This window comes from Geminocystis sp. NIES-3708 (assembly GCF_001548095.1).
GTDB lineage: Bacteria > Cyanobacteriota > Cyanobacteriia > Cyanobacteriales > Cyanobacteriaceae > Geminocystis.
In genome coordinates this window covers 346029-403699 of record NZ_AP014815.1, presented here as the reverse complement: position 1 = coordinate 403699, position 57671 = coordinate 346029, and the positions used below count along the sequence as shown (strand labels likewise).

The window sequence follows — 57671 nt, the reverse complement described above, 5'->3', positions numbered from 1 at the left end:
AGAATTTTTTCCGCTTCTCCACGAAATAACGCAAGAATATTATGGGGTGCTATTTTAGTAAGTTTACTCTGAAAATTCCGATACATTTCAAACTTGGTGCTGCCTTCAGGATAGTCATTTTTGATGTGAGAAATAAATGATCCATTTTCTGCGATAAAATCTCGTAGATATGCTCTCAATTCAGCTTTTTCAGCTATTTCTTCCGCTAGAATATCCCCAGCACCATTTAAGGCATTTTCAATACTATTTACCTCTTCTGATAAATATTTTTCGGCTTCCTTCTCCATCAATAAAGGTTTTGCTTGAGGATGATTGAGACTTTTAATAAATTCAGCAAGGGGGGTTAAGCCTTTTTCCTTCGCCATAGTCGCCCTTGTGCGCCTTTTTGGCTTATATGGTAAATAAAGATCTTCAAGCTCATTTTTTTGTAAACAAGCAAGAATTTGAGCTTTTAAAGTATCATTGAGAAGATTTTGAGAGGCTATACCATCTAAGATAACTTGTTTTCGAGCTTCTAATTCTTGTAAGTAGATAAAACGATCATTAATATCTCTTAATTCAATTTCATTTAATGAGCCTGTTTTTTCCTTCCGATAACGAGCAATAAAAGGAATTGTAGCACCTTCGACTAATAAATCTAAAGCACCGTTAACATTGTGAATATTGAGAGATAATTCATTAGCGATAACTTGAGGAATATTGAGCATTTTTTAAAATTAATTAATAATATGACTACTCTACCGTTTTGTCTTTTACATTTTTGACAATGCGAGATAACTCTGTTTTCTCATCAATACTAATACGAGTGGGAGAACCGCTAATAATACGTTCGTAGTTACGGAAGGAATCTTTAATATCAGGACCGTCTTTACTGATAGTATATTCTCGAATACCTTTATCATGCCATGATCCCCGCATTTTAAAGACATTAATTGCTCGAGACATTTCGCCTCTAATCTCTACATATTGTAACATTAAAATTGTGTCAGTAATAGTAGAAATATGGGATTCTGTAATAGAATGTCCTCCCATAAACTGATCTGTTGTATTAGTGAAAAAACCAGTAATTTCCTGTTGTTTTGCGTATCCTGTCACACCAATCACAAATTGACGAAAAGCGTTATTAGTAACCCCTCTAGCTAAAGCTGATAAAGAATCAATAGCGATACGACTGGGCTTAAATTCAGCAATTTCAGATTTAATCATTTGTAAATGATCTTCTAAACCAGCAGATTCAGGATAAGAACATAATAACTTTAATAATCCCTTGTCTTCCATTTGTTCAAAATCGATGCCCCAAGAAGAAGCATTACGGGATAGTTGAGCTCGTGATTCTTCATAGGCGAATAAAATTGCCCTTTCTCCTTGTCGGCAACCTTCTTCTAAAAATTTACTGACTAACAAGGTTTTACCCGTACCAGTTGCTCCTGTAGCTAGGATAATCGAATCTTTAAAGAATCCCCCTCCGCACATTTGATCAAGGGTTTTGATGCCTGATGAACTACGAGTGTTAGACGAGCGTTGAGTAAGTTGCATCGCACCAAGGGGAAAAATATTAACGCCATCAGTAGTAATGGTAAAAGGATATTCCCCTTTCATGTGGGTTGTGCCTCTTAACTTTAGGATTTCAATTGTCCTTCTTCTTCTTTCTCCTTCTAACACATTACGCACAATCACGACATTATCTGAGACAAATTCTTCTACTCCAAATCTAGCTACAGGACCGTATTCTTCTAGTCTTTCGGTAGTCATAATAGAAGTTACATTTAGTAGTTTTAATCGAGCTACAAGGCGGAATATTTCTCTTCTTACCACTGGTGCAGCGTCATACTGTTGAAAAACGGCAGTAACAGAATCGATAGATACTAATTTTGCCTGATATTTCTTAACGGCATATTGGATTCTTTCAATTAAAGCGGATAGATCAAAATTACCAACCACTTCCTGTCCTTCAGGATCTGGTGATGCGTCTAAGATAAACAGTTTACCTTCATCAATTAAACTTTGTAAATCCCACCCAAAACTATAGGCATTTTGGATAATGTCATAGGGTGATTCTTCAAAGGTAATCAGTAATCCAGGATAATCAAAATATTTGATGCCATGATATAAAAATTGGATTGCAAAAAGGGTTTTTCCTGTACCTGAAGTACCACTAACTAAAGTTGTTCTACCAATAGGAATACCACCATGACTGATTTCATCAAATCCTTCGATCATGGTACGAATTTTTTTGACTCCTTTTGCTCTTAATTGTTCTTTTTCTATATTATTCATTATTAAAATTAAGTCTAAATTAAATTTTTTAAAAAGTAGTTTTATATGACAAAATAATGTTCCAATTAAATTATTCTCGATCTCTTATTTCTTCATAGAGTAAATCTAAACCGATCAAAACTTTTTCTCGATCAGAAAGATCACCGATAATTTTCCGTACAGGAGGAGGTAAAACTTTAGAAAGAGTTGGAGTTGCTAAAATTTTATCTTCTTCTGCTAATTGAGGATTTTTTAAAACATCAATAACTTTGAGGGCATAAACTCCTTTAAATTCTTCTTCAAGAATATTTTTTAAGGTTTTTAAAGCCCTAACAGAATTAGGTGTATTTCCTGCTACGTATAGCTTAAGGACATAGGTTTTTTTTAAAGGACTCATAAAGTTTTGACAATAATTAGTTATCGAATATGTTGTTTATTTTATTATTATGTTTAATTTAAAATTAATCTACTGGAAATAAAATTTCAAAAGGCAAATCTTCTTTCGGAATAGAGCGACGATACATTTCACAAAGATGGGCAATAAGATCAATTAAAGCTAAACGATAGTCAATCAATATATCTTCATTTCTGCCCTCTAATTTTAGTTGCTGAGCAAATTCATCCATTAATTCCATATGAATTTCTAGGATTTGAGATACAGATAAATCAGCAAAAAAACATTGATTTACGAATTGATCAATAGCTTGATTTACCTCACTTTCTACACTAAAATATTCTAAAATAATGTCTCTATACTCTACTTTTAATTGTTTAATTAATTCATCTTTTTCTGTCTTAGAAAGATAACGATAAAAATAGTTAGGATTTCTGTTATAATAAACCCCTAAATATCCTAATCTTTCCTTTAGTTTTTCCGCTAATCTTTTTTGTTGTAATAATAAAAAATTTTGTTTTTCTTCTATCGGTTTTGATGTTTGATGACTCTGGGAATTTTCAATAATTGAACAACTCGGTGCAAGGTGTAAAAATTGAGCAATAGCTTTATCAATATATTTTGTAATATTGCCTAACTGTCTTAATCTTATTCTCACTTCGGCGGTATGATAAAGATGATTAAGAGAATCAAATTCTTTAGGATTATCTTGATCTATTTTATTTTCTGACTCTGCCACTAGACATTCTCTGGATAGATCAAGATCGTCAGGTTCAAGAATAATAACAGGTAGAATCAAGCCTTGTTCGTAGAATTCGTTAATTATTGGTTCTATGCCTATCTTATTATTAAGAATAATTAAACAATCTAATTTTTCTTTATTATCTATGACGAATTCTTTTAACTCTATCACAGAATTAAGTATATGTAAATGATAACGATCACACACAGATAATTCACCATTACCACTTAATAACTGGGTTAAAGAATGAACTATTTGTGCTACGGGAACAAAAATACAAATGGATAATCGAGAAGACAAGAGATTTTATTAATTAATTGTGCTAAATTATTGACTCAGGTATATGTTAGCTTGAGGAGGAATCAATTAGCAATTATAAACAATTAGGAATTAAAAATTAAGGATTAAGAATTAATATTTAATCAATTTACTTTAGTAGTCGATTATATCGGATGGTAGTTTTAAAATCTTGTAAATACTGACACATCAATATTTTTGAGGAACAAAAAACTGCTCATTGATAGGGGAACGCACATAGTTTAAAGGAGCACTCTTACGAGGGGGCAATTCCAAAGGCTCTGGTGTCATATCTACATAGGGAATTTTACTAAGAAAATGATGAATACAATTAAGCCTAGCTCGTTTTTTATCATCAGCTTCCACTGTGAACCAAGGTGCTTCAGGAATATTTGTATGAGCAAACATAGTGTCTTTGGCTTGAGAATATTCCGCCCAGCGATCACGAGATTCTAAATCCATCGGGCTCAGTTTCCAACGCCTTGCTGGATCTTTAGTGCGAGATTGAAAACGTCGCTCTTGTTCCTCATCGCTAACAGAAAACCAATATTTAAGCAAAATAATACCTGATCTTACTAACATTTGCTCAAATTGTGGACAGGTTTTCATAAACTCTTGATATTGTTCATCAGTACAAAATCCCATGACATGCTCTACACCAGCACGATTGTACCAACTGCGATCAAAACAAACAATTTCACCAGCACCCGGAAGATGAGCGACATAGCGTTGAAAATACCATTGAGTCTTTTCGTGATCGCTCGGTGTTCCTAAAGCTACCACCCGACATCCTCGTGGATTAAGAGGTTCGGTAATGCGTTTAATAGTACCGCCTTTCCCCGCAGCATCACGACCTTCAAATAAAATTACAATTCGGGTATTAGTATGCTTAACCCAATATTGCATTTTCACCAGTTCTATTTGTAGACGAGCCAACTCTTTTTCATAAAAACTTTTAGACAGTTTCGAGCTACCCTCGCCCTCGGAGATATAGTGAAATACTTTTGACTCTGACTTTTGAGACTTCGCTAGTTTCACTTTTTCGCTTTGCTTTTGTGTCTCAATCTTCTTTTTATCTTTCTTTTTCATCCGTTTCTTGGAGATATTTAGTTCTGGGAAAAGATTTTCTGCAATTTTAGATGTGGAGTTATTTTTACTCATAGCATTATTTTTGTAAATATTGAGTACTAAGTATTATTTGTATTTGTGCCTAATCATACAAGTAAAAAATTAATTTTAATGTATTAAATCTAACTAACTAAAGACTCCATAGCAAATTAGCAACTAATAATTAACAAATAAGAATGAAGAAATTTGTTAACTGACTTATTAAGCGGCGGTGGGAAATTTAGGAATAGAGGCAATTAATTTTCGAGTATATTCCCTTTGAGGATTATCGATAATTTGTGTAGCTGTTGACATTTCCTCGATTTCTCCTTTATTCATTACCATTATACGATCACTCATAAATTTGACAACACTTAAATCATGGGAAATAAAAATATAAGTTAAACCAAATTCTGCCTGTAATTCCTTGAGTAAGTTTAATACTTGTGCTTGAATAGAAACATCTAACGCCGATACCGACTCATCACAGATGATTAATTGAGGGTTTAAAGCCAATGCCCTAGCAATACAGACTCTTTGACGTTGCCCTCCAGATAATTCATGGGGATAACGATTAAACCAATTAGGATTTAAGCCGACTCTATCGAGTAAATATCTAACTCTTTCTTGACGTTTTTCCTTGTTACCACCCATACCGTGAATTATCATTGGTTCAATTATTGTATTGCCAATACTGATACGAGGATTAAGAGAATTATAGGGATTCTGAAAGACAATTTGCATTTCTCGCCGTAATTGCCTTAAATGTTTGCTTCTAGGAGATAATTTAGTTAAATCTTGACCTAAAAATTCAATTTTTCCTTCATCGGTGGGAATTAACCGCAAAATAGTACGTGCTAAAGTCGATTTGCCACAGCCTGATTCACCAACTAAGCCTAAAGTTTCCCCCGAAAATACTTGAAAACTAACTTCATTCACTGCCCAAAAATACTCTTTTTGCCAAGGTAATGATCCTTTTTTCGGAAAACCTACCTTCAATTTTTCTACTGTCAAAAGCGGATGATTGAGCTTTATTTCCCTAGGATTTACCGTAAATGAAGGGGGAGTAGTTACTGAATTATCAGCCATAAAATCGGCGACAGTCGGTAAATAAGAGCGGGTTTCATCTAAACGAGGGCGACAAGCTAGTAAACCTTTAGTATAGGCTTGGGTGGGATTAAAGAGAATTTCTCTGGTTTTGCCATATTCAACTATTTTTCCTTGATACATTACCGCTAAACTATCGGCGATATTGGCAACTACTGCTAAGTCATGAGTGATAAAAATTAAAGACATTTGACGACTACGACATAATTCTTTTAATAATTCTAAAATAGTAGCTTGTACTGTTACATCTAATGCGGTAGTAGGTTCGTCAGCAATTAAAATACTTGGTTGACAAGAAATAGCGATCGCAATCATGACTCTTTGTAATTGTCCACCACTCATTTCATGGGGAAAACGTTTTAAAATAGATTGTTTCCGTTGCTTAAGATAGAATTGAATGTCTTTGTCAGAAGGATTTTTGATGGTATTTTGTTGTAAAAATTCGGCGATTAACTCTTCATCGTTAGGTAATAATTTTACTTCTTGCAATAAATTAATTGCTTTTCCTTTAGCTTCTAATTCAGATATGTTTTGATGTAAACGAATAGCTTCAGTAATCTGAAAACCAATATTATAAACAGGATTTAGTGAGCTCATGGGCTCTTGAAATATCATAGCTATCTTACCACCACGATAGTGTCTTTTCGCCTCCTTTGCTAGAGAAACTATATCTATAGGTAAATTATTGGCATTATCTTGAAAATAAATTTTACCATCACTAATTTTCCCTGAAGACGGTAATAAACCCATAATACCAAGAGATGTAACCGATTTTCCTGAACCAGATTCTCCTACAATACCTAAAATTTCACCTTTTTCTAGGGATACATTTATTTTATCAACAGCGATGGTAGCTTGACCTTCATCATTGGTGAAAATTATTTGTAAGTCTTGAATATCAAGAATAGCCATATTGATAAGTAATAAATAATATTTGATAAATAACAATTAAGAAAATAACTATTATAAAGGATTCAATTAAATCTAAATTTGATCAAGTTGACACGAAATTAGATGAAGTCAAAAATAAATTAAACGATATGAGAGTGGATATAGCAACTCTTAAAGAAAAGCTAAATTAAATAAATAAAAGATTAAATGGTACCGAGGGAAATTTTAATAAAAGATTAGTATAGTATTGAAGCAAGGTTAAACATTTTTATCTATGTAATGTTTACAGGTTTATCAGGGATTATCCCTAAACTGGTTTTCATCAAATAATTGAACTTGAAACTGAAGTCAAATAAGAGCCATAACTTGTTTTCAATAATTGTTAATCAATAGAGTTTCTCAAACCACAAGCCCCTGCATAGGCAATGGCGATCGCATCTACGCTATCATTAATAGGCAAATCAGGTAAATCAAAAACCTGTTGCAACATTTGTGCCACTTCATCTTTAGTCGCTCTACCACTACCTAAATGAGCCTTCCAACTAGCTTGATGTAAAAAAATAGGGATTATTTGAGCTTCACGATAACATACTAAATTAACCACTCCTAAAGCCTGTAAAACTTTTCCTGCCGACTTTATTTGACGACTGAAAAAAGGCATTTCTATGGCGACATGATCAGGTTGGAATTCCTGCATTATACTCATAAAATCTTGTTCTAGCTCCACTAATCGTTCTCCCGTGGACATACTTTTATGAGTTTCAATAATACCATAATCAATAATTTCGGGAGTTTTTGTTTCATCCCCTTCTAAAATAGCCCAACCGATGATCGCCAATCCAGGATCAATTCCTAACCATATCATAAAATAATTTTAAAATATTTACTTACTAAACTAAGACGGATTTAAGTTGCATATATTTTGGTTATTAATAAATAAATCAATACTTCCCTTCTCTATTTTCTTTGTTTCATTTACAATCTAAAAACGTTTGGACTTATCAAGGCATCCATTCAAAACCAACACTAACTTGAGAATCTTTTTGCTTAATAGAATTTTGCCAGCCGATTTCTGTGGATAAACGTAAATTTTTAGTTATGGCATAGCCAACATTGATTTGGGTAATACCTACCTCATCATTACTAGAGGGAGAAACAAAACTTTGTGTAAAAAAAATATCCGCTGCACCTTGAGGAGAAAGAGCAAAAGCCATCTTGAAACCTAAATTTACACCCCCAGTATTATAACCATTGGTTTCCATATATTTATATCCAATCATTGGGGCAAAATTAACATAATTTCCCAAAGGGAAAACATAATATTGCACATTTCCTCCTACGGACAATCTTTCATTTTTAGGATTAGAACTATTACTCAAATCACTGTTATAGTTAGCACTAAAAGTTAAAGGAGTATTACCAATAAAAACATCTTCAACCCCTATAAAAAAACCTCCAGAATTATTATTAGAAGGAAATTGACTATAACCAAAACGGTATCTTGTGCGAAAACTAGGCTCATGAACAATTTTGTCGGCAACATCGGGTATTTCTTTGATCCATTGTTGAATAACAGGGCTATTCTCGATAATAGAAGGATCTAAATCAAATTCTTGGCTTTTTTCAGTTATATTAATACTTTCAGCAGTAACTGAAGTTATCACCCAAGGATTAAAGACAGAGAATATAGTAAATAAAAATAGAGGAATTAAATTCACGAATTTGATTTTCAAACAAAATTAGAACATAGATTGTAACTCGTTAAACACATGACCAAACTTTTGAGTTGATTGCTCTAAGGCTTGTAAATTATTGCGAAGATGATTTAATTGTTCCTGAATAGGATGTAATGCTTGTTCTAAAAGATTAATTTCTGCTTGAGTTTTAGTGACATCTTGATAAGATTGTAACCAATATTCTTGTTCTTGATTAAGTTGATTTTGCTGTTGTTCATATTCTTGTTTTTGATTATTGATAGCGTGTTCAACTTGTGCATTACTATGACGTAAAGCATTAATTTCACTATTAATTTTATCTCGTTGTTGTTGTATTAAGTTTTTTTGAGTTTCAATTTCATCTAACACAGGACGAACATTTATTGTATTGGCAAAATCAAGATCAATTATCCCTTTACGACGACTAAAAATCTTTAGATGATCGTTGAGCATTTTTTGTTGTCTTTTTAGGGTTCTTCTTTGACCTACTAATGTCTCATTAAGTAGTTTCATCGCTTCTTGAGCGTCTGCTAATTCTGTTTCTAAATTAAATTTATCGACTTCATTGGCTTGAATAAGTTTTACTTGAATAATTTTTACTTCATCACTTTGTAAAGTTAATTCTTCTTCTTGCAAATTCACAAAATTAACCAATTTAGCGGTTTCTTGCTTAAGATTGTTAACTGTTTCTTCTAAATCTCCTAAAGGCATTGTTTCTAAAGCATTGAAATCGATTTCTATATCGTCATTATCGTCTCCCAAAAAAGAAATTTCTTGATCTAGACGATTAAATCCTTCCAAATAGATATTAAGTTGTTTAAGAGAATCTTCTTTCTGCTGTAATAATATTTGATCGGAGTGTAATCCTGCGATCGCTTTTTGTAAGTTATTTTCTAAAGATTGTAAATTTTGACGGCATTGTTCAATATAGTGTTTTTTACTATCTAATTCTTGTTGTTTTTGCTGTAAAACGACTTTTTGAGACTCTAATTGTTGCCAGTAATTATTCAATAAATCCTGCTGAGTATTAACGCCAGAAAAAGCCTGATGTAAATTTTCAGGATTAAAACTATCACTTCCAATATCCGTCAGTAAATTTTCTAACTTACCTTTAATTTCTCCTTGATTTGCTTGATTTTCATTAAGTCTTTGCTGTTCTAATCTTAATTGTTCCCATGCACCATTGAGCTTGTTTTTCTCTTCTTCTAGGTGAGCTAATTCTTGTTGTTGTTGTTGTAATATTTGTTGTTGCTGATCTAGTTCTGCCTGGCGACGACTAATTTCTTGACCTTGTATCTTCAAAGAAGTTTTCCACTCTTCTATTTCCTCTTCCTGAGATTTAGATTTTTCTAGAGTGCGAGAAAAATGACGTAAATAATTAACAACACGAGGTCCTGCCAATTCTGGATTACCTTGAAGTTGCTTATTATTGTCTAAGTTAACAATGTAAAGAGTGCCTTTTCCTGTTTGATCAACGATGGCATCTGTCGCAATGACTTCTTCTCCAGCTACAGTGTTCCAAGTTTGATCAACTCCTTGAGAAGCTAACAGTTTTAATTCTGTTTTGTAGCCGCCGACAAACCCTCTATTCTGAATTTTTACTTCTGCCAGATATAACACAAATCTTGATCCCTTTATGGTTAATCTTAAAATACTACTTACTCTAATGATAAATGATAATAGTTAAAGATATTATCCTGCCACTAAAATAACCTGAATTCAAGATAAATTTGTTGGCACAGATGAGACTAGGGAACTAGGATACTAGGAGAGAATTGATTTTTGCATTTTCTAGTAATTTCTGTGAGAGAATAAAAAACCATAAAAAAATAAATTAAGATCTTTTCATACAAACTTGAGTAGAAAAAATGGAGCAAAACAATCAATTTCAAACCCCTGATTCTATTCTCACTGCTGTTAATTTATCGAAAAGTTTTGGTGGCTTAAAAGCTGTGAATAACGCCAGTATAGATGTAAAAAAGAACAGTATTACTGGTTTAATTGGTCCTAATGGTGCGGGAAAAAGTACATTATTTAATCTGTTGTCCAATTTTTTAAAAGCTGATACTGGGGAGATTTTATTTGAAGGTCAAGCAATTCAAAATCAACCACCTCATGAAATTGCTAGAAAAGGTTTTATTCGTACTTTTCAGGTAGCTAGAGTTTTATCTCGTTTAACGGTACTAGAGAATATGTTATTAGGTACTCAAAATCAAACGGGGGAATCATTATTTTCAGTATTATTGAGTTCGAATAAAATTCGCCGAGAAGAAAAAGAAAATAAGGAAAGAGCGATGACTATTTTAGAATCCGTAGGATTAGCACAGAAAGCCTATGACTATGCTGGTGCTTTATCTGGTGGGCAACGAAAACTTTTGGAAATGGCAAGAACTTTAATGACTAATCCTAAGTTGATTTTATTAGATGAACCAGCCGCAGGGGTTAATCCGACTCTCATTAATCAAATTTGTGAACATATTGTTAACTGGAATAAACAGGGTATTTCTTTTTTAATTATTGAACATAACATGGATGTGATTATGTCTTTGTGCAATCATGTTTGGGTATTAGCAGAAGGGTCAAACCTAGCTTATGGCACTCCTGAGGAAATACAAAATAATGACAAAGTTTTAGACGCATATCTCGGCGGATAAGCAGATAAAAATTTATTAAACTCCTTCAATAATTCACCTCAGTTCGATTTAAAAACAGGTGATGACTGACTCTTTTTGATGGGTAGATTCTTCTTTTTGTGAATGAATAAAAATCTCTCGAAAATGTATAAATATTCAGAGTTTTCCCCTAGCTAGTTATTCTCACGTTTTGTCTTCATCTTTTTTTATCTCAAACTGACCTAAGAAGTCCGAAGTCATTAAAATTGATAATTTCTTGCCTCAAATTTACTTTAGATTAGTTTTTGGAAGATGTCTAATGATTAGAAACTTTTTCTTGACTCCATGAATGATTAACAGATTGTTGGATGAGAATACGATAACGATAAAAATTTAGGGCTTCAAATAAAAATCCGGCGATCGCACAAGTAGCGGCAATGGTTAAAATTCCAATACTACCCGAACCTTCTCCAAATACAGCTAAGAAATTCCACATTTGTTCATAAAGGTTTTCCCCCCATTGGTTCATCATTGGCAAATAGGAGATGATAGCAACACAACCTAAAATTAACGTGCAGAAGACCACTGGGGTAGCAAAACTAACTAAAGTCGTTAATGATAAAGAGAAAAATAGAGATAACCAGATATTCATTATTTTTACTCCTAAACAGGAGTTTTGAGAGGAAAATTAAAAAACTTTAATACTCATTCAGATTTTGTTTTTTTTAACTATCTTTAGGGTAAAACTAAATTTCAGATTTGTCATCATTTTGTCAAGAATCTTAAAAAAACATTAAAAAACTTGTCAATTTTCTTCTTATAGTGTATGTAAAAATTTATTTTCCTTCACAAAAGATTATAATTGTCAGATAATTTGAACAAATATAAAGATTAATGACTATAACGTTATGGATTGTTAGACATGGAAATAGGTTTGATTTTGTCTATCCACAATGGTTTGAAACAGCTTTGAGGCGTTATGATCCTCCTTTATCTTTTGATGGTAAAATTCAAGTTCAGGAATTAGCTCTGAAATTATACAATGAGCCAATTAATCATATTATCGCTTCACCTTTTTTACGAACAATTCAAACTGCTGATATTTTGGGGGAAAAACTTGATTTAAATATCAAACTAGAAGCAGGTTTAGGAGAATGGCATAATCGTGATTGGATGACAGAAATACCTGTTATTCATCCCCGTGAAGAATTAGAAAATATTTATCCTCGTATTGATTGGAATTATCGATCACAAATTATCCCCAAATATCCTGAAACTGAACTAATGGCTTTAATAAGAATGAAACAAATTACTCAATTACTAACTAAGAAATTTGAAGGAAATTTATTATTAATCGGTCATAGTATTTCCGTAAAAGGTATCTGCAAATATTTATTAGGTGATGATATAGAAATTAAAACCTCATTATGTTCAGTTACTAAAATAGTTAATGATGGTAATAATTGGCGATTAGAATTACTTTAGCTAGACTTAAATCTGATCTTTTGTCATTGCTTTTGAACTATAAGCTCAATCTAATGTTAACAATTTTATCAAAATAGTTGTTTAGTACGAGTGTTCTAAGTTAAATTAGTAGTTATGAACATTGATTCTTTATTTCTTAAATTAATGACAAGACTATGGAAAATTTAACTCCCGCTCAAAAACAGTTATATGATTGGTTAATTCAATATATTAGTACCAATAAGCATTCTCCTTCTATTCGGGAAATGATGAAAGCTATGAATTTACGATCGCCAGCACCAATTCAAAGCCGTTTGGAAAAAATGCGAACAAAAGGTTATATTGATTGGTCAGAAGGACAAGCACGTACTTTAAAGATTTTAAAAAATTATGATCAAGGTTTATCTTTATTAGGAAAGATTACCCAAGGAAGATTAATCGAACCTTTTAATGATAAGCAAGAAAAAATTGATTTCAACTCTTTATTCAATCAATCTAACTGTTATGCTTTACAAGTTGTAGGAGATAGTATGAGTGAAGATAAAATTAGTGAAGGTGATTATGTCATTATGCGATCAGTTTCTGATATTGAAGAAGTTAAAGAGGGGGAAATTGTAGCGGCAAAAGTGGAAGGGAAAGGCGTAACCTTAAAAAGAATATCCATGACTCCTGATAAAGTTATCCTCAAAGCCTCAAATCCTAATTATGAATCAATTTCTGTTCTTCGAGATCAAGTAGAAATTCAAGGAGTTTTACAAGGAGTATTTCGTTTGTTTAATTCATAATTTTGATTAATTTTTTGGGCGGATGGCATTCGCCCTTAAGATTGACTATTATTAATTATTAATTTTCTTAAGTGTTTGAGGAGTAAAAAATGAAAGTTTGGTTAGTCAGTTTTATCTTACTATTTTTATTAGCTCAGTTTATTCTTTGGATTAAAAATTTTTTTACCCCTCTTCCCCTCTATATTTTTGGTGGAGCTTTTTTAGCGATTGCCTCTAATTATGATCAGAAAATCAATGAATTTATCACTCAACAAACTAATAATATTTTGTCTTCATCAGGAAAAAAATTAAATGAATAACGATTTACCACAAGTACAAATTTATACTGATGGCTCATGTCTCAATAATCCAGGTCCTGGAGGTTATGGAGTTGTTATTTTAGATAATCAGAATCATCGTCAAGAACTATCTGGAGGATTTAGGAAAACTACCAATAATCGCATGGAAATACTAGCTGTTATTATGGGATTAAAAGCCTTAACAAAACCCCATCAAGTAACTATATATACTGACTCTCAGTATGTTGTTAATGCCATGATGAAAGGCTGGGCTAAAAAATGGCAAATTAATAATTGGAAACGTAATCCTAGAGAAAAAGCCAAAAATCCCGATCTTTGGCAGGAATTGTTACGACTATCTAATCAACATCAAGTTAATTTTACTTGGGTGAGAGGACATTCTGGTAATAAAGAGAATGAACGTTGCGATCGCCTTGCTTTTAGTGCCGCTCAAAATGATAGCTTACAAGAAGATGTTAACTATGAATACTAAAAAGTTTTTCTGAATTTACATAAAATTTATGAGGATGATGGATTAAAGCCATCAAGACATCATATTGTGATTACGATTATTCATAGCTTCTTGCAAAATTTTACAAGCATGATCAGTACAACAACCACAATGTTTAGAAACAGAGGTTACTTCCGATAGCTTTTCTAGGGAAGAAATGCCTTGTTCTACTGCTTTATGAATATCTTTTTCAGTTATAGCATTACAAATACAAACGTACATTCTAAAACTATTTTAATTTATTGAACTTTACATCATATTAACATTATTGCAAAAAGTTGTCATTATTCTACTTTTTTTTAAAATTTTTATGTTCGCTTTTGCTAGATAATAAATGATTGCAGTTATTTCTCTTAAGATGTGAGTACAAATAGTAAAACGAAAAAATCTTTAGCTGGTATTGCAGGAATTGTCGCCGTAGCAACTCTGATTAGTAAAATCTTTGGCTTAGTGCGTGAACAAATTGTTGCCGCCGCCTTTGGTGTTGGGGCTGTAGTTAACGCTTATGCTTATGCTTACGTGATTCCGGGATTTTTATTAATTTTGTTAGGTGGTATTAATGGACCTTTTCATAGTTCATTAGTTAGTGTTTTAGCCAAAAGAGATCGAGAAGATGCTGCACCATTAATTGAAACCATTACAACTTTAGTTAGTACAATATTATTGGTTACTACAGTAATTTTAGTTATTTATGCTGATAAATTCATTGATTTATTAGCCCCCGGATTAACTCCTAATGTCAGAGATATGGCAATTCTACAACTGCAAATTATGGCACCTTTAGCGGTTTTTGCTGGATTAATCGGTATTGGTTTTGGTAGTTTAAATGCTTCAGATCAATATTGGCTACCAAGTATTAGTCCATTATTTTCTAGCTTAACTATTGTCATCGGTGTTGGAGGTTTATTTTTGTTTTTAGGCGATCGCATTAATGCCCCTGAATATATTCAATTCGGTAGTCTTATGTTAGCAGGTACAACTCTTGCAGGTGGGCTTTGGCAGTGGTTAGCACAACAAGTTACACAAATAAAATTAGGCATTAGTACTTTAAAATTACGTTTCGATTGGGGTAGAGAAGGAGTCAACGATGTCATGAAAGTAATGGCACCAGCAACCCTTTCTTCGGGAATGCTACACATTAATGTTTATACAGACTTATACTTTGCTTCTTATCTTGAAAATGCGGCGGCGGCGATGCGTTACGCAAATTTCATTGTTTTAACTCCTTTAGGCATTATTTCTAATATGATTTTAGTGCCATTTTTACCCGTTTTCTCTCGTTTAGCTGCCCCAGACAATTGGGATGAATTGAAACTTAGAATTAGACAAGGATTAGTTTTAACGGCTTTAACGATGTTTCCTCTGACAGCAATTTTTATGGCATTATCTAATCCTATTGTGAAAATTATTTATGAAAGAGGAGTTTTTAAATCAGCAGATTCCGCCATCGTTGCACCAGTTTTATTAGCTTATGGTGTGGGAATGTTTTTCTATTTAGGTAGAGACGTTATCGTAAGAGTTTTTTATGCTTTAGGTGATGGACAAACACCATTTAAAGTTAGTATAATTAATATTTTTATTAACGTTATTTTAGATTATTTATTAGTTAAAAAATTTGAAACTCAAGGGTTAGTTTTTGCAACTATTGGAGTTAATATTTTTTCGATGATTGCACTCATTTGGATCTTACATAAACGTTTAAATGGTTTACCTTTAAAAGAATGGTTATTCATCTTCAGTGGGTTAATCATTGCCACAATTTCTTCTGGTTTTGGTTGTTATTGGATTAATAATTATCTTACTTCTTTATGGGGTGAAGAAGGATTATTTTTACAAGGAATAAATTTACTTATTTCTAGTTTAATTTCATTGATAATTTTTCTATTAATTATTATGCAGTTAAAACTTCCTGAATTACAAATACTATTTACAAAAATAAATACTAAATTTAACCGTAAATAATATTAAACTCAGGGTTTCTCAGTTTACAATAATAGACAATTTATTAGTCTAATTCCCCTTCCATTACCATCGCTGTTACTTGACGAGTGGTGGCTTGAAATTCTTGGACATTAACTTTATTTAAAAGTATAATCGCACCAATAATAAACAATGCTTCCACAAAAAAGACAAAACTATAAGCTAACCAAGTATTACTAAATATTAATCTTCCTATATCAAGAATCCATCCCCCAATGGCAATAGCAATACCTCTAGCCATAGCTTGAGCTAATCCCCACGCTCCTACAAATGTACCAGCCGTTTCTGCAAGAGTTAAATCTAACATTAAGCTAATTGAGCCGATAGTTGTAATTCCTGCGGCAATGCCGAACAACACCATGGCAATTTTAAGCATCATAGACATTGCGGTTAAACCAGACAGGATAATTAAGCTAAAAGATAACGCCACTAAAATACAGCCGATTTTGGTGGTTTTCGTTTTCCCTAAGCGAGGAATAACTAAAAATCCAGTTGTACCGTAACCGATTAAAATACCAATACCCCAAAAAGAGTTCAACATAGTCGTTTCACCGATAGACATATTAAAAACTTCGCCACCATAAGGCTCTAAAATTGCCTCCTGCATGAATAAACTCATGGTAATTATCACCAAAAAGGAAAAGAAAATTCCAGTTTGACGGGATGAAGTCAGGATTTTTAAAGCACGTTTTAAGCTGATGCCGTCTTCCCTATCCACAAAAGATGAACGTAAACGATAACGAGAGTATTTCTTTTCTACTCCCCAAGTGGCAATTAAGGTTAAAATGACGACTATAAGAGGTACAACTATAAATATATAATTAATGGGGGGTTTAAGCACGTCTAAAGAAATAACATTATCTTCTCCCACAGCTAAATTTTTGAGTAAAATGTTTCCTGTGATACCACCAATAACGATACCGACCATTAACATTGACCAAATTACACCCACGATTTTTGAGCGATTATCTTCATCGGAAATATCTACTAATAAAGCTGTAAAAGGAGTTGAACTTGCTCCCATAGCAACACCTTGTATCATGAAAATTACACCTAAACCGATGCTAAAAATAAGAGTTTGAGGATTCCATTGCCAACCATTATTATTGACAATATCCCCTCCTAATAACCAGACTAATTGCACCGCAAAAAAGATAAAAATTCCAACCATAACTACCCCAAGACGGACATAACCAGTACGATGTAAACCAAATAATTTTTTACTATCAGATAATTGCCCTAACCATACCCTTGTAGGTGCTACTAATTGAGATAATGCTAAAGTACCAGCCGCAATAGTTGCTGGAATACCTAACTCAGAAATCATGACTCGATTTAATACTGCTAAAGTTAAGACAGAAATTAAACCGATGCCAAGGTTAAATAATCCTAAGCGTAGCATGGTAAAAATATTTACTTTGGGAATTGATTCACTTATTTTCTTAGAAGGAATAGAATCATAATTGTTATTGATAGTCATACGATTTATAGTATTACATATTTAGGACAAAAAACAGGTTTTTAATATCTGGGTGAAGACAAAATTAAGAGAGACTGAGAGACTAGGAGACTAAGAAAATGTTAATTTTAGTACAAAGACTAAATACAGGAATATTTTATTTAGGTTATGGTGAATAAATTTTTTGTTTTTTATCATCAAGGGTTTAAATTTATTAGATTAACAAAAAAGGACATCAAAAATCGATTTTTTTATTTCCTCAAAACCATTGTCTATGCACGACTGCTTATTACCTATTAAAATAAAGAAGGATTAATCAGAAAAATAATTCCGTATAATAAAATGCAAATTAAAGTCATGAAACCGACTAGATGATCAAATTCTTCCCAAATACGAGGTATTTTTATTACTAATTTTTTAAAAATAAAGGCATAGCATAAACAACCAATACTGAAAGTTATTAAGGCTTTAAGAATATTAATTAAACTATAGGCAGAATAATAGATGATATTGGCTGTAATAATTCCTATAATTAAGATAGTTACAGCTAATTGTAAATAAGAATTAGTATTTTGTTCTTTTTTGGTTTCATGAGGTAATAAAATTAATTGAATGAAATAAATTGCCGTGCCTACAGCAATAATATTCATGGGAATCACTTGCCAAGGTAAAAGATTTTCTAAGGTTAATGCTTTTGCTTCAAAACTGGAGAAAAAAGGAAATCCTATTGCTGATAAAGAGGCTAAAGATAAAGGAATCCAAAGATTAGTATTTATAGGTTGATTTTTTAAAGTCGATAAATTTCGAGTGGGTAAATTACCAGCACACAAAAATAAAGTACATTTTGATAATCCATGAGTTAAAGCATAAAATCCTCCAACAGAAGGAGAAGCTAAAATAAAACCCATTTGAGAAATGCTTGAAAATGCTAACATTCGCTTAATGTCTTTTTCAAACAAAGCATAAAAAACTCCTAAGATGGCTGTGGCTACCGCAAAAACCCTAACGATAAAATCCATATCTTCACTAATTGCCGCACATCTAATTAAAGGTAAAATACTAGCTTTAACGACAATGCCTGAGAGTAATGCTGATACTGGAGTTTCTGCTTCTGAGTGAGTGAGAGGAAGCCATAATCCCGATAGAAAAATTCCTCCTTTGACAAATAAGCCTAAAAAAATTAAGACGAGTGCTTCGGGTGGAGAGTTTTTTAAACCTTCAAAACTAAAAGAATGATTAGCTTTATAAACTAAAATTGTGCCGACTAAATAAAATAATAAAACAACACTACTAACAAATAAATAACGAAATGCTACCCAAATAGATTTATCTGTACGAGGATAAGCAATTAAAATAAAAGCTACCATGCCGATAACTTCTAAGGCAACATATAAACTAATAAAATCTGTGGTAATAAAAGCAGAATTAAGACTACCATGTAACAAAATAAGTTGTGCATAGAAAAAGGCTATTTTCTGTCTTTGCCAACAATAAATTATTACGGCTATTGTGACAATGGCATTGGTTAAAATAAAATAACCATTTAAAGTATCAACCCTAAAAGTTACCCCAAAATTATCTAATAATTGAAATTGGAAAGATTCTTTATTTAAAAGTATTTTTAAACTGTAAATAACAGAAATTAATGTTCCTAATAATGTCAAATATTTATCTAACTTAGGTATTAGATAAATAGTAAAACCTAATAATAAAGGTAAAGTAATCCAAACTATGGTCAAATTAATCATTAACTATTATTTTTTTCGATTTCTTTCGTTTCTAAAGTTGGATTATTTTTAGCTAATTTCATCACTGCGACTAACATTAAGGCTTGAGTGGAAAAACCAATCACAATAGCGGTCAAAATTACTGCTTGTGGTACAGGATCGGCATAACTAACTTGTTCTTCCGTCAGAATAGGGGTAAATAATCCTTCTCTTGATGCTATTAGAACATAATAAGCAATAACTCCAGTACTCATAATATCCATAGATATGGTTTTCATCATCAAATTTTCTTTAAAGATGATGCCAAAAAATCCTAAGAGAATAGTCACTAAAACAAATGCTTCTAACACCATTATTTTTAATAATTTTAAAATAGATTTTATACTATGACATATGTAAAAAACATAGGTAATAGTCTATATAAATATCATAGGATAAGGATCGCAATATAATAATTCAGTTAAATTAAAAATATTTAATACTAATAATAAGTTAAGCTAATTATTTTTTATTGTCAATTATCTCCTCAGAATTAGAAATAAATCTATCTGACAAAGAAGGTACAGGATCGTAACCACCGACATTGAAAGGATGACAGCGACAAATTCTTTTTATTGCTAAATAACTCCCTTTGATTGTACCATAATGCTCAATCGCTGTTAGAGCATATTGTGAACAAGTAGGTTGAAATCGACAACTGGGAAGGAATAAAGGAGAAATCAAAACACGATAAAGAGTAATGAGAAATAGAAGTAACTTTTTAATCATTCATTAATAAGTGATAATATTCAACATTTATAAATTTTCTCTATAATCTCTCATTCTATTTTCATTATCTTAACAGTTTTATTTATTATTCTAAAGAAGAAAATCAACGGTCATCTAACCTTTTATCAAACTAACGTCAAAAGTTGTCATTACAATGAAGAAAAACAAATTTTGGTTAACTATCATAGGAGTAGTATTAGTGATAATAATGATTGATAAACTAGGATTATTTCAGTATTTCAACCAAGGATGGGATAACGTTAATGATTGGATTGCTAGTTTTGGGGCTTGGAGTGCCATTGCTTTTATAATTATTTATATTTTTGCTACTATATTTTTAATACCGGGCTCAGCATTAACCCTAGGGGGAGGATTAATTTTTGGAGTCGTGCAAGGCTCAATTCTCGTATCAATAGCCTCTGTAGCTGGTGCAACTCTTTCATTTTTAATCGGGCGTTATCTATTGCGCACTTGGGTAGAAAAACAAATTGATACTCAACCGAAATTTAAAGCCATAGATGCTGCCGTTGCACAACAAGGATGGAAAATCGTTGGTTTAACTCGTCTTTCTCCTCTTTTTCCTTTCATATTTTTAAATTATGCTTTTGGAGTAACAAAAGTTTCTTTGAGAGATTATTTTTTTGCTTCATGGATAGGAATGTTACCCGGTACGCTCATGTATGTTTATATAGGTTCTATACCGAAAACAGCACTTGAAACAACTGGCAAAGATACTGATATTTTGCCTTTAATCTTAAATATTATTGGTTTAATTGCAACCATAACAGTAACAATTTACGTCACCAAAATTGCTCAAAAAGCTCTTGATACTAAAGTGAATTAAACTCGGTGAATAGACAATGGGCAATGGCAATTTCAGTCGATTAATCAGGGTGAAAGAGGCGAAAATGGATTAATTAAGAGCCAAAATTTTACAAAACTTATTGTCAATTTTATAAAGTTAATAAGTATAATTCTAAGTAATTTTAACTATAACTTCACAAAATTTACATACAATAATGAAAAAATACGTAGCTGAGTTAATTGGTACTTTTTGGTTAGTATTAGGCGGTTGTGGTAGTGCTGTTTTAGCCGCTAATTTCGGAGGTGATGGTAATCCTCTCGGTATCGCTTTTGTAGGCGTTTCTCTCGCTTTTGGTTTAACTGTATTAACTGGAGCTTACGCAGTAGGACATATTTCGGGTGGTCATTTTAACCCTGCGGTATCTTTTGGTTTATGGGCTGGTAAGCGTTTTCCCTCTTCTGAATTATTACCTTATATTATCGCTCAAGTGGTAGGAGCAATTATAGCGGCTATAATCATTTTAATCATTGCCAATGGTGCAGAAGGTTTTGCTTTAACAGGAAGTAATCCTCTAGCGACTAACGGTTATGGCACTCACTCCCCCGGTGGTTATTCTCTTATTTCTGCATTTGTAACCGAAGTCGTCTTAACTTTTATCTTTCTCATTATCATTTTAGGCTCAACCGATAGACGTGCACCTGCTGGTTTTGCACCCATTCCTATCGGTTTAGGTTTGACTTTAATTCACCTAATCAGTATTCCTGTTACAAATACCTCTGTTAATCCAGCAAGAAGTACTGGAGTGGCTTTATTTGCAGGTAATATTGAAATTATCGGGCAATTATGGTTATTTTGGTTAGCACCCATTTTAGGTGCAGTTTTAGCTGGTTATCTTTACTATAGCTATTTCGCTGAAACGACTAATACTTCTTCTGAAGAAATTGAAGAATAATTAAGAATTAGGAATTAGGAATTAGAAAAAGAGGGGAAAACTTGTTAATTGTTAATTGTTAATTGTCGTTAACTGTCAATTGTTACATCATACCGGGCATACCCATGCCACCCATGCCGGGCATACCCATACCGCCCATACCACCCATGCCACCCATATCAGGCATTGCAGGGGCTTGAGGCTCAGGTTTTTCTACAACAAGGGCTTCAGTGGTTAAAATCATCCCTGCAATAGAAGCCGCATTTTGTAAGGAAGAACGTACTACTTTAGCTGGATCAATAATTCCCGCAGCAATTAAGTCTTGATATTCTCCTGTTAAGGCATTATAACCGAAATTAAGAGCCGATTGTTTGACACGTTCTACCACTACAGAGCCTTCTACTCCAGCATTATTAGCGATTTGACGTAAAGGTGCTTCGATGGCTTTGATAACGATTTGTGCACCAATTTTTTCTTCTTCAATGGTTAAAGTGTTTTTGAAGGTTTCAACTTTACTCGCTAAATGAATTAATGTTGAACCACCACCAGCGATAATTCCTTCTTCTACTGCCGCTTTAGTTGCGTTTAAAGCATCTTCAATACGTAGTTTACGCTCTTTTAATTCAGTTTCGGTAGCGGCACCTACTTTAATCACTGCCACACCACCAGCTAATTTTGCGATGCGCTCTTTTAATTTTTCTGCGTCATAGTCAGAATCAGTTTCGGCTAATTGTGTACGAATTTGAGCTACTCTTTTCTCAATGTCTGCTTTATTGCCACCGTCAGCTACAATAATTGTATTGTCTTTTTCGATGGTAATTTTATGAGCTTTACCTAAATGATCTAAGCTAACAGTATCAAGGCTTAAACCAATGTCTTCGGAAATAACTCTTCCACCAGTTAAGATAGCAATATCTTCTAACGCTGCTTTTCTGCGATCGCCAAAACTAGGAGCTTTGATAGCGGCTACATTTAAAACACCTCTAGCTTTATTGACGACAAGGGTGGCTAAGGCTTCACCGTCAATATCTTCAGCAATGATTAATAAGGGACGAGCAGAACGTGCTACATTTTCTAATACAGGTACTAAATCTGCAATGGCACTAATTTTTTTATCAGTGATGAGGATTAAAGGATTTTCAAACTCAACGATTTGCTTTTCTTGATCAGTGATAAAGTAAGGAGAAACATAACCACGATCAATTTGCATACCTTCGACAACTTCTAATTCAGTGGCTAAGGATTTAGATTCTTCAACGGTAATCACACCATCTTTGGTGACTTTATCCATGGCAGTAGCAATCATTTCGCCGATTTCTTCATCATTTCCGGCTGAAACTGTTGCAACTTGACTAATAGCATCACCTTCTACAGGTTGTGCTACAGCTTCAATTTCCTTAATTAAGAAACTAATGGCTTTATCAATGCCACGACGTAAAGCCACAGGATTTGCTCCAGCAGTAACATTTTTCAACCCTTCATGAATCATAGCTTGGGCGATAACGGTAGCTGTAGTTGTGCCGTCTCCTGCGATGTCTTTAGTTTTAGAAGCTACTTCTCTGACTAATCTTGCACCAACATTTTGTAAGGGATTTTCTAATTCAACTTCTTTGGCAACGCTGATACCATCTTTAACTATTTCTGGGGCACCGAATTTTCTTTCTAATAAAACATTTCTACCTTTAGGTCCTAAAGTTACTTTAACAGCATTAGCCAAAGCATTGACACCCTGTTCTAAAGATCTTCTGGATTCTTCTTTAAATGATACTATTTTAGACATATAGATTTCTAATTTATTTATTCACCATACATCAATTTAGCGCTCTTCGGGTCTGAGTGCTAATACGGTTATCTTCACCTAGAGAATAAATCAACTGAAATATAGTAATACTTACTAAGTATTTAAAGATAAAAAGGCAATAGCATTTCTAATCCATTCCTCTACATGAGGATTTTTTTGTAATAAATTATCTTGACTGATAACAGAGATTGCTTGTTGTATTTCGTTATTTGTATAACCTAAAGCTAGTAAAGTCATTTCTAAATCTGCCATAATTTCCGCATTGGGTAAAACATGAATTGTGTTGAGATTAATTCCCGCAGAAATACGCCATTGTGATAGTTTAGTTTTTAATTCTAAGGCAATTCTTTCCGCCGTTTTTTGTCCGACTCCGGGAGTTTTTGTTAGTAAACGAATATTTCCCGTTACAATGGCTTGTACTAAGTCTTCTAGTCCTAATGTATCAATTAAAGCAATGGCAGATTGTGAACCAATGCCAGAAATAGCGATCAATTGACGAAATAAATCTCTTTCAGCCGCAACAGAAAAACCATAAAGAATATGTTGATCATCTCTTACTTGAAAATGGGTAAAAATTTGAATTATCGTTTTAGAATTAATGTCTAGTTGTCTAGCAAAACGACTAGGTATTTGAATTTCATAGCCAATATTATTAACTTCTAAAATTAAAATATTCCGATTATTATTAATAATAATATTGTCTATTATACCTTTAAAATAACTGAACATACCTGAATGCGATATAAATTTGTTGGCGATAAGATGAGACTAGGGAACTAGATAAATAGGAGATTAGAAGAGAATTAATTTAAACATTTATTCAAATTGATTTTCGATAATTATTTATCAAAATTTAATTTTTTTCAGTGACTAAAATTTGGTATATCACCAGTCTTAAACCTTTATTTTTCAAAGTTTTTTACATTGAACTGAGGTGAACCTGAAAAAGAGAAAAAGATAATTTACTGATACTATCTTTATATTATAATTGATGATAAAATAGATTATTATTGTACACCAATAGATCTACCACCAGAGCCAAAAACTAAAACTCGATCTTGAGAAATAGGTTCCCAACCCACTTCAAAACCAAGACTCCAAGCCTTTTCTCTAGCTACTCTAAAGGCTTCAAAACTATCGGGGCGTACAATAAAAGCAAGGTAATTTACTTCAGGATTTAATTGTTTTAAAGTGTTAATAAAATTAGAATTCTCATTTTTTAATTGTTTAGAATCTTCTCCTTGAGATGAGGAATTAGCATCATATTTTAGTGAACCTTGATTAGTAAATGAAATTAAATAATTTCCGTTATCATAATAAAAATTTTCTAGTTTAATATTTCTTTGTTTTATACATTGATCATATTCTTCTATTTGTTGCATATACAAACTATATAAATAAGAAGGAATATTTTCAGGTATTTCAGGGGTTTTACAATTGGGTAAGGTAATCAAAATTTGATCAATTTCTTCTTCTAATTTAGGATCACTTAAATAAAAAATTTGATTATTTCTAACTTCAAAAAAACGTCCTTGTTTATCTGTTTCTGTTCGTAAAGGAGTACGAATAATTGTTCCAGCTTCTACAGCTAATAAACTAAGAAATAAGCCAATAAACATTAAAACTCCTACGGTATTTGTCAAAATATCTAAAAATGAATCTAAATTTTGACCCGGATGATTAGTTTTTCTGATTCTTCTTCCTCTCATTATTTTATCAACGTTATAATAATTTTTGCTATTGAATTTTTAATTTCCAATTTTCTTCTATCGGTTCATAACCTATATCAATTTCTTCTTTTTCAATAAGATCTCTTACTTTTTGAAAAACATCAATTCCATTAGGTCTAACTGCCACAATAACATATTCTTTATCTTTATTTTTTTTAATTTCTTTGATAAAATTAGCTAGTTTAGAATTAGGTTTACTAAGTTCATTTTTTGATATAAATTCTTGACTAGGATAAATAACGACTCCATCTTTTTGACACTCAATATAACGGGGTTGTTTTTTTTTATTCACACCACCTGCTTCTGTTTTAGCAATAATTGTTACTTCTGGATTATCTTTTAAAGTTTCTGTGCTTAAAACTATGATTAGTAAAATTAAACTACCAATAGTACAAGCTAAAACTGATAAAAAAGGGAACAATTCTAATTCTATTTTATTTGATTTCGATCGCCTACGCATTTTAATAATGAATAATTAATAGTTAATAATTATATTTGTCGATTTCTAATATATAATTTACTGTTCAATTTGCTCAACTAATCTAATAATTCTAGGCTTACTTAAATCCTGTAAAGTTGGTTGTAAAAGTTCAATTTTATCTTGTATATTGCTTAAAGTTTTTTGCATTTCTCCCACATTATTTAATACCTCAACAACTTTTTCTAAACTAGATTGTAATTGATTAAGTTCAGCAATTTTTGCACTAGACTTCTCTAAAGATATAACTTTTTCTTCTAAACTTAAAGCCGCTTTACTTAATTCACTACTAATAACCTGAGTTTTTTCATTTAAACTATGACTATTATCTTCATTATTTTGTTTCACTAAATCGACTAATTCCTTAATATTTATAATAATTGAATGGTTTAAATCATTTTGTTGTCCAAAAGTTTGTAAAAAATTATCTCTATCTTCTAAAATTGTCTTGTTTATTTGTTTTAAACTATTAATTAATTCTATTTCTTTGGCACTAATTTCATGAAATTGATGAATAAATTGCTCTAGTAAATTTTTAGCGGCTTCCTTGGCATAAATTTCCGCAGGGTTTATCAAATCTTGAGGAGTAGGTAAAGCATCTTTTATGGGTTGAATTAACTCTTCTTTTGTAGGTAATTTATTATCAATAGCCTTATTAACTGTTTGAATTAAAGTATCATTATTTAATATTGATTCTTGAGGCTCATTATTCTCTTTTAATCGAGGTAAAATATGATCATTAATATAAATTTCTGTTGCTAATAATAACTGTGATTCCATTCTTTCGACTAAAACTAAAGGAATCATTACCGCAACACTAAGAAGAAGTGCTAATAAAGTTGTATCAAATGCCACTGCTAAACCACTGGTAACTGTGCCAATACCTTCTTTAATTTGTTCAATTTCCGCACTATTATCTAAAAAACCATTAAAACCATTAACTGCACTGCTGATACCTAATACTGTACCGATAAATCCTAATAATGGAATCGCCCAAACTAATATTCTGGGTAAAGCGTAAGAAGATTCAGAAGCACTAAGATAAAATGAACTATCATCTAAAGCTAATTCTGTGACTATTTTTCGACTACCCGACAGAATATAAGCATTTAAAATTCTCGCCAATCTTCCAGTAATCATACTATCACTTTGAGCAAAATCTTCTTGAATATGTATTAATTGTGCTGATTTATGATTATCAAAAGAAATTTTTTCTGGCAAACCAATTTTTTTTAAAACTTTTTGCTCCGTTTGAATTTTTAAGTATTTATTAATACTAATGACTGCTACTAAAGAAGCAAAAAAAACTGTGAAATATTGAGTTAAACCTCTTTGGTATAATAAAACTCCCACATAGGATTCTTTAAGGGGCAAAAAAAGAATGTAAATTATAACTGTTAAAACTAATGCAGCAGTAAAGGCAGTAAAAAAATTAATGTCTAATTCTTGACGACTATGAGTTTTTATTTTAGTCATGATTGTGATTTTTTTAGTAAGTTTCTATCTTATCTTAAGATCTGAAGAAGAATAATACAAAAATAAATAACCAATAATAAATGATCAGTATGAAATATTACTATAGAAATGAAAAAATAAACTAACATCTATTTTTCACAATTTATTTAAGATTGCTATAGCGGATTAATATATGATAGATAAGAACCTTTAGGTGTGAATGTTCATAGTAACCTGTAAATAGTATGACTAATTTAAGTAATAGTAAACAAAATTTCTCCGCACAACTCGGTAATATACTTAAAACCTTGATTATTCTCATCATGTTATCAGGATTACTAAATATCATTATCCAAGAGAAAAAAACCCAGTTAAAAAAAGCCAGTCAACAAATTATTTCTAGTATATATGGTAGTCCACCATTAGTAATGGAAGGTGGAAATCCTTATGTTAGAGCATTAATGCGTACCATCAGTGCTAGTGAATCAAATTATATTAATCCTTATCACGTTATCTATAGTGGAAAATATGTTAAAGATTTGAGTAAACATCCAGACTTATGTATTACCATTGTTAATGGACCAAATGAAGGCAAATGTACGACTGCTTCTGGTCGATACCAATTTTTAAATACAACTTGGGCAGAAAAAGCCGCAGTATATCATCCTAACCCCTCAAAATTTTTTCTGTGGAAAGATTATAGTTTTGAGCCAAAATATCAAGATCAAGTATTATATAATTGGCTGACTGATTCTAAAGCATGGAATGAAGATATAGCCAAACTATTAGAAAAAGGTGAAATCCAGCGAGTTTTAGAACTATTATCTCCCACATGGACAAGTTTGGGCTATGGTATTGAGAATAATATGATGACTCAGCATTTACCTCAAATTTATCAAAAATTGCTCAAAGAAGAACTACAAAATAATTAGGGTTGTGATCAAACTCCAATTATTTTGTTAATATTCTCGATGATAAAACTGATGTAAAAAAAAATCTTATGGTTCGTGTTTGCGAAAAGCGATCGTCACATTATGACCACCAAAGCCAAAAGAGTTAGATAAAGCTACATTTACTGTTACCTTACGGCTTTCATTGGCAACATAGTCCAAATCACATTCAACATCTGGGTTTTTTAAGTTAATGGTAGGAGGTACTTGATCATTGGCGACCGCTAAAACCGTTGCTACGGCTTCGATGCCACCTGAACCGCCTAAAAGATGACCCGTCATAGATTTAGTTGAACTAACAACAATTTTATAAGCATTATCACCTAAAGCTCGTTTAATTGCCTTAGTTTCGGTAGTGTCATTAGCAGAAGTACTTGTTCCATGAGCATTTACATAACTGATGTCAGAGGGGCTTAAGTTTCCGTCTTTTAAGGCTAATTCAATAGCTTTTGTAGCACCTAATCCTTCGGGAACAGGAGAAGTCATATGATAAGCATCACAAGTCATGCCATAACCCACCATTTCAGCATAAATTCTTGCACCCCGTGCTAAAGCCTGTTCTCTTTCCTCTAAAATTAAAATACCGCAACCTTCACCCATCACAAAACCATCACGATCTTGATCAAAAGGACGACTAGCGGTTTCAGGGCTATCATTACGGGTAGATAAAGCCTTCGCTGACGCAAAACCAGCCATCGCTAAAGGAGTAATAGCGGCTTCTGTACCGCCACAAATCATAGCTTTAGCATAGCCCCCTTGAATTAGACGAAAAGCATCTCCAATGGCATTTGAACCCGCCGCACAGGCTGTTACAGAGCAAGAGTTAGGACCTTTTGCTCCTACATGAATAGCGGTTAAACCTGCCGCCATATTTGAGATCATCGTTGGTACAAGAAAAGGTGTTACTCGACTTGGTCCTTTCGTTAGTAATACTTCGTTTTGTTCTTCCATGACACTTAAGCCTCCAACTCCTGTACCAATGACAATACCTATATCATCAGCGTTATCATCATTGATCACTAAATTGGCATCTTTTAAAGCGTCTTTACTAGCGGCTACGGCGAATTGAGAAAATCTTGCCATGCGTTTGGCTTCTTTGCGATCCATGTATGATAAAGGATCAAAGTTTTTAACTTCCCCAGCGATTTTACAAGTATGATTAGTGGTGTCAAAACAAGTAATTAAACCAATGCCATTACGACCTTCTGTTAAACCTTGCCAATAATCTTCTACCGTATTACCTATGGGAGTTATTGCACCTAAACCAGTAACAACAACTCTTTTTCGTTGTGAATCACTCATAATGTTTCTTATATAAATGAATATTCGCCTTTTTTATAGCAGAAATGATCTATAAAATTTATTTTAATAGTTGTTAAAAATATACTTAACAGGGTGTTGCGGAATAAAAAATAGTTATTCGCTATTCCCTGAAGGGTTAAAAAAGTCAAATTATTAAAAATTCAGATAACCAAAAAGAAGTTTATATATTTACTAAAAATTGGCTATCATTGAACTAATTAAGCCGCCGCTTGAGTTTTACTTTCAATATGAGCAACAGCATCTCCAACGGTGGCAATTTTCTCAGCTTCTTCATCACCGATTTCGATCTCGAATGCTTCTTCTAAGGCCATCACTAATTCTACAACGTCTAAAGAATCTGCGTCTAAGTCATTCACAAAATTAGCTTCAGGGGTTACACGATCAGCTTCAACGTCTAATTGTTCTACTACGATTTCTTGTACTCTTTGCAATATTTCTTGGTTCATATTTATTTGAATATTCGTATTATTTATTAATCCGCTTGTTGTTTTTACCTTAATGAAGGAAATAAAATCAATACAAGACGGTGTGACTGTTTTTAAGTTTACATTTTTTTGGTAAGCAATTAATAATAATATCTAAAAAAGGAACAAGTGCATCATTGAGTTCAAAATAAAATTGTTCTATGGTTAATAGATATATCAAAAAAAGAAATTTAAAATCGATTATTATTACTCTTGCCCATTGCCTGACTTATCAAAAAATTCTAATGATTAATGATTAGTGATTAATTGTTAAAGTTTTTAAGCCCATCTTTTGTAAAGAATTAGATATTTCTTGGGCAGTTTCGCTATTACTAAAAACTCCTACTTGTAGCATTGACTCTCCTTTTAAATTTGTCCTAAATGCTTCTGGGTAAAGAGATCTCACTTGAGATTCTTGAGTTTCATTATTGACTTTGACCAAAATTTTATGGATATTAGTTTTGGTGGTTAGTAATAATTCTTGATTAACAGGTGTTTTAGAATTGACAGTAGAATTATTCGAGTTGTTTTCTGGTGGTGTAGAAAATACGAGAATATCATTTAAACTTCTTCTTTTACCTAAAACTGATGGAGATGACAACGTATTGATATTTTGTTCAGTATTGATGGAAGTATTGTTATTTGATGGAGAAGCATTGGGGCTTAAATTAATTGATAAGTTACTGACAGGTTTAACACTTTTTTCGGAGGATAAACTTGGTTGATTTTCTTTGGGAGTTTCATCAAAAGGTGATACGGAGACAGATAATTGTGTTGCATTAGTTTTTTCTGTTATCTCTTCATCCGTGGAATTTTGATTTATCTCATCATTTGTATTCGGTTTGCGGTAAGGCTCGGATAGAAGAGGGATTTGTGGTAATGTTTGATTTGATTTGATTAAATTTCCCGAACTGAAAGTCGGAGGTTTGGGGGTTGGATTACCATTAATTAATATTTCTCCTATCCCATAATTTTGATTTGTTGTGGGTAATGCTTTATTATTTGCTGATGGATTTGTTTTAATTGATGGAGCTTCAATGGACAATGGTTCAAAGTTGGAATCGTTGTAAGGATCAACCATTATCTCTATTCCTGCGAAAGCGATCGCATCTTGACCTATAGAGGAAGTAATCAAAGCATAACTAAAAAAACTGGTAAATCCTAAACAGAAGTGTAACCAGAAACGAGAAAATTGAGGACTTAAAAATTGAGTGGATTGGTTCATAATCTTATGGTGAAAAAGGATAAAGATAAATCGATTAAAATAAAAGATTAAATTAATGATTTTAGTTTAGAGGTATCAGTCAGAAAAAACAATAACTGTCTTTTATGAGAATATTTAATCAACTTTTTAAAGGAGTCGAAGCTTAGACAATAGGCAATCTTGAATTTTTGTAATAGTATTTGAATTTGATCATTTATTACCTTAAATTGATTCTATATCTATTTTTTATGAAACAAAAGCCTCAATAAAACAATTTATCTACTGAGTTTTAAGATATTGTAAAAATTCGATCAATTCCTCATCTGATAGTAAATGACGAGATTTTTTACCATAGGTTTCCAATAAATACTTTTTACCTTGATCTTGTGTCCATCCTAATCGCTTCATTTCAATACTGGTTTGATCAATAATTTGTGAAAAATCGATGGTTTCTTCCACATCTAAAGGTAACGGTAAAACAGATTCTGACGGTAAATCTTCTTCCTGCGTCGATGGTGGGAATAATATTAAATTATCATCATTAGAATTACCATTACTTTCATGAATAGGCTCATTATTCAAAAGACTTGGTACTTCTTGATTCTCTATGGGAGATGGACTCAAGGAAGGTTCGGAGATATTTTCTAAATTATCATTGTCAATATCTTGAAAATCATTTTGCTCTATTTCATCCTGATTTGCAGGAAAAGAAGCAGTACTTTCCCATAAGTCGGGAGAATCTGACACTAAAACTTCTGAATTTGGTTTTTCTTCTATGGGTAGTGATTTTATATTTGATTTGATTTTAGGGGAATCTTTTTTTGAAGTTTTTAAAAATTCACTTTCGGAAGAAATTTTAACCTGAGAAGTTTTTACAGAAGTTTCAACATTAATAATTTTATCTTTTTCTATCAATCCTTTTATGAATATATCCGTATTAACCAAGGTGATCGCTCTTTTTCTAGCTTCATCTTCTGCTTTTTCTACAGTATCTTCTCCTGCTAATGCCGAACCTAAAATCACACCATCACTATACACTGAGACTTTAACAATATATTTACCGTGATTCGCCGTCACAAAATCACTAATTAACGCTAATTGCTTAATAGTCATAATTCTCAAAAAATTATTTAACTTAAAGTATCAATACAATTATACTAGCTAATAAAAAAAGGTGTTAAGTTTTAGTAAAATCAATTTTTATTTTTGACTGTTTTGTCTTGATCAAGATTAAATTATTCTCATGATTGTAAACTAGACCTTTGCTCGTTGTACTTAAAATAGGATATATTAATACATTGAAAATAAAATTAATTAGGTAACAATGGGAATTATACATACTTTTGTTTTCGTTTTTAATTAGTTAAATATAAATCCATACCGATAACAATACCGTTACCCCTATTACCGCAGATGTTTTGCTTTATTCAGATATAATCACCATTAAAGATTGTATAAAGAAAACTTTGCTGACTTTATTTAGTCCCTGAATCAACACAACTATTAGATATTTGAAAGGATATAGTAAATGGAATTTTCAATCGCTACAATACTTTCTCACCTCAGTGTGGATAAACTTGTACCAGGTAAAGTACTCGAAAAAAAACTGGGCTGTGAAGAAGCTGAAGAACTCGAAAAACTACAAATAGCCCTTGATGTTTTAGAAAAAGTTGGAGTAGTTACAAAAGAGTTCGGAAAATACCGCCGAGTGATAGAAGAAGATGTAGTAGAAGCTAAATTACGTTGTTCAAGTAAAGGCTTCTGTTTTGCTATTCAGGATGAAGAAGATGCAGACGATATTTATATTCGAGAAAGTCATCTGAGTAATGCTTGGAATAGTGATCGAGTTTTAGTAAAAATCATTAAAGAAGGCACTCGTCGTCGTTCTCCTGAAGGAGAAGTGAAATTAATTGTCGAAAGGGCAAATCCTTCAGTTTTAGCAAGAGTTATTGAAGATAATGGAGATTATAACGCTGTACCTTTAGATGACCGATTACTATTTGAGTTAAATTTAAAAGAAAATGGTCAATCTTTAGAGGAGGCAGTTAACCATTTAGTCCATGTCAATGTTTTACGTTATCCTATTGGACAAAATCCCCCCATCGGAAAAGTTATTCGAGTATTGGGTAGTGATGCAGAAACCGCCGCTGATACTGATATTGTTTCTTCTAAACATGATTTACCTCAAGAATTTTCCGAACGAGTATTACAAAAAGCAGCTCTTTTAACACCAAATCTAACACCTCAAGATTTAGAAAACCGCCTTGATTTAAGAGATGTTTTAACTATAACCATTGAGCAAGAAGTTACAACCCAACTGGATTTATTCATCGAAAATGCTTTTACTCTCCAAAAAAACGAAGATAATAATTGGATTTTAGGTGTTCATATTGCTGACGTTGCTCATTTTGTAGAACCGGAAACTCATTTAGATCGAGAAGCTCGTAAGCGTGGTACGACAGTTCATTTGGGAGATAAAGTTATTGATTTATTACCTAAAGCCGTACAAAATTGTGCTTCTTTAATTCCGAAGGAAGATCGTTTGACGATTTCTGTGTTTCTTACCATAGATGATAAAGGGCAAGTTATTGAGTCTCAAATTCAACCTTCTGTTATTTGTGTAGATCACCAATTGACTTACAAAGAAGTACAAACCATGATGGGTGCTGGTAATACTAAGCCTGAATTAGAAACTACTTTAGATTTACTCAATCATCTTTTCTTTGAATTAAGTCCTTTAGTTAAAGCTCAAAGATTACAAAGAGGTGGATTTGATATTTCTTTAGATAATATTACTTCTTATTTTAAAGATGAAGGCAGGATTGGTGCGATCGCATCTTATTCTACTTTGCCCGTATTGTCTTTAATGACGGAATTAATGGTATTAGTAGGGAAAGTGGTAGCTGAACATTTAGCTGAATTAAAACTACCTGCTATTTATTGTACTCAAGCAAAACCAGATTGGGACGAATTAGAAGATTTATTAAAATTAGTGGTTAATTTACAACTGGATTTTAGATTAGAATCGGAAGATGAATTACAACCTATCGACTATTATCATCTCATTCAAGAATTTGGCAAGTCTGATTATGAAAAAGTACTTCATTATCTTCTTTTAAATTCCCTTAAATCTGATAAATATACCCAACATCCTGCTCCTCATTTTGGTTTAGCTTTACCCATTTATACTCATTGTGTTTCTCCTGGGCAAAGATATGTTGACTTACAAATACAACGGGTTTTAAAAGCACTTTTTGAACATGGGCGCGATCGCCGTTATGTTCGCTCCAGTAAAGGTGTTGACTTACGGAGTAGTACTTGTCATGGTTATATTAACTGGAATGTTTTACCACCAGCTATTCAAAATAACCTTGAAGCTGATTTGCACTCTCTTATCACCCATCTTAACGAAAGAGAAAAAATAGCTCAAGATGCAGAATCTGACTTAACTGGATTGAAAAAAGCAGAAAAAATGAAAGATTGCACGGGAAAAGTATTTAGCGGTTTAATAACAGGAGTACAATCCTATGGCTTTTTCGTACAAATAGAAGATTCATTAGTAGAAGGATTAGTTCATGTTAGCTCACTCAAAGATGACTGGTATGAATATCGCTCTCGACATACTTGTTTAGTGGGGAGAAAAAATCGTACGGCTTATCGTTTAGGTGATACTGTCGAAGTAGAAGTTAAAAGCGTTGATTATTACCGTCAACAAATTGATTTAGTAACCGTGCGAGGTGGTAGTACAGCCGTCGATTCTGATTTTGAAGACTAAAAATAATCGGGAATTAGGAATTAAAATTGAAATAGACAAATTTATTAATAAAAAAATTATCCGATTATATTAATTAAATAAAAAGTATAAAAACAGTGAAAAAAATATTATTATTACTTTGCTTGATAATTACTTTAACGGGTTGCGTTAGATACGATGTCGGAGTTACATTTCCTCAAGCTAATAAAGGCACAATAATTGGACATATAAAATTAGGAGAGCAGTTAACCAGTTTTAGTCAAGGAGAAGGTAATACTTGGTTAAATAATATTGAGCATCAGACAGTAAAATTAGAAGGAAAAACAAAAAGGATTTCTAAAGAAGAATTAGTGGTTACAATTCCTTTTAATAATGGGCAAGAATTAGTTAGTAAATTTAATCAATTTTTTGTTCCTCAATTCAGCAAAAAATCTCAACAAAACCTGGCAAAAAATAATTCTAGTAATTTATTAGAATTAGAAGCAAAGATGTCCATTCAACAAAATAATCTTATTCTATTGGAAAGAAATACTCTTAATTTGAATGCCGATTTAAGTCCTTTGGGAGTAATTTCTAATGATGGCACAATTATTATTTCTTCCGGCGATTTAATTGATTTACAAATACAATTTAATTTTCCTTGGGGTGCTAAATTGATTAATAATAATGAATTTCCTAAGTGGGAGAAAACTGCTAATAATCAATATAACATTCAACTTGAAGCTGGAAAAATTAATGATATTACTGCTATTTTTTGGCTTCCTAATTATATCGGTCTAGGTACAGTAGCGATCGCTTTATTTATTCTTTTAGGATACTATTTAAAATATCAAAGATTACCCCTTATTTAAAGAAAGAATATTTATTTAGAAGCAAAAATTGTTAGAACAATTAGAAATAGGCTTAACTTTATGATAAGGAGCTTTAGCAATTGAAGCAGATTTTTAAATAATAATTAAAATGTGATGAAAAAGTTTTTTTGGTGAAGATAGTTAATAAGTAATGGTTTTTATGGTTTCACAAGAAGTTTAAACCCCTTGTTAGAATTGGAGTATATAGCCGTATAATACATATTTGTTTTTTGAACAAAAGATTCGATTTCCGATGTCTTTTTTGTTCGTTTAGTATTTTGAGATTCTTGATTTAAAAAACTACCTACTTTTTCACTCAATTTCAATTATTCTAAACCATTACTAGCCCCAGCTCCAGCTCGAATAATAGAAACTTGTGCTTGTAAATCCCCAGCCTGATTTAAAGCATTCGCCGCCGCCGCATCAAAATCCCAACCTCGAATCAATGTAGGATCATTAGCTGTACCTGGATCTATTAATAAACTGGTAACAGACAAAAGATTAGGATCATTATTTAAACTTGCTGCAGCAGTATCAAGAGTAGGGGTAACAACTAAACAAGCAGAACCACAAGAATTTGCACCAGTATAATAAAGGGAATTAGGAAGACTTAATTCAGCTGTAACAGACTGTACAGCACCATTGGGAAGAGTAAGAGTAACAGTACCTGAAGCCCTAGCGACAGGACGATTTTTAGGAGTCAAGCCATCAGCACCTGCCCCAGCACGGATAACAGAAACAACATCTGATAAAGAGCCGTTATCTATATATTGATAAAGAATATCTGCTGCGGCTGCGTTGAAATCAAAAGAACTAGAACGCAAAGCAAATGTAACGTTATTTGGATCTCCGGGTTGTACAAATCCCGGATCGACAACAAGTTGTTGAATATAAGCAGTATCAGCTGAATTTCCATACCATTGAATATCAGGTAAAACCGTCAAACAAGCATTACCTGGACAATTGGTACTCAAACCTTCAGGATCATCAAAATATAATCCCACAGGAAGGTTTATTTCTCCACTGACAGATTGAGTTGTCCCACTAGGAGTAGAAATCATTGTTACCCCCATCGCCCTTCCCTGAACCCGACTGGAAAATGGACCGCTAGAACCACTAGCTGCTCGGATAATAGAAACAACATTAGAAAGCTCATTTATAGGAACAGCTGATAAAATTTGAGCTGCCGCCGCATTAAGATCATAATTATTACCATTATTAGAAAATAGTGAAACAGGACCTGGATTGATGATTAATTGCTCTATTCTTGGAGTATTAGGATCTTGAGGAATTGTACCGAATTGACGATAATTAGGAGCTAAAGGATTTACTAAGCTATTAGGATCTACAGAATAAATTATTAAACATCCTGTTGCACTTGGACCACAAGGACCGTTTACAAGATCTTCCCACCCTTGATAAAATAATCCGTTGGGTAAAGCAATTTCACCACTAACAGATTGCACTGAACCATCAGGAGCGATTAATGTAGTTTGCCCTGTGGCGATGGCTTGATTTTGTGAACCATCTCGAAGTAAATCAGGGTTAGCCCTAAGAATAGAAATAATTTCAGGCAAGTTACCATTTACGCTTAAACCAGAAAGAAGTGCTGCGGTTTCGGCATTTAAAGAAGGGGCTAAAGTAAAGTTAATACCTTGAGGGTTAATGAGTAAATCTGTAATTGGAGCTTGTAAAGGATTGGTTGGAAAAAAATTATTATCTCCAACTAAGGACGTTCTGAAATTCGGGGTTACTTCTAATCCATTAAATGATCCTGCGGGGATAGTAATTTCGCCACTAACAGACTGACTATAACCAGTATTAGGATTAAATATAAAAACGCTTCCTGTGGCTGTTGCTTGTGCCATGACATTTTTACCTGTAACGGATACCAAAGTTATAGCACTAAGAAAAATAACAAAAAGGGTTTTAAATTTATACATAGTTATTTCGATATATTATTAATGGCTATGGCAAAATTATAAAAATATGTAAGTGAAGGGTTAAAATTTATTGTTATTCTATGTTACCCATTATTAAGTACTTAAACAAAATTAATTGTATATATGCAATGAAAGGTAGGGGATTTAAACCTAATTGTTATCAAAGCCTTGGGAAAAATAAAATTCACAATTGATTATACTTACCTACTCAATCATGGATTTAAAAATCATAAAATTTATCATCAGTTTAGTTTCCCCACTTAAATTGTTTTGGGTAACTTCTAAAAATCTTTTTTTTGGGAAAGGTAAATGTGAGGGGTGAACTACATTTACCATGATAGTGAATGTCAAAATTAAAACTAAAATTCAACTGTTGTTGTTAATTGAATTAATATTCAACAGATTATTATAAGTTTTAATCCTATAGCAGGGTTTAGGAGCTTTTTAAGTTATTAAGAATAAGAACAAATAACTCCCAGATTCAGTATGATTAGGATTTTGTTCCTGATTAGTCTAAACCGTCAACACCAGCACCAGCACGGATGATAGATACTTGTGCTTGTAAATCACCAGCAGCAGCAACTAACGCTTGAGCCGCCGCCGCAGTGAAAGTAGTTGGAGTAGCGGAGAGAATACTAGCATCAGGTAAACCGGGATCAACATTAAGAGTTGTAAAAGCATTTTCGTTGACTGCAAGAGTATCTGCTAATACTGGGGTTACGGTTACATCACCATTTCCAGTTGCACCTAAAAAAGTAAGCCCACCGGGGATAGAGATTTCTGCACCGACAGATTGACTAGCACCGTTCATTAAAACGATGGTAGAGCTACCAGAAGCGAAAGCTTGAGCAAAAGCGGGAGCACTGATAACCGAGCCTAAACCGACAACGCCGATAGCTAGTAATGCTTTGTTTAAATTATTCATCATGGGTTAAGTAATTTTTGTACTTTGTTTATTTTGTGTCATGGGTCAAGATTATTTTTGATAATCCCCTAACCGTGATTATACACTAAAAGTTTAAATTGATTCTTTTTTTTTGAATCTTTTTTTTTTTAATGATTGATACTATCAATTAACGAAAATTAATATTTAATAGTTTTTATAAAGTTTACGTATTTTTACTGATTTCATATATTTCATATTGTGCAAAAAAACAAAACATTATATTTTTAGAATAAGTTGATAAGAGCTTTCAAAAATATACAAAACAAGTATGAAAATTATCATTAGATGTTCATTATGAAAAGACAAAAAATGTGTGCAAAATACTATAATTTACTTTGAGTTTATAGGATTTTTTTGATATAACCTTATTTATGATACTTATTGTCTTATTTCTTCACCCGTGTGTCAAAAAAAGAAAGATTTAAAAATATCAAAAAAAATTGATATAAAAATAAATATTCGGATTTGGTAACGAAGTAGTTATAATCAAAAATATAGAATACAGGAATAAGTTATTTAAAAATTTTTTTTTGGGGTTAAGATGATCCGCTTGAAACTTAAATATTAGAATTCTTTTTTGTATTTTTATATCAACTATATATACTTTTTGTATTTTTCATGGTCTTAAATAAAACTATTATAGGTCATAAAAAACTGAATAAATCACTTTTATTAATAATTTTTATTTGTAGTTTTTTATCTGGCATGAATAAAAGTGCTTTAGCAAATCCCAAAGCTAATACCTTGAATTCATTAGAAGAAATCACGACAAAAGATAATTCTGTCAATCTTGACGAGGAAAAAACACCTTTACTTGTAACAAATTCAGTTTTAGAAAGTACTATCAATAGTAAAATTTTACTTAATGACGACAAAAGTTTAATTGTAGAAGATATTAGACAGATACCTGAAAAAATTTTGGCGGAGGTAACTCTACCGACTCAAACCGTAGCGATTCCTCGAAATAATAATCTTAACCAGAATGATTTGCTGTGTGAGGAAGATTGTTTTGTGTCGCAGGTGAAGTTAACACCATTTTTAGCTCAAGCCACTCCTGATTGGGATGCTACCATTGCGGAGGTAACTTTACCCACTCAAACCGTAGCGATTCCTCGAAATAATAATCTTAACCAGAATGATTTGCTGTGTGAGGAAGATTGTTTTGTGTCGCAGGTGAAGTTAACACCATTTTTAGCTCAAGCCACTCCTGATTGGGATGCTACCATTGCGGAGGTAACTTTACCCACTCAAACCGTAGCGATTCCTCGAAATAATAATCTTAACCAGAATGATTTGCTGTGTGAGGAAGATTGTTTTGTGTCACAGGTGAAGTTAACACCATTTTTAGCTCAAGCCACTCCTGATTGGGATGCTACCATTGCGGAGGTAACTTTACCCACTCAAAGTGCAGCAGATTTAACTCCATTAGATCGTACACTTGATCCTATACCTCCCAATACACAGCCCACACAGGAGACTACCCCAGATCCTACTATTGAATCAACACCTATACCTGAAACTGCTCCCACTACTGAGCCTGTTAAAATAACTCGTGATACGGTGGAGATGTTGATTACCAATGCTATTAGTAATACTGCTATTCGGTATCCTTGGATTGTTAATGGCTCAGATAGTTTAACATTTTCTCCGTTTATTTTTAAACCGAGGACTAATGAATTTTATCTCAATTTAGATATACGAGAAGCACCAGATAATCCTGTTTTGAATAAAGTTGGTATTGGTGCTTTTTCTAAACCTCATCAACTTTACTGGGTATTAGAAGATAATATTATTGTTGGGGATGTTAATGGTGGATTAGCGGGTATTGTCTATCAGGGTATGCAAACTAATCAGACTTTTGCACAAACTCTAACCCAAACACAAAGTTTTAGCGGTTACCAAGCTGCTTGGGTTATTCCTAATGATTTACAAAGATTGTTTAAACTGGATGACTTAAATAATTATGAAGTTATTAGTTTAGGAGGACAATTAATTAATCCTGAAGGAGTAACCGCCGAGGAAGTAACTTTTAATACTGATGGTTTAATTAAAAAAGATCAAGAAGTAGTTATTTTACCTTCTCCACAAGCAATTAATGATAGTCAAATTGGTGTAGCATCAACTTTTAATCCTAACGGTGGTGGTGCGTTATTTGCCAATGTAGATGTAGAAAACGCTCCTTTAATTTTACAAGGTTTTCCTACTTCTAACTTACAGGCTTTTGCTTTATTAGATATGAAGGAAAAAAGTATTATTCCTAAAGACGTTTTAAGAGAAGCTGGTATTGAATGGACAAATCCCCTCACGGGAGAAGGTGCAAAAGTATTTAGTCCTGAAATTACTTCGATTCCGGGTATCAAAACCGCTCAACAAGGAAAATTCGATAATGAAAATTTATTGAATATTTTGGTTAATCCTTTCTTAGATGAGAAACAAAGAGATCGTCATTATTGGAATTCTTTATTATGGTTGGGTTTAGGCATTCAACCTCCACAATTTAATACTGTTCAAGTTGATGAAAATAAATATGATTGGTATCGTATTTATGTTAGTGCACTTAATAATCGTTTTTTATTGCAATATTCTAAGGAAAAACCAGAAGCGACTTTTTATAATTTATTCGCCAATCCAGGCTTTTCTCTGACAATTCCTTCTAAGGATGGAGGGCGTTTAGATGAAGTTCAAAGTTTAAATTCTAGTATTGGTATGGTTATGGGAGCTTTTTTTGATTTTGTTGATTTAAGACTGCTTAACAAAAGTATCAAAGAAGCCAAAAAACAACGTAATAATAATGAATTATTTAAACCCTTAAATACGAAAGCCACTTCTGAAGAAAGAAAGGAAATTAATCAACGTTTAAACACTACTTTAGCCTTTGGTAATTTAGGCAGTAATTTAAATCAAGTTTCAGGTTATATTACTTTTCCTAGTGTTATTACTCCCACCAGTTCAAGTATGTTCCAAATCAAGACAGGTAATATACAAAGAGCAGTACAATTTGTTCAAAGTGATGTGGGAGAGTGGATAGAAGGGGAAACAACAATAAAATCTGCTCGTTTATCTAATCGTAGTTTTGGTCCTTTAACTTTTTTAGGGAATAGTTTACCTATCCAACCTATAGGATTTAAAGACACTTCTCAACCCGTTAATGAATCTTCGGGTAGCCAAGTAATTTTAGTGAGTCCTGAAGGTAAGCAATTTGTACAAGAATTTAATTCTAAATATTTAACCGCTATTCCTAACGCCATTAAAGCTTTTGATTTAGCATTCGATCGCCTCGTATTAGAAAGAAAATTTACTCGTAATATAGATAATAAAATTTATAACGGTTATATTTACTTGCCAACCATCGAATTTGTTTATGCTGGTACATCCAATGATTGGAATTATAGTGTCAACCCTGGTATTTGGTTTAACGTCAATAATGAAGCGGCAGGAGAAGTTAAGCGTAATGATTTTGGCATTCCTGAACCTAGTGTGGGAGTATATATAAATACCGTTGTTAGTAAAACTATAACCAATACGGAATTTGACGAAAATAAACAACTAACAGGCATAAGTACTCATGTTCCTTTTTTCCGCTTTAGTTGGAATAGTGCAAATAACAGTAATAATCCTTGGCAAATAACTCTAGCTTATACTTATTCTCGACAAACCCGTAATTATGGTTTATCATTGACAGGCTCACTGGGTTATATACCACAATATGGAAATGGTCCTTTTGTGGGCTTCTTTAATGGAAGATTTGGCTTTGCTAATGGTCCGAGTATTAAAGGTAATGTGGAATTAGGAGATCAAATTTATTATAATGCCGAATTACTACAAAAAATTATACCAACAGTTTCTATCGGTCCTTATATTCGTAACTATATCGACTTAAATCAAGGGTTTAATAGTCGAGAATTAGAAATTAGTTATGGTGGTATTATTGAATACAAATTAACAGATTCTCCAGTATCTATGCGAGTGGAATTAGGTTCGACAGAAAATAATCAGTTTATTGGTAGCATTAAAGGAGATGTTCGCTTTTAAACATTTTTTCAGTAATCTTAAAATATGAATTATTGGTTAATGAAATCTGAACCTCAAGTATATAGTATTGAAGATTTAAAACGAGATCGGACAACTATTTGGGATGGTGTCAGAAACTATCAAGCTAGGAATTTTTTAAAGCAAATGCAAGTAGGAGATTTAGCTTTTTTTTATCACTCTAATTGCAAAAATATCGGTATTGTTGGTTTAATGGAAATTATTGAATCTAATATTATTGATCCTACTCAATTTGATCAAAATAGCAGTTATTTTGACATAAAATCGACTATAAATAATCCTCGTTGGCAAACGGTAAAAGTACAATTTAAACGAATTTTTTCTGAAATAGTATCATTAAATAGCCTCAAAAAAAATTTTTTACCTGATGAGTTTTTATTAGTAAAAAAAGGTAATCGTTTATCTGTAATGCCTGTACCAGAAAAGTTAATAAACCTAATTATGTAAAAGAACTTGAGTTGCATATAACATAGGTGGATCAGAAAATTAGAAAACAAGTAGAAAAATTCTCAATATCGGTCGATTTTTGAGAGAAATCTATTCATTCACAAAAAAAATAATTTTCCTGTATCTTTGTCAGCCTGTCGAAAATAGTCAATTATCAACTATTTCTATCTTGAACTCAAGTTAATTTTGATCTGTTTTAGATACAAAGTTGGGCGTTGCTGATTTTGGGTATGATTTTTATTTAGTGGTGATCGCTAAACTATTAAATCACAAATATTTCAGATTATTGGATTTTTATTTTCATACCTTGATTGAGCAACACCGTTTACTTTATAGATTGTTCGTCATTGATAGATTACGTTTATCTTGTAATTGAATAATCTTTTTTATTTTTAGTTCTAATCGCTATAAGATGATTATAAATTCTCAATTTAAGTTCAGCTCATCTGTAATAATATTGAGAAGGCGTTAATAATATCGAGAAGGCGTTAATTTTTCGACTTTTTTAGCAACCCTTAATTAAGAATTCTTACATCAAACTCAGGTAAAGTCACATATTGGAATTGTTATAGTTTTTTGCAGTAGCTAAATAACTAATAGCAGTTTGGTATTGAATATCTTTTTCTGTACCAATTTCAAAATAACTAATGGGATCTTGGGTTACAATCTGATCGGGTGTGATACCTAATTTATTAATGTCTTTATGACTAGGAGTTTCGTACTTAGCTACAGTAATAGCAATTCCTGCTCCATCAGGTAACTCAAATAAAGATTGAATCAATCCTTTGCCAAAGGTTTTTTCGCCGATTAAAATTCCTCGATGATTGTCTTGTAACGCCCCTGCCAGAATTTCACTGGCACTAGCCGAACCTTGATTTACTAATACCACTAAAGGTTTATCGGTTAAAGCTTCACCATCAGAGTCATAACTACCTAAAACTCCTTGACGATTAACAGTATAGACGATTGTACTTGGTTGTAACCATAAACGTGCAATTTCGATCCCAGCTTGTAATAAACCTCCCGGATTATTGCGTAAATCTAAGATATAACCTTGAGCGCCTTCTCTTTCTAATTGTACTAAAGCATGGGCTAAATCTTTAGTTGCATTACCACTGAATTGATTTAAACGTAAATAACCAATAGGATAGTTTGATTGAGAATTATCTAAGCGAGAACTAATGGCACTTAAGGAAAGGCGATCGCGCTTTAACTCGTAGGTTTTAATTTTCCCATCATTTTGGCGTTTAACCTCAATGGCAACAGTTGTACCAATTTCTCCTCTAATTTTATTCGCCGCTTCATCTAAGGTTAAAGTTTGAGTATTGATACCGTCAATGGTAATAATTTGATCTCTAGGTTGAATTCCCGCCAATTCTGCAGGAGAACTAGGTAAGGGTGTTACAACTTCCAGTTGATTATTTTCAGGATTGATGCTAATTTGTAAACCAATGCCAGATAGTTCACCAGAAGTAGTGATTTGTAGATTATGATAATTTTCTGGGGGTAAAAGACGGGTATAAGGATCATCGAGAAGAGCTAACATTTCTCTGATAGCGGTATAGGTTTCCTCCCTGTTATGTAAAGGTTTTTTGAGAAAATTTTGACGAATTTGCCACCAATTTTGATGATTAAAAGATTCATCAACATAAGCCTCATTTACTAAACGCCATGATTGCAATAATATTTTTTCTTCTTCGCTATAGGCGTAAGCCTTGGGAGTGTAAATAAAATTAGAACAGAAAATTAAAAGGATAATCGCTAAATTGAGACATATTTTTTTCATAATAAAGTTAAGAATTGAGAATTACTAATAACAATAACTGAGTTCGATCTAAAAATAAGTGATGATTGACTCTTTTTAAGACAGGCAGAAAGGGAAATTAGATTATTTATAAATAAAATTATTTTAAAAATGTACAAGGGAATTTTTCTACCTGTCCATCTTTTTTTTGTCCACTTGATCTTCTTGACTTGCCTTGGCTACCTATCTACTTTACTTATCCAAGGTCAAAATCTCCACGCCACCGCTAGTAATGGCGATCGTATGTTCAAATTGTGCAGATAATTTACGATCTTTTGTTAAAGCAGTCCAACCATCTTCTAACACATCAGCTTCCCATGTTCCTATATTAATCATCGGTTCGATCGTAAACACCATTCCTGGACGTATTTTTTTTCCTGTCCCTTTTTTTCCGTAATGAGGTACTTGTGGAGCTGTATGAAAGGTTCTACCAATACCATGTCCTACAAAATTTCTTACCACGGAATAACCAAAACTTTCTGCATATTCTTGAATTGCCGCACCAATATCACCGATTCTCCCACCAGGGCGTACGGCATTAATACCTCTATATAAACACTCTTGTGTCACTTCCACCAGCTGTTTAGCCTCATCTGAAGGTGTACCTACAAAAAAAGTTTTTGATGTATCACCATGATAACCATCTAAAATAGGTGTAACATCAATATTGATAATATCCCCGTCTTTCAAAATCTGACTTTTATTAGGAATACCATGACAAATAACTTCGTTAACGCTAGTACAAATTGACCGAGGGAAACCATGATAACCTAATGGTGCACTTTTTGCTCCATGTTGTTGTGTCCATTTTTCAGCTTCCTGATCAAGTTCATAGGTACTGATTCCGGGCTTAACCATTTTCCCTAAATGTTCTAGCAATTGTGCCGCCAATTTTCCTACTTGACGCATTTTTTCGATTTCTCTGGCAGATAAAAGTATTATATTTTCGTTTCCCATGGTTAATTTTTATCATTTTCAATACATAACTCCTTATTATTTTACATTGGTTAGAAGTTAAGGTGAAAAATAAGGTATTAACTCCTCAACACAAATTAAGGGAAATTCCGCTTATTGTACTCAATAAATTTTAAGATTGAGTTCAGAAATATTCTGATACCATTAACGGTACTGTCCAATAAAATTTCTCTAAAAATATTTTTTCTTGCTTAGGATCTAATTTTGTCACATAAACTATTTGTCGCAGAAATAAGTATTTAACTTTATTGACTAAAATTTACATATAGTGTATGAGAACAGCAGACTACCCCATATGTATGGTATAAAGGAAAAGAAACAAACAGCAGTAAATTTTTTTGAGTAGAAATACTTAAAGTAAGCGAGGCACAAGCAATGTTATTGGATACGCAAGAAACTACGATTTCCAGCCATTCATCGATAGTCAATCATGGAAGTAAAAATTATAACTCAAGCAATACGGCTAAGAGTATAGAAGTCATTAAAAGAAATGGAAAATCAGCCCCCCTTGATATTAGTAAAATCAGAAAAGTTGTAGATTGGGCTTGTAATGGGAAAGATGTTAACTCTATTGCTTTAGAATCTGGTTTAAAAACTCGTCTGCGTCATGGTATTACCACCAGAGAAATTCAAGATAATTTAATTAATTGTGCCTTGGAAATGTGTAATCTGGAAGAACCTGATTGGCGTTATGTTGCAGGACGTTTACATATTTGGAGTTTATGGAAAGATACCCTTGTTACTAGGGGTTATAACTACGGTAATTATGCTCAGACAGTAGCTAATTTCGTCAAAGAAGGCAAATATGATCAACGAATTTTAACTTATTCTGCCGCAGAATTAGAAGAAGCTAATAGTTGGATTAATCCTGATTGGGATTTAGACTATGATTATGCTGGAGTTGTATTATTAAGTAGTCGCTATCTTCTACCTCAAGAATTACCTCAAGAGGCTTTTCTTACCTGTAGTTTATTATTAGCTATGGTAGAATCTCCTGAAGTAAGATTGAGTTATGCTCGTAAATTTTATGAAGCGATCGCATCTCGTCGTATTTCTTTAGCAACTCCTATTTTAGCTAATTTAAGAGTGCCTAAAGGTTCATTAACTAGCTGTTTTATCGTTAGTATCGATGACAATTTAGAAAGTATTTTTCAAGAAATTACTAATACTGCTAGAATTTCTAAAAATGGTGGTGGTGTAGGAGTAAATGTATCCAGAATTAGGGCGACAGGAAGCTCAGTAATGGGCAAAAAAAATGCTTCAGGAGGAGTAATACCTTGGATTAAATTACTCAATGATACTGCCATTGCGGTAAATCAGGGAGGTAGAAGAGCGGGTGCTGTAACTGTAGGTTTAGATATATGGCATCTTGATGTACCAGAATTTTTGGAGATGCAAACAGAAAATGGAGATCAACGCCGTAAGGCTTACGATGTATTCCCTCAGCTTATTCTGCCCGATGAATTTATGCGTCGAGTCAAAGATAAACAAGAATGGACTTTAGTTGATCCTTTTGAAGTTAAAAATGTTTTAGGTATTGACTTACCGCCTTTATGGGGGGCAGAATTTGAAGGAGCTTACAGTATCATTGAAGCAAATCTTGGCACAAAAATAAAAATATATAAAAAAGTAAACGCCAGAGAGTTATTTAAACATATCATGAGGGCTCAAGTAGAAACAGGAATGCCTTACTTAGCCTTTAAAGACACCATCAACAAAGCTAATCCGAATAAACATGATGGTTATATTCCGGGAGTAAATTTATGTACTGAATCTTTTAGTAATGTTACTCCGGGCAAATATGCTCACTGCTGTAATTTAGTCTCTCTTAACCTCGCCAATTTAGAAAATCATGAAACTCAATCTATCTGTGAGTTAGCAGTAAGAATTTTAGATAATACTATCGAGATTACCTTGCCACCTTTTGGGGATGCTAAAGCTCATAATGATCGTTATCGTACCATTGGTGTTGGTGCTATGGGTTTAGCTGATTGGTTAGCAAAACAAAATTTAAGATATAGCAACCTGTCACAAATAAGCAATTTATTTGAAGATATTGGCTATTATTGCACTTGTGCTTCTATGGCATTAGCGAAAGAAAGAGGAGCGTATCCTGCCTTTGAAGGTAGCGATTGGAGCAAAGGCTTACTAATTGGTTGTCAATCCGTAGAATGGTTTGAAGAAAATGCCTATGATAAACCTCGTTGGCGACAATTAGCCGATGATATTCAAGAGTTTGGCATTCGTAACTCTCATATTACTGCTATCGCGCCTAATACTTCATCGTCTTTAGTACAAGGTTGCACCGCTAGTGTATTGCCTGTTTATAGTCGTTTTTTTTACGATAAATGGGCAAAAGGAACAGTACCTATTGCACCTCCTTATATTAGTGATAAAAACTGGTTTTATCAAGAAAATAAACATCTCAATCAAGAGGAAGTTGTAAAAGCTATCGCTGTTATTCAACAATGGATCGATACAGGAATTTCAATGGAATTACTTTTTAATCTTAATGAAGGAGTCTATTTTCCTGATGAGCCTGAAAGAGCTTTAAAAGCAAAAGACATTTACGATACATTAATCTTATCATGGGAAAAAGGATGTAAAGCAGTTTATTATGTGCGAATCGTACAACGAGATTCCTTTAAGGAAGAGTGTACAGCTTGTGCAAACTAAGGAGGCATGAAGAATGAGGATTTTAAGAGTTTTTCCAATTTTTCCCTCATTATTCTCTTATCTCCCTTTTCCCATTCTTCCCCTATCATCTACTAATGACACAGACAAAAAAAGCATTACCCCTGATTGGTTGGCGAGAATATCTCACATTACCAACATTAGGGGTTGATAAAATTAAAGTAAAAATTGACACTGGTGCAAGAACTTCTGCACTACACGCTCTCCATATTCAAACTTATACAGAAAAAAATCAGAAAATGGTGAAGTTTCAAGTACATCCCATTCAAAGAGAAACTCACACTACTATTAACTGTATTGCACCTTTACTAGAATATAGACACGTTACTAATTCGGGAGGGCATACACAACTTCGCCCAGTTATTCTGACGAAAGTAACATTAGGCATTCACCAATGGATTATTGAAGTAACGTTAACGAATCGTGACATAATGGGTTTTAGAATGTTATTAGGCAGACAAGCGGTTAAAAATCGCTTTTTAGTGGATACAGGGCAATCTTTTCTCTATTAATCAAAATTAATTATAATTTCTAGTTAATTTTTGATACTATATTTTTTTTCACCAATAATTTGATATTAAACTTGAACTCAGGTATTAATGATTACTTAACCTTGATGGAAAGAAAAATCAGTTATGATGACTTATAACAATAGAAATCATCATTTTATTCTATGGTTTCCAATTTTAAATTAATTTTTTCTTTTCTTCTTGCACCATTCTTAATTGTCAGTGGATGTAGTCAAAATAGTGTTGATAATAATCAACCTTCTGGCATTCCTATTAAATTCTTAGTAGGTAGCGACCTAGGAGAATTTTGTCAACAAATTGCAATAAAACTTAATGCTACGAAACCGAAACTAAGTAGTGGCAAATCCTTTTTTTTAACCTGTGAAGCCAAAGGAAGCGGAGACGTTATTAACGAAGTTGTTTCTCTTAGTCAGCAACTTTCGACGAAGGCGATTTCCTCTGATGATGAGCGTTTTCCGTCATTGATTGCCGTAGATGGCGAAATTTATCAAAATCAATTAATGTATCAAATTGATAAAATTTTTCCGGGTAAAAACTATATTCCTCCTATTACTGATACTCCTTTATTAGTATTCAGCCCGATGGTATTTATGACAACGGCAGAATTTGCACCAGCATTAGAAAAAGTACCTAATATTTACACAGCTTTAGCAGAATATAACAATTATCAACAATTGGATTCTCAAGCAAAACCTTTACCTATTTATTTTGTGCAAACTGCTCCAACTCGCTCTAATTCGGGGTTACAGACTTTAGTTGCTCAATTTGCTTCTGTTGCTGATAAACCCCCTCAAGATTTAACTATTGATGATGTAAAAAAATATCAGGATAAAGTTAAAGCTATCCAAGAAAAAGTTACTCGTTATGGGGTTTCTACTTCTTCTTTAGCTAATTCGATGGTAGAAAATGGCTTGTTTTGGGCAAATGTAGGCTCAGTTTATGAGTCTCTCGTGATTCGTGCCAACAGTCAAGGAGATGAAAATAAAACTAAATATCAAGCAGTTTACCCTAAAGCGACTTTTAGTTCTAATATTCGAGGAATTTTGCCCAATGCTTCTTGGGTGTCAGAGGAAGAAAAAGAAGGTGCACAAAAAGTTTTAGAGTTTATGCTGACTAAGGAATCTCAAATCTTAGCTACCGAGTTAGGATTACGCCCAGCCATTGCGGGTATTCCTTTGGGGGATAAATTTAATACTCAATTTGGAGTTAATCCTAATCCTAATTATGAATCTTATCGCCCCCCTGAGCCTGAAGTGGTGGAAGCGATGCTAAAAAATTGGCAAGATTATGCTAAAAAACCTTCTCAAGTAGCTGTAGTTGTTGACATTTCAGGGTCGATGCGAGGAGAAAAAATGACGGCGGTGCAAAATACCTTATTTAATTATGTTAATAATTTAGGTATAAAAGAGGAAATTGTGTTAATCACTTTTAGTGATGAAATTAATTCTCCAGTAATTATAAAAGGCACTCCTGAAGGGAAAAATAAAGGGATTCAATATATTAGTAATTTACAAGCAAAAGGTGGCACAAAATTATATGATAGTGCTTTATTTGCTCGTGATTGGCTGAAAAAAAATCTGAAACCAAATGCGATTAATGCGGTATTAATTCTCACAGATGGAGAAGATTCTGGTAGTGGAATTAGTTTACAAAATTTAGAGGCTCAATTGCAAAAAAGTGGTTTTAATAGTGATGATAGAATTGCTTTTTTTACTGTTGGTTATGGAAAAGAAGGAGAATTTAATGCTCAAGTTTTAGAAGAAATTGCTAAAATAAATAGTGGTTATTATAAACAAGGTAATCCTGATACTATTGATAAATTAATGAATGATTTACAAGTAGAATTTTAATTAAAATTAGGAGTTTTTAAAATGAGAATAGTTAATCCTCTTAATTATCCTTTAGCAATTTTAATCGCTGGAATTTCTTTATTTTTAGGAGTAAAAGTTATCAAATTATCTAATTTTATTATGTTACCTTCTAGCATAGTCATTGCCATCATCGGCTCAACTTTTTTAGCTAGTAATAATCAAAGTAATCATAGTAAAATTGATTTAGATAATAAAACCTTAGAAGCGGAATTAAGTCAAGCCAAAAAAGAAGCTGAATTATTGCTTAATAAAGCTGAGAATTTACGTTTAGAAGCGAAAAAGTTATTACATGATTCATGGCAAATGGAATTGTTAACAGCTGTAGAATATTCTTGCGATCGCACCTTAGAATTACCTCAAAAAATAGAAGATTTAAGTAATAAATTATCGGGAGGAGATTCGTTATTATCAGTGGAAGAATTAACGGAAAAATTAAAAGAGATTAAGAAAAAACAAAAATCTGCTGATGGTGTAGCTTTACAAAAATTGCAACAAATAGAATTAAGTTTAATTCGTAATATTACTTTAGCAAAAGAAGGACAATCTGCACGAGAAGCTCAAGTATTTTCTTTAACAAATTTAATAACTGAATCCGCAGGAATTTTACAACAATTACAGAATAAATTACGCACAGCCGATTTAACTAATTCACAGGAATTAAATGATTTACAAGCCTTAAGTCAAGAGTTAGTTATTTTACAAGAAAATGCTTATTTACTTTAAGATTCAATTAGCTAAATTGAACTTAATATGTTGTAAGGAATTGTTGGGTATATTACGAAATTTCCCTAAGAATATCTTTTCTGATACAACCGCTGACTTTGAGACTCTAATTAAATTTTCTGATTTTAAACCCGTTGGTGAGAAATCCGAATCAAAAGAAGATATAATTTCATCAAGTAGTATTATTTCTTGACCTGTTTTAGTGGAAATGATACAAAATAGCTAGTCATCATAGGCATTAGATAATAATTTTATTACTAACGCTGGACGTAATTTACCTGTTTTTAGGTTTATTGGAGGAAATGGAAATAAAATGATGTCATCGGCTACTGCCATTTTTTCATCAAATTTGCTTGTGTGTATTCTGGAAGATTATTATTTTCTAAATCTCTCATCGCTTCTTCAAGAGAAAAATAATTTCATTCTTGATTTTCAGCTTTAATCTGTTGTTGCTTAAGAAGATTAACAAAGTAAAGTACTTTTTTTATTCACTTTTAGAAAGATTATCTATTTTGTGATTAATTAATTCTTTGATAGTCATGGTTATTGAATTATTTTAAACTGAGTTTATTTTATAGTCTAATTTCATCAATAATTTAAGTTTAATCAGATTAATACATTTTAAAATAGAACTAAACCAAAAATTGAATATCTTTATTTTAAATTAAAGTTATGGATAGGTTAACACAAAAATTTTTAGATATGTTGAAAATTTCATCATCATCGGAGAAAATGGTATCTAATAATAGTCAAAATAATACGAATAATTCTTCTGTTAATAAACTAATTTCTGTAGGGATTATTTTAGCTTCTTTAGGGATAACTTATTTACCGCCTATTTTTGGTTTAAAAAATACTGTCACTATAGTTAGTGGCACGGAATTAAAAGAAGTATTAGAAGAGATAGAAAAAAAATTTGAACAAGAAAATCCTGATATTAATTTAGATTTAAAGTTTCAAGGTTCACAGGATATTATTAATAATTATACAGAAGAAAAAAATGATTTTAAACCTACTATTTTAATCCCTGCTAATAGTGAGTTGATTACTGAATTAGAAACGAAATTAAAAGCTCAAGGAGAAACTGATATTTTTTATGATACTCCAAAAATGATTGCAAAAACTATGTTAGTTGGTATTGCATGGGAAGAAAGGGGAAAAGTTTTATTTCCCGATAATAAATTTAGTTGGCAAAAATTAGAAACGGCTTTAAAAACAAAAAATTGGGATAAATTAGGAGGTCAAAAAGAATGGGGTAGCTTTGATTTTATCACAACAGATCCTACTCGATCAAACTCAGGGCAATTAACCTTAAGTTTATGGGCAAAAAGTCAACTTAATCAAAATGATTTGACGGTAAATGATGTTAATAATTCTAAAGTAAGCACACTTTTCCAACTGATTAAAAATTCCGTTTATCAACCGCCAAGATCTACCGATATTTTACTACAAGAATTTATTGCTAGAGGAAAAAATGATGCCGATGTAGCAACAGTTTATGAAAGTATTGCTTTATATCGTTGGTTACAAGCAAAAGAAAATCAAAAACAAGGCTATCAAATTTATTATCTGAATCCTACCATTGAAACAACTATTATGGGTGTAATTGTTAAGAAAAATATTAGTAAATCAGAAGCAAAAGCTGGTAAAAAATTTATCGACTTTTTAATACAAAATGAACAACAAATAATTTTTACTAAATATGGTTTTCGCCCTATCATTAATTTAGATTTAAAATCTTTACCAAATACTCCTTGGAATCAAAATATTTTAGGTGTAGAAACTAAACCTTCTATTAAAATTAATTCTAGCCCAAATCCAGAGGTGATGAATGAAATTCAAAAAGTATGGTATGGTTCCAATTAAGGATATAATGTTTTTAAAGCTTGACAAAATTAATGATTATTTTGAAATAAAACTACAATTTTTTATCGTCAATATATTAAGATATTGTAATTGCTGTTTGTCTTATTAAAAATTAGATGTAAACTGAATTTATTAAACTTTAATTTATTTTAAAAAAATTTATGAGCAAAATATTAGTTGTCGATGATTTAAAATCAGAATTGGATATGATTACTCAATACCTTACTTCTGCTGGTTACACAGTAGAAACAGCGATCAATGGGAAACAAGCGATGGAAAAAGTTACCGCAAATGTTCCCGATGTCATTGTTACTGATTGGATGATGCCAGAAATGGGAGGATTGGATTTGTGTCGTCAACTCAAGAAAAATCCGGATACCGCAAATATTCCTGTGATAGCTTGTACTGCAAAAAATCGAGATGTTGATCGTATGTGGGCAAAAAAACAAGGGGTTAAAGCTTATGTGGTCAAACCTTGTACTTCAGAAGAAATTATTACTGCGGTGAAAGAAGCAATGGAGTAAAATTATGAGTTCTTCGTCTTCCTCTCTATCAAGATTAGAGGAATTATTACCTCAATTATTCCAGTCAATTAATTTAAAGGGAAATATTTATCTTCGCTGTCAATTAGCTACTGAGACAACGGTTTTAATTGCCATGAATGTTATTCGAGAATCTTTGCTAGTAGAAAGAGAACAAATCACTCCTATTCCCCAAATGTCAAATTTCGTGCTGGGTTTGATGAATTCCCGAGATTCTGTTTTTTTTGCGATTGATTTACCGCAACTTTTAGATTTTTTGCCTCTACCAATCTATACACCAAAATATCACATGATCGTGATTAATGTTTCACCTTTTTTACCTAAATCATCAGATTCAGAAACAGAAAATTTATTAGGTTTAGCTGTTAATCAAATTCAAGGTATTACAAGAATATTAGAAAGCGAAGTAAAATCTCCCCTAGAATATTCACTCAAACAAGATACAGTCTCTACTTTAATCCCCTATTTACAAGGATGGGCAAAGTTTTCCAACCAATATTTACCCATATTGGATATAGAAACTATTGTCAAAAAAACTTTTTAAATCTATAAAGTAACTATAAATATTTATTATGACAAATCCAGAACAACTGCTGAATTTGACCTCGGAATTTATTCCTAACAATGAACAAAGCTTATCATCTCAAGTTCCTCAGTCTTCCCCAGAAACGAAAGAAGTCAAAAGAGGCGGTGGCACGTTGCGTCAGCGATTACTTTTTACTGTTGTTCCAACTACACTCATTCCTCTTGTGGTAATAAGTTTAATAGGGATTAATATCACTCACTATCGAAGTGAAAAGGAAACTTTAATAGAGCTAGAGAAAACAGCTATTATTAGCAGGGAAGTAGCTGATCAGTTTTTTCAAGACACTTTAAACACTAAAAATGACCTTGAAAATAACCCTTTAGTTATAACATCAACGGTAGGATTAGAAAATAGACTAGAAGCATCTTTAGGAATGACGATTGAAAATTCCGAAGTGATGCAAATTATTAATGGAGAAACAGGCAAGATATTAAATACTTTAAGCAGTAACAATTTATCTCAATCTGAACAACAAATTATTGGCGGTGAAACGGTTCAAAAAATTGCCCAGATTTTGACTCAGACTTTACCACAAGGAAATCTGGAAGATGCGTTGCTGAAAATCAAAAATCTCAATGGAATTTCTAACCTTGAGTTACAAAATTCAGAAAAGAAGCCAGATGTAACATTATTAATTTTTGAAAGTCAGGGAAAATATTTTAAGATTACTCCGATTCCTAACACTAATTTAATTGTCTCAGTTTCTATTAATAAATCAGAACTCGCCCAAGCAGGGGTTGAATTAATCGTTATTTTTGCCACTATCGCAGTTTTTTTAGGATTTTTAGCGGTGGGTAATATTATTTTATTAGCCCAAATCCTTTCTCAACCATTGGCTAACCTCACTGATAAAGCTCAACAAGTAGCTTCTGGGGATTTAGATGTTCAAGCAGAATTAGAAGGTACAGAAGAAAATCGAACCTTAGCTTATAACTTTAACACCTTAGTACAAAGGGTAAAAGAATTAATTACAGAGCAAAAAGAGATCGCTAATCAACAAAGAGAACAAAAAGAAAAGCTAGAAGAAGGTATTTATCAATTATTAGATGAATTACAGTACGCAGTAGATGGTGATTTGACCGTAAGGGCGAGTTTAACCTCCATGGAAATGAGTACTGTTGCCGATTTGTGCAATGCAATATTGGACAATTTACAAGATATAGCGGTGCAAGTGAAAAAGTCTAGTGTTCAAGTTAGTTCATCTTTAGAAGAAAATGAGAAATCCATTGAATTGTTGGCACAAGAAACAAGTAAGGAAGCTGATGACACTCGTAAAACTCTAAATTCAGTACAAGAAATGTCCTTTTCTATTGAGCAGGTAGCCACTAACGCTAATCAAGCCGCTACTCTTTCGGATGATGCTTATACTGTTACTCAGGCTGGTTCAAAAGCGATGGATGAAACCGTAGATAGTATTTTGAATTTGCGTTCAAAAGTAGGAGATACTGCCAAGAAAATGAAGCGTTTAGGGGAATCTTCCCAAAATATTTCTCAGGTGGTTTCCATCATTGAAGAAATAGCCCTTAAAACTAACTTACTTGCCATTAACGCCAGTGTAGAAGCCAGTCGTGCTGGAGAACAAGGGCAAGGATTTACCGTCGTAGCTGAACAAGTGGGGGCATTAGCAGAACAATCAGCGGCGGCAACAAAACAAATTGTACAATTAGTGGCAGAGATTCAACGGGAAACCCAAGAAGTTACCTCCGCAATGGAATCAGGTACTTCTGAGGTAGTAAATACAACTCGCTTAGTGGAATCGACAAAACAGCGATTAGAACAAGTATTGGAACGTTCTCGTCAGATTAATGAATTAATGCAAAATATTTCCCAGTCCACCGTATCTCAAACCCAAACTTCTCGTCTTGTCACAGAATTAATGGAACGAATTGCGAAACAGTCTGAGCAAAGACTAACTTCTTCTAAGGAAATCGCTCAGTTAATTAAGGAAACAGCACAGGTTGCTCAACAGATGGAGTCAGCAGTAGAGCAGTTTAAGGTTAGTTAAGAAAAATTATTAGTAAACTTCAGAATCACCTAACCTATGTTTTGACATATATAAATCTTCTGTAGTCAAGAATATTGGTTTACAAAGTAAAGATGTCTCAGCTTAACACTTTTATCAACTTTCCCTTTTAAATGATAAAAAAATAATGGATCAACAACAAATTCGACTTAATTTTCTCGATGAAGCGGAAGATTGTTTTCATACCATAGAATCTGCACTCCTTGACTTGAGTTCAACGGTTGCCGAACCTGAAAGACTAGATTTAGCCTTGAGGGCGACTCATTCAGTTAAAGGTGGTGCAGGAATGATGGGATTTCTCCCTTTGAGTAATGTTGCTCACCGCTTAGAAGATTTTTTCAAAATTTTACGCATTCGTCACCATTCTACTCAAATCACTACAGAAGTGGAAACCTTATTGTTATTAGGGCTTGATTCTATGCGTCAAATTAGTGATTTACACCGTCAAGGGATAGAAGTTGAAGAATCTTGGTTAAAAGGTAATGTTGAGCCTATTTTTATACAGTTGAGCCAAAATTTAGGAGAACTTCGAGAGGAAGATGAAGATCTATTATTTGCCCAAAGTGAAGGAATAGATGCTGAGTTGTTGATGTTTGAGGAAGGTTTAGAACCGATTTTAGACGAATTTGAGGTTGAATTAACTCAACTTTCATCGGCAGAATTGTCCTCAGCTTTGGTAATGACATCAGAAAAATTGTTGATTTTTGGACACATGGCGAATTTAGAGCCTTTTATTCAACTGTGTGAATCGATTCAGCAGGAGGCGATTATTAGCAGTGAGGAAAATATTAATTCTTTGGCTCAAGAGGCTTTAACCCTTTGGCGACGTTCC

At 32.6% G+C, this 57671-nt stretch carries 50 protein-coding genes (2 of these 50 cut by a window edge); 22 read left to right on the top strand and 28 right to left on the bottom strand.

What is annotated here, in order from left to right:
* The 9 genes from GM3708_RS01730 to hmpF all read right to left on the bottom strand — a co-directional run.
* Positions 1 to 707, bottom strand: the 5' portion of a protein-coding gene (locus GM3708_RS01730; RefSeq protein ID WP_066343583.1) for a Tex family protein. The gene continues 1441 nt to the left of window position 1, outside the view; the window shows 707 of its 2148 coding nt (coding positions 1–707); it begins with the start codon at positions 705 to 707; its stop codon lies off the left edge, out of view.
* A gap of 25 nt (positions 708 to 732) precedes the next feature.
* Complete coding sequence (gene kaiC, locus GM3708_RS01725; protein WP_066343581.1) at positions 733 to 2277, bottom strand: circadian clock protein KaiC; 1545 nt, start codon at positions 2275 to 2277, stop codon at positions 733 to 735.
* 70 nt (positions 2278 to 2347) lie between these two features.
* Entirely contained in the window at positions 2348 to 2653 is a 306-nt protein-coding gene (gene kaiB, locus GM3708_RS01720) for a circadian clock protein KaiB (protein ID WP_017293901.1), read from the bottom strand.
* A 64-nt stretch (positions 2654 to 2717) separates the two neighbouring features.
* Positions 2718 to 3692, bottom strand: a complete 975-nt coding sequence (locus GM3708_RS01715) for a circadian clock protein KaiA (protein ID WP_066343578.1) — start codon at positions 3690 to 3692, stop codon at positions 2718 to 2720.
* A 186-nt stretch (positions 3693 to 3878) separates the two neighbouring features.
* Positions 3879 to 4778, bottom strand: coding sequence for a polyphosphate kinase 2 (gene ppk2, locus GM3708_RS01710; protein ID WP_066349300.1), 900 nt, complete (start codon positions 4776 to 4778; stop codon positions 3879 to 3881).
* A 240-nt stretch (positions 4779 to 5018) separates the two neighbouring features.
* Positions 5019 to 6821: an ABC transporter ATP-binding protein gene (locus tag GM3708_RS01705; protein WP_066349299.1), complete on the bottom strand. Its 1803-nt coding sequence runs from the start codon at positions 6819 to 6821 to the stop codon at positions 5019 to 5021.
* A gap of 355 nt (positions 6822 to 7176) precedes the next feature.
* Positions 7177 to 7659, bottom strand: a complete 483-nt coding sequence (locus GM3708_RS01700) for a crossover junction endodeoxyribonuclease RuvC (protein WP_066343576.1) — start codon at positions 7657 to 7659, stop codon at positions 7177 to 7179.
* 136 nt (positions 7660 to 7795) lie between these two features.
* Complete coding sequence (locus GM3708_RS01695; protein ID WP_066349298.1) at positions 7796 to 8458, bottom strand: hypothetical protein; 663 nt, start codon at positions 8456 to 8458, stop codon at positions 7796 to 7798.
* A gap of 75 nt (positions 8459 to 8533) precedes the next feature.
* Positions 8534 to 10129: a pilus motility taxis protein HmpF gene (gene hmpF / locus GM3708_RS01690; RefSeq protein ID WP_066343574.1), complete on the bottom strand. Its 1596-nt coding sequence runs from the start codon at positions 10127 to 10129 to the stop codon at positions 8534 to 8536.
* Positions 10130 to 10377: 248 nt separating this feature from the next.
* On the opposite strand from hmpF, the gene GM3708_RS01685 reads away from it, so the two are divergent.
* Complete coding sequence (locus GM3708_RS01685) at positions 10378 to 11163, top strand: ABC transporter ATP-binding protein (protein WP_066343571.1); 786 nt, start codon at positions 10378 to 10380, stop codon at positions 11161 to 11163.
* Between the two features lie 274 nt (positions 11164 to 11437).
* On the opposite strand, the gene GM3708_RS01680 is transcribed toward GM3708_RS01685, so the two are convergent.
* On the bottom strand, positions 11438 to 11773 hold the full coding sequence (locus GM3708_RS01680; protein WP_066343568.1) for a hypothetical protein: 336 nt from the start codon (positions 11771 to 11773) through the stop codon (positions 11438 to 11440).
* Between the two features lie 242 nt (positions 11774 to 12015).
* On the opposite strand from GM3708_RS01680, the gene GM3708_RS01675 reads away from it, so the two are divergent.
* The 4 genes from GM3708_RS01675 to rnhA all read left to right on the top strand — a co-directional run bounded on the left by GM3708_RS01675 (position 12016) and on the right by rnhA (position 14141).
* Positions 12016 to 12606, top strand: a complete 591-nt coding sequence (locus GM3708_RS01675; protein ID WP_066343566.1) for a histidine phosphatase family protein — start codon at positions 12016 to 12018, stop codon at positions 12604 to 12606.
* Positions 12607 to 12761: 155 nt separating this feature from the next.
* Positions 12762 to 13370, top strand: a complete 609-nt coding sequence (gene lexA / locus GM3708_RS01670) for a transcriptional repressor LexA (RefSeq protein ID WP_066343563.1) — start codon at positions 12762 to 12764, stop codon at positions 13368 to 13370.
* An 89-nt stretch (positions 13371 to 13459) separates the two neighbouring features.
* Positions 13460 to 13669, top strand: a complete 210-nt coding sequence (locus GM3708_RS01665) for a hypothetical protein (protein ID WP_066343561.1) — start codon at positions 13460 to 13462, stop codon at positions 13667 to 13669.
* On the top strand, positions 13662 to 14141 hold the full coding sequence (rnhA, locus tag GM3708_RS01660) for a ribonuclease HI (RefSeq protein WP_066343559.1): 480 nt from the start codon (positions 13662 to 13664) through the stop codon (positions 14139 to 14141). Before GM3708_RS01665 ends, rnhA begins: the two co-directional genes overlap by 8 nt.
* Positions 14142 to 14192: 51 nt before the next feature.
* On the opposite strand, the gene GM3708_RS01655 is transcribed toward rnhA, so the two are convergent.
* Complete coding sequence (locus GM3708_RS01655) at positions 14193 to 14381, bottom strand: (2Fe-2S)-binding protein (RefSeq protein ID WP_066343557.1); 189 nt, start codon at positions 14379 to 14381, stop codon at positions 14193 to 14195.
* 138 nt (positions 14382 to 14519) lie between these two features.
* On the opposite strand from GM3708_RS01655, the gene murJ reads away from it, so the two are divergent.
* The gene (gene murJ, locus GM3708_RS01650; RefSeq protein ID WP_066343556.1) at positions 14520 to 16121 is read left to right on the top strand and encodes a murein biosynthesis integral membrane protein MurJ; all 1602 of its coding nucleotides are present in this window, start codon (positions 14520 to 14522) and stop codon (positions 16119 to 16121) included.
* Between the two features lie 43 nt (positions 16122 to 16164).
* On the opposite strand, the gene GM3708_RS01645 is transcribed toward murJ, so the two are convergent.
* The 4 genes from GM3708_RS01645 to yidD form a co-directional block, all read right to left on the bottom strand.
* Positions 16165 to 17619 carry a BCD family MFS transporter gene (locus GM3708_RS01645; protein ID WP_066343554.1) on the bottom strand — a complete coding sequence of 485 codons (1455 nt, stop codon included), beginning with the start codon at positions 17617 to 17619 and terminating at the stop codon, positions 16165 to 16167.
* 275 nt (positions 17620 to 17894) lie between these two features.
* On the bottom strand, positions 17895 to 19346 hold the full coding sequence (locus tag GM3708_RS01640) for a cation:proton antiporter (RefSeq protein ID WP_066343552.1): 1452 nt from the start codon (positions 19344 to 19346) through the stop codon (positions 17895 to 17897).
* Positions 19346 to 19678 (bottom strand): NADH-quinone oxidoreductase subunit K, encoded by a 333-nt coding sequence (locus GM3708_RS01635; protein WP_396229642.1) that lies wholly within the window; start codon positions 19676 to 19678, stop codon positions 19346 to 19348. The genes GM3708_RS01640 and GM3708_RS01635 overlap by 1 nt, the downstream gene beginning before the upstream one ends.
* A 148-nt stretch (positions 19679 to 19826) precedes the next feature.
* Positions 19827 to 20090, bottom strand: a complete 264-nt coding sequence (gene yidD, locus GM3708_RS01630) for a membrane protein insertion efficiency factor YidD (protein WP_197671698.1) — start codon at positions 20088 to 20090, stop codon at positions 19827 to 19829.
* A gap of 157 nt (positions 20091 to 20247) precedes the next feature.
* Between yidD and GM3708_RS01625 the strand changes: the two genes are divergently transcribed.
* Together GM3708_RS01625 and aqpZ are read left to right on the top strand one after the other, a co-directional pair.
* Entirely contained in the window at positions 20248 to 20937 is a 690-nt protein-coding gene (locus GM3708_RS01625; protein WP_082713975.1) for a TVP38/TMEM64 family protein, read from the top strand.
* Between the two features lie 175 nt (positions 20938 to 21112).
* Complete coding sequence (gene aqpZ / locus GM3708_RS01620; RefSeq protein WP_066343541.1) at positions 21113 to 21850, top strand: aquaporin Z; 738 nt, start codon at positions 21113 to 21115, stop codon at positions 21848 to 21850.
* A gap of 82 nt (positions 21851 to 21932) precedes the next feature.
* Here the strand turns inward: aqpZ and groL are convergent, their stop codons facing one another.
* The 5 genes from groL to GM3708_RS01595 all read right to left on the bottom strand — a co-directional run bounded on the left by groL (position 21933) and on the right by GM3708_RS01595 (position 27314).
* Positions 21933 to 23609, bottom strand: a complete 1677-nt coding sequence (groL, locus tag GM3708_RS01615; protein WP_066343539.1) for a chaperonin GroEL — start codon at positions 23607 to 23609, stop codon at positions 21933 to 21935.
* Between the two features lie 114 nt (positions 23610 to 23723).
* Complete coding sequence (ruvA, locus tag GM3708_RS01610; RefSeq protein WP_066343536.1) at positions 23724 to 24359, bottom strand: Holliday junction branch migration protein RuvA; 636 nt, start codon at positions 24357 to 24359, stop codon at positions 23724 to 23726.
* 278 nt (positions 24360 to 24637) lie between these two features.
* A complete protein-coding gene (locus tag GM3708_RS01605) occupies positions 24638 to 25339 on the bottom strand; it encodes a hypothetical protein (RefSeq protein ID WP_066343535.1) in 702 nt (233 codons plus the stop codon).
* A 28-nt stretch (positions 25340 to 25367) separates the two neighbouring features.
* Complete coding sequence (locus GM3708_RS01600; RefSeq protein WP_066343532.1) at positions 25368 to 25820, bottom strand: hypothetical protein; 453 nt, start codon at positions 25818 to 25820, stop codon at positions 25368 to 25370.
* A gap of 57 nt (positions 25821 to 25877) precedes the next feature.
* Positions 25878 to 27314 carry a MotA/TolQ/ExbB proton channel family protein gene (locus tag GM3708_RS01595; protein WP_066343530.1) on the bottom strand — a complete coding sequence of 479 codons (1437 nt, stop codon included), beginning with the start codon at positions 27312 to 27314 and terminating at the stop codon, positions 25878 to 25880.
* Between the two features lie 224 nt (positions 27315 to 27538).
* On the opposite strand from GM3708_RS01595, the gene GM3708_RS01590 reads away from it, so the two are divergent.
* The gene (locus GM3708_RS01590; RefSeq protein ID WP_066343528.1) at positions 27539 to 28225 is read left to right on the top strand and encodes a glycoside hydrolase family protein; all 687 of its coding nucleotides are present in this window, start codon (positions 27539 to 27541) and stop codon (positions 28223 to 28225) included.
* A gap of 66 nt (positions 28226 to 28291) precedes the next feature.
* Here the strand turns inward: GM3708_RS01590 and fabF are convergent, their stop codons facing one another.
* The 4 genes from fabF to GM3708_RS01570 all read right to left on the bottom strand — a co-directional run bounded on the left by fabF (position 28292) and on the right by GM3708_RS01570 (position 32347).
* Positions 28292 to 29545: a beta-ketoacyl-ACP synthase II gene (gene fabF / locus GM3708_RS01585; protein WP_066343526.1), complete on the bottom strand. Its 1254-nt coding sequence runs from the start codon at positions 29543 to 29545 to the stop codon at positions 28292 to 28294.
* A 218-nt stretch (positions 29546 to 29763) separates the two neighbouring features.
* Positions 29764 to 30012: an acyl carrier protein gene (gene acpP / locus GM3708_RS01580; RefSeq protein WP_066343524.1), complete on the bottom strand. Its 249-nt coding sequence runs from the start codon at positions 30010 to 30012 to the stop codon at positions 29764 to 29766.
* Positions 30013 to 30286: 274 nt separating this feature from the next.
* Positions 30287 to 31255, bottom strand: a complete 969-nt coding sequence (locus GM3708_RS01575) for a hypothetical protein (RefSeq protein ID WP_066343522.1) — start codon at positions 31253 to 31255, stop codon at positions 30287 to 30289.
* Between the two features lie 258 nt (positions 31256 to 31513).
* Complete coding sequence (locus GM3708_RS01570; protein ID WP_066343513.1) at positions 31514 to 32347, bottom strand: hypothetical protein; 834 nt, start codon at positions 32345 to 32347, stop codon at positions 31514 to 31516.
* Positions 32348 to 32762: 415 nt separating this feature from the next.
* On the opposite strand from GM3708_RS01570, the gene GM3708_RS01565 reads away from it, so the two are divergent.
* On the top strand, positions 32763 to 35009 hold the full coding sequence (locus GM3708_RS01565) for a ribonuclease R family protein (RefSeq protein ID WP_066343508.1): 2247 nt from the start codon (positions 32763 to 32765) through the stop codon (positions 35007 to 35009).
* A gap of 95 nt (positions 35010 to 35104) precedes the next feature.
* Positions 35105 to 35839, top strand: coding sequence for a DUF3153 domain-containing protein (locus GM3708_RS01560; RefSeq protein WP_066343507.1), 735 nt, complete (start codon positions 35105 to 35107; stop codon positions 35837 to 35839).
* A 326-nt stretch (positions 35840 to 36165) separates the two neighbouring features.
* Here GM3708_RS01560 and GM3708_RS01555 read toward each other — a convergent pair whose 3' ends face one another.
* Complete coding sequence (locus tag GM3708_RS01555) at positions 36166 to 37782, bottom strand: hypothetical protein (RefSeq protein ID WP_066343506.1); 1617 nt, start codon at positions 37780 to 37782, stop codon at positions 36166 to 36168.
* Positions 37783 to 38290: 508 nt separating this feature from the next.
* On the bottom strand, positions 38291 to 38710 hold the full coding sequence (locus GM3708_RS01550) for a hypothetical protein (RefSeq protein WP_144439261.1): 420 nt from the start codon (positions 38708 to 38710) through the stop codon (positions 38291 to 38293).
* Between the two features lie 723 nt (positions 38711 to 39433).
* Between GM3708_RS01550 and GM3708_RS01545 the strand changes: the two genes are divergently transcribed.
* Positions 39434 to 42760: a hypothetical protein gene (locus GM3708_RS01545; RefSeq protein WP_144439260.1), complete on the top strand. Its 3327-nt coding sequence runs from the start codon at positions 39434 to 39436 to the stop codon at positions 42758 to 42760.
* 24 nt (positions 42761 to 42784) lie between these two features.
* Positions 42785 to 43225 carry an EVE domain-containing protein gene (locus GM3708_RS01540; RefSeq protein WP_066343495.1) on the top strand — a complete coding sequence of 147 codons (441 nt, stop codon included), beginning with the start codon at positions 42785 to 42787 and terminating at the stop codon, positions 43223 to 43225.
* Positions 43226 to 43775: 550 nt separating this feature from the next.
* Here GM3708_RS01540 and ctpA read toward each other — a convergent pair.
* Together ctpA and map are read right to left on the bottom strand one after the other, a co-directional pair.
* Positions 43776 to 45011 carry a carboxyl-terminal processing protease CtpA gene (gene ctpA / locus GM3708_RS01535; RefSeq protein WP_066343494.1) on the bottom strand — a complete coding sequence of 412 codons (1236 nt, stop codon included), beginning with the start codon at positions 45009 to 45011 and terminating at the stop codon, positions 43776 to 43778.
* Between the two features lie 210 nt (positions 45012 to 45221).
* Positions 45222 to 45986 carry a type I methionyl aminopeptidase gene (gene map / locus GM3708_RS01530; protein WP_066343493.1) on the bottom strand — a complete coding sequence of 255 codons (765 nt, stop codon included), beginning with the start codon at positions 45984 to 45986 and terminating at the stop codon, positions 45222 to 45224.
* 393 nt (positions 45987 to 46379) lie between these two features.
* On the opposite strand from map, the gene GM3708_RS01525 reads away from it, so the two are divergent.
* From GM3708_RS01525 to GM3708_RS01480, 9 genes are all read left to right on the top strand, one after another.
* Positions 46380 to 48680, top strand: coding sequence for a ribonucleoside-diphosphate reductase subunit alpha (locus tag GM3708_RS01525; protein WP_066343490.1), 2301 nt, complete (start codon positions 46380 to 46382; stop codon positions 48678 to 48680).
* A gap of 95 nt (positions 48681 to 48775) precedes the next feature.
* On the top strand, positions 48776 to 49210 hold the full coding sequence (locus tag GM3708_RS01520) for a RimK/LysX family protein (protein ID WP_066343489.1): 435 nt from the start codon (positions 48776 to 48778) through the stop codon (positions 49208 to 49210).
* Positions 49211 to 49371: 161 nt separating this feature from the next.
* Positions 49372 to 51078 carry an extracellular solute-binding protein gene (locus GM3708_RS01515; protein ID WP_066343487.1) on the top strand — a complete coding sequence of 569 codons (1707 nt, stop codon included), beginning with the start codon at positions 49372 to 49374 and terminating at the stop codon, positions 51076 to 51078.
* A 21-nt stretch (positions 51079 to 51099) separates the two neighbouring features.
* Positions 51100 to 51822, top strand: coding sequence for a hypothetical protein (locus GM3708_RS01510; RefSeq protein ID WP_066343484.1), 723 nt, complete (start codon positions 51100 to 51102; stop codon positions 51820 to 51822).
* Between the two features lie 672 nt (positions 51823 to 52494).
* A complete protein-coding gene (locus GM3708_RS01500; RefSeq protein ID WP_082713972.1) occupies positions 52495 to 53688 on the top strand; it encodes a substrate-binding domain-containing protein in 1194 nt (397 codons plus the stop codon).
* Positions 53689 to 53849: 161 nt separating this feature from the next.
* Entirely contained in the window at positions 53850 to 54212 is a 363-nt protein-coding gene (locus tag GM3708_RS01495) for a PleD family two-component system response regulator (RefSeq protein WP_066343477.1), read from the top strand.
* A gap of 4 nt (positions 54213 to 54216) precedes the next feature.
* The gene (locus GM3708_RS01490) at positions 54217 to 54774 is read left to right on the top strand and encodes a chemotaxis protein CheW (RefSeq protein WP_066343474.1); all 558 of its coding nucleotides are present in this window, start codon (positions 54217 to 54219) and stop codon (positions 54772 to 54774) included.
* Between the two features lie 28 nt (positions 54775 to 54802).
* Positions 54803 to 56821: a methyl-accepting chemotaxis protein gene (locus GM3708_RS01485; RefSeq protein ID WP_066343472.1), complete on the top strand. Its 2019-nt coding sequence runs from the start codon at positions 54803 to 54805 to the stop codon at positions 56819 to 56821.
* Between the two features lie 145 nt (positions 56822 to 56966).
* Positions 56967 to 57671: the beginning of a response regulator gene (locus GM3708_RS01480; protein ID WP_066343470.1), read on the top strand. It continues 2259 nt past the right edge of the window; 705 of the gene's 2964 nt are visible here — the first part of the coding sequence; it begins with the start codon at positions 56967 to 56969; its stop codon lies off the right edge, out of view.

Bases quoted from the DNA above. Each gene is read 5' to 3' on its own strand.
- kaiC (WP_066343581.1), bottom strand. From the start codon at position 2,277: ATGAATAATATAGAAAAAGAACAATTAAGAGCAAAAGGAGTCAAAAAA.
- kaiB (WP_017293901.1), bottom strand. From the start codon at position 2,653: ATGAGTCCTTTAAAAAAAACCTATGTCCTTAAGCTATACGTAGCAGGA.
- ppk2 (WP_066349300.1), bottom strand. From the start codon at position 4,778: ATGAAAAAGAAAGATAAAAAGAAGATTGAGACACAAAAGCAAAGCGAA.
- GM3708_RS01700 (WP_066343576.1), bottom strand. From the start codon at position 7,659: ATGATATGGTTAGGAATTGATCCTGGATTGGCGATCATCGGTTGGGCT.
- GM3708_RS01685 (WP_066343571.1), top strand. From the start codon at position 10,378: ATGGAGCAAAACAATCAATTTCAAACCCCTGATTCTATTCTCACTGCT.
- GM3708_RS01680 (WP_066343568.1), bottom strand. From the start codon at position 11,773: ATGAATATCTGGTTATCTCTATTTTTCTCTTTATCATTAACGACTTTA.
- GM3708_RS01675 (WP_066343566.1), top strand. From the start codon at position 12,016: ATGACTATAACGTTATGGATTGTTAGACATGGAAATAGGTTTGATTTT.
- lexA (WP_066343563.1), top strand. From the start codon at position 12,762: ATGGAAAATTTAACTCCCGCTCAAAAACAGTTATATGATTGGTTAATT.
- GM3708_RS01665 (WP_066343561.1), top strand. From the start codon at position 13,460: ATGAAAGTTTGGTTAGTCAGTTTTATCTTACTATTTTTATTAGCTCAG.
- rnhA (WP_066343559.1), top strand. From the start codon at position 13,662: ATGAATAACGATTTACCACAAGTACAAATTTATACTGATGGCTCATGT.
- GM3708_RS01655 (WP_066343557.1), bottom strand. From the start codon at position 14,381: ATGTACGTTTGTATTTGTAATGCTATAACTGAAAAAGATATTCATAAA.
- GM3708_RS01645 (WP_066343554.1), bottom strand. From the start codon at position 17,619: ATGACTATCAATAACAATTATGATTCTATTCCTTCTAAGAAAATAAGT.
- GM3708_RS01640 (WP_066343552.1), bottom strand. From the start codon at position 19,346: ATGATTAATTTGACCATAGTTTGGATTACTTTACCTTTATTATTAGGT.
- GM3708_RS01635 (WP_396229642.1), bottom strand. From the start codon at position 19,678: ATGGTGTTAGAAGCATTTGTTTTAGTGACTATTCTCTTAGGATTTTTT.
- GM3708_RS01625 (WP_082713975.1), top strand. From the start codon at position 20,248: ATGAAGAAAAACAAATTTTGGTTAACTATCATAGGAGTAGTATTAGTG.
- aqpZ (WP_066343541.1), top strand. From the start codon at position 21,113: ATGAAAAAATACGTAGCTGAGTTAATTGGTACTTTTTGGTTAGTATTA.
- groL (WP_066343539.1), bottom strand. From the start codon at position 23,609: ATGTCTAAAATAGTATCATTTAAAGAAGAATCCAGAAGATCTTTAGAA.
- ruvA (WP_066343536.1), bottom strand. From the start codon at position 24,359: ATGTTCAGTTATTTTAAAGGTATAATAGACAATATTATTATTAATAAT.
- GM3708_RS01605 (WP_066343535.1), bottom strand. From the start codon at position 25,339: ATGAGAGGAAGAAGAATCAGAAAAACTAATCATCCGGGTCAAAATTTA.
- GM3708_RS01600 (WP_066343532.1), bottom strand. From the start codon at position 25,820: ATGCGTAGGCGATCGAAATCAAATAAAATAGAATTAGAATTGTTCCCT.
- GM3708_RS01595 (WP_066343530.1), bottom strand. From the start codon at position 27,314: ATGACTAAAATAAAAACTCATAGTCGTCAAGAATTAGACATTAATTTT.
- GM3708_RS01590 (WP_066343528.1), top strand. From the start codon at position 27,539: ATGACTAATTTAAGTAATAGTAAACAAAATTTCTCCGCACAACTCGGT.
- fabF (WP_066343526.1), bottom strand. From the start codon at position 29,545: ATGAGTGATTCACAACGAAAAAGAGTTGTTGTTACTGGTTTAGGTGCA.
- acpP (WP_066343524.1), bottom strand. From the start codon at position 30,012: ATGAACCAAGAAATATTGCAAAGAGTACAAGAAATCGTAGTAGAACAA.
- GM3708_RS01575 (WP_066343522.1), bottom strand. From the start codon at position 31,255: ATGAACCAATCCACTCAATTTTTAAGTCCTCAATTTTCTCGTTTCTGG.
- GM3708_RS01570 (WP_066343513.1), bottom strand. From the start codon at position 32,347: ATGACTATTAAGCAATTAGCGTTAATTAGTGATTTTGTGACGGCGAAT.
- GM3708_RS01565 (WP_066343508.1), top strand. From the start codon at position 32,763: ATGGAATTTTCAATCGCTACAATACTTTCTCACCTCAGTGTGGATAAA.
- GM3708_RS01555 (WP_066343506.1), bottom strand. From the start codon at position 37,782: ATGTATAAATTTAAAACCCTTTTTGTTATTTTTCTTAGTGCTATAACT.
- GM3708_RS01550 (WP_144439261.1), bottom strand. From the start codon at position 38,710: ATGATGAATAATTTAAACAAAGCATTACTAGCTATCGGCGTTGTCGGT.
- GM3708_RS01545 (WP_144439260.1), top strand. From the start codon at position 39,434: ATGAATAAAAGTGCTTTAGCAAATCCCAAAGCTAATACCTTGAATTCA.
- GM3708_RS01540 (WP_066343495.1), top strand. From the start codon at position 42,785: ATGAATTATTGGTTAATGAAATCTGAACCTCAAGTATATAGTATTGAA.
- ctpA (WP_066343494.1), bottom strand. From the start codon at position 45,011: ATGAAAAAAATATGTCTCAATTTAGCGATTATCCTTTTAATTTTCTGT.
- map (WP_066343493.1), bottom strand. From the start codon at position 45,986: ATGGGAAACGAAAATATAATACTTTTATCTGCCAGAGAAATCGAAAAA.
- GM3708_RS01525 (WP_066343490.1), top strand. From the start codon at position 46,380: ATGTTATTGGATACGCAAGAAACTACGATTTCCAGCCATTCATCGATA.
- GM3708_RS01520 (WP_066343489.1), top strand. From the start codon at position 48,776: ATGACACAGACAAAAAAAGCATTACCCCTGATTGGTTGGCGAGAATAT.
- GM3708_RS01515 (WP_066343487.1), top strand. From the start codon at position 49,372: ATGGTTTCCAATTTTAAATTAATTTTTTCTTTTCTTCTTGCACCATTC.
- GM3708_RS01510 (WP_066343484.1), top strand. From the start codon at position 51,100: ATGAGAATAGTTAATCCTCTTAATTATCCTTTAGCAATTTTAATCGCT.
- GM3708_RS01500 (WP_082713972.1), top strand. From the start codon at position 52,495: ATGGATAGGTTAACACAAAAATTTTTAGATATGTTGAAAATTTCATCA.
- GM3708_RS01495 (WP_066343477.1), top strand. From the start codon at position 53,850: ATGAGCAAAATATTAGTTGTCGATGATTTAAAATCAGAATTGGATATG.
- GM3708_RS01490 (WP_066343474.1), top strand. From the start codon at position 54,217: ATGAGTTCTTCGTCTTCCTCTCTATCAAGATTAGAGGAATTATTACCT.
- GM3708_RS01485 (WP_066343472.1), top strand. From the start codon at position 54,803: ATGACAAATCCAGAACAACTGCTGAATTTGACCTCGGAATTTATTCCT.